47 protein-coding genes (1 of these 47 only partly in view) are annotated in these 57,671 nt (G+C 42.6%); 18 read left to right on the top strand and 29 right to left on the bottom strand.

Annotated features, from left to right (window positions below):
- Positions 1-1,045 carry the end of a non-ribosomal peptide synthetase family protein gene (locus tag ACYQ28_RS12775; RefSeq protein ID WP_460050331.1) on the top strand. Its footprint begins 1,610 nt before the window's first position, so 1,045 of the gene's 2,655 nt are visible here — the last part of the coding sequence; the start codon falls outside the window, past its left edge; it ends in the stop codon at positions 1,043-1,045.
- Positions 1,046-1,065: 20 nt separating this feature from the next.
- Here the strand turns inward: ACYQ28_RS12775 and ACYQ28_RS12780 are convergent, their stop codons facing one another.
- From ACYQ28_RS12780 to ACYQ28_RS12790, 3 genes are all read right to left on the bottom strand, one after another.
- Complete coding sequence (locus ACYQ28_RS12780; protein ID WP_460050333.1) at positions 1,066-2,043, bottom strand: glycosyltransferase family 2 protein; 978 nt, start codon at positions 2,041-2,043, stop codon at positions 1,066-1,068.
- A 207-nt stretch (positions 2,044-2,250) separates the two neighbouring features.
- A complete protein-coding gene (gene ilvN, locus ACYQ28_RS12785) occupies positions 2,251-2,742 on the bottom strand; it encodes an acetolactate synthase small subunit (RefSeq protein WP_460050335.1) in 492 nt (163 codons plus the stop codon).
- A 2-nt stretch (positions 2,743-2,744) separates the two neighbouring features.
- Positions 2,745-4,481, bottom strand: a complete 1,737-nt coding sequence (locus tag ACYQ28_RS12790; RefSeq protein ID WP_460050337.1) for an acetolactate synthase 3 large subunit — start codon at positions 4,479-4,481, stop codon at positions 2,745-2,747.
- Between the two features lie 441 nt (positions 4,482-4,922).
- Here ACYQ28_RS12790 and ACYQ28_RS12795 point away from each other — a divergent pair, with 441 nt between their 5' ends.
- Positions 4,923-5,423 (top strand): DUF4124 domain-containing protein, encoded by a 501-nt coding sequence (locus ACYQ28_RS12795; protein ID WP_460050339.1) that lies wholly within the window; start codon positions 4,923-4,925, stop codon positions 5,421-5,423.
- A gap of 94 nt (positions 5,424-5,517) precedes the next feature.
- Here the strand turns inward: ACYQ28_RS12795 and clpB are convergent, their stop codons facing one another.
- The 3 genes from clpB to rluD all read right to left on the bottom strand — a co-directional run bounded on the left by clpB (position 5,518) and on the right by rluD (position 10,135).
- Positions 5,518-8,103 (bottom strand): ATP-dependent chaperone ClpB, encoded by a 2,586-nt coding sequence (gene clpB, locus ACYQ28_RS12800; protein WP_460050341.1) that lies wholly within the window; start codon positions 8,101-8,103, stop codon positions 5,518-5,520.
- Between the two features lie 245 nt (positions 8,104-8,348).
- A complete protein-coding gene (gene pgeF / locus ACYQ28_RS12805; protein WP_460050343.1) occupies positions 8,349-9,164 on the bottom strand; it encodes a peptidoglycan editing factor PgeF in 816 nt (271 codons plus the stop codon).
- Positions 9,161-10,135 (bottom strand): 23S rRNA pseudouridine(1911/1915/1917) synthase RluD, encoded by a 975-nt coding sequence (gene rluD / locus ACYQ28_RS12810; protein WP_460050345.1) that lies wholly within the window; start codon positions 10,133-10,135, stop codon positions 9,161-9,163. Before rluD ends, pgeF begins: the two co-directional genes overlap by 4 nt.
- 368 nt (positions 10,136-10,503) lie before the next feature.
- Between rluD and ACYQ28_RS12815 the strand changes: the two genes are divergently transcribed.
- Complete coding sequence (locus tag ACYQ28_RS12815; protein WP_460050346.1) at positions 10,504-11,496, top strand: outer membrane protein assembly factor BamD; 993 nt, start codon at positions 10,504-10,506, stop codon at positions 11,494-11,496.
- A 77-nt stretch (positions 11,497-11,573) separates the two neighbouring features.
- On the opposite strand, the gene ACYQ28_RS12820 is transcribed toward ACYQ28_RS12815, so the two are convergent.
- Entirely contained in the window at positions 11,574-13,214 is a 1,641-nt protein-coding gene (locus ACYQ28_RS12820; protein WP_460050348.1) for an NAD+ synthase, read from the bottom strand.
- 246 nt (positions 13,215-13,460) lie between these two features.
- Here ACYQ28_RS12820 and ACYQ28_RS12825 point away from each other — a divergent pair, with 246 nt between their 5' ends.
- Both ACYQ28_RS12825 and ACYQ28_RS12830 read left to right on the top strand, forming a co-directional pair.
- Positions 13,461-15,086 carry a sensor histidine kinase gene (locus ACYQ28_RS12825; protein ID WP_460050350.1) on the top strand — a complete coding sequence of 542 codons (1,626 nt, stop codon included), beginning with the start codon at positions 13,461-13,463 and terminating at the stop codon, positions 15,084-15,086.
- Positions 15,087-15,101: 15 nt separating this feature from the next.
- On the top strand, positions 15,102-16,475 hold the full coding sequence (locus tag ACYQ28_RS12830; protein WP_460050352.1) for a sigma-54-dependent transcriptional regulator: 1,374 nt from the start codon (positions 15,102-15,104) through the stop codon (positions 16,473-16,475).
- A 77-nt stretch (positions 16,476-16,552) separates the two neighbouring features.
- On the opposite strand, the gene ACYQ28_RS12835 is transcribed toward ACYQ28_RS12830, so the two are convergent.
- A complete protein-coding gene (locus ACYQ28_RS12835) occupies positions 16,553-17,083 on the bottom strand; it encodes a redoxin domain-containing protein (RefSeq protein WP_460050354.1) in 531 nt (176 codons plus the stop codon).
- 595 nt (positions 17,084-17,678) lie between these two features.
- Positions 17,679-18,629 (bottom strand): hypothetical protein, encoded by a 951-nt coding sequence (locus ACYQ28_RS12840; protein WP_460050356.1) that lies wholly within the window; start codon positions 18,627-18,629, stop codon positions 17,679-17,681.
- 275 nt (positions 18,630-18,904) lie between these two features.
- Here ACYQ28_RS12840 and ACYQ28_RS12845 point away from each other — a divergent pair, with 275 nt between their 5' ends.
- Positions 18,905-19,093, top strand: coding sequence for a 2-hydroxymuconate tautomerase family protein (locus tag ACYQ28_RS12845; protein WP_460050358.1), 189 nt, complete (start codon positions 18,905-18,907; stop codon positions 19,091-19,093).
- A 200-nt stretch (positions 19,094-19,293) separates the two neighbouring features.
- Here ACYQ28_RS12845 and ACYQ28_RS12850 read toward each other — a convergent pair whose 3' ends face one another.
- The 14 genes from ACYQ28_RS12850 to ACYQ28_RS12915 all read right to left on the bottom strand — a co-directional run bounded on the left by ACYQ28_RS12850 (position 19,294) and on the right by ACYQ28_RS12915 (position 36,767).
- Entirely contained in the window at positions 19,294-20,241 is a 948-nt protein-coding gene (locus ACYQ28_RS12850) for a hypothetical protein (protein ID WP_460050360.1), read from the bottom strand.
- 390 nt (positions 20,242-20,631) lie between these two features.
- The gene (locus ACYQ28_RS12855) at positions 20,632-20,889 is read right to left on the bottom strand and encodes an acyl carrier protein (protein ID WP_460050362.1); all 258 of its coding nucleotides are present in this window, start codon (positions 20,887-20,889) and stop codon (positions 20,632-20,634) included.
- A gap of 16 nt (positions 20,890-20,905) precedes the next feature.
- Positions 20,906-22,354 carry a class I adenylate-forming enzyme family protein gene (locus ACYQ28_RS12860; RefSeq protein ID WP_460050364.1) on the bottom strand — a complete coding sequence of 483 codons (1,449 nt, stop codon included), beginning with the start codon at positions 22,352-22,354 and terminating at the stop codon, positions 20,906-20,908.
- A 53-nt stretch (positions 22,355-22,407) separates the two neighbouring features.
- Positions 22,408-22,956: a hypothetical protein gene (locus ACYQ28_RS12865; protein WP_460050366.1), complete on the bottom strand. Its 549-nt coding sequence runs from the start codon at positions 22,954-22,956 to the stop codon at positions 22,408-22,410.
- Between the two features lie 42 nt (positions 22,957-22,998).
- Positions 22,999-23,559 carry a hypothetical protein gene (locus ACYQ28_RS12870; RefSeq protein WP_460050368.1) on the bottom strand — a complete coding sequence of 187 codons (561 nt, stop codon included), beginning with the start codon at positions 23,557-23,559 and terminating at the stop codon, positions 22,999-23,001.
- 31 nt (positions 23,560-23,590) lie between these two features.
- Complete coding sequence (locus tag ACYQ28_RS12875) at positions 23,591-23,881, bottom strand: DUF1330 domain-containing protein (protein WP_460050370.1); 291 nt, start codon at positions 23,879-23,881, stop codon at positions 23,591-23,593.
- A gap of 66 nt (positions 23,882-23,947) precedes the next feature.
- Positions 23,948-24,913, bottom strand: coding sequence for a hypothetical protein (locus ACYQ28_RS12880; protein ID WP_460050372.1), 966 nt, complete (start codon positions 24,911-24,913; stop codon positions 23,948-23,950).
- A gap of 1,193 nt (positions 24,914-26,106) precedes the next feature.
- On the bottom strand, positions 26,107-27,036 hold the full coding sequence (locus tag ACYQ28_RS12885; RefSeq protein ID WP_460050374.1) for a LysR family transcriptional regulator: 930 nt from the start codon (positions 27,034-27,036) through the stop codon (positions 26,107-26,109).
- A 1,074-nt stretch (positions 27,037-28,110) separates the two neighbouring features.
- Positions 28,111-29,565: a Na+/H+ antiporter NhaC gene (nhaC, locus tag ACYQ28_RS12890; protein WP_460050376.1), complete on the bottom strand. Its 1,455-nt coding sequence runs from the start codon at positions 29,563-29,565 to the stop codon at positions 28,111-28,113.
- 306 nt (positions 29,566-29,871) lie between these two features.
- The gene (gene astB / locus ACYQ28_RS12895) at positions 29,872-31,245 is read right to left on the bottom strand and encodes an N-succinylarginine dihydrolase (RefSeq protein ID WP_460050378.1); all 1,374 of its coding nucleotides are present in this window, start codon (positions 31,243-31,245) and stop codon (positions 29,872-29,874) included.
- Positions 31,242-32,774, bottom strand: a complete 1,533-nt coding sequence (gene astD / locus ACYQ28_RS12900; RefSeq protein ID WP_460050380.1) for a succinylglutamate-semialdehyde dehydrogenase — start codon at positions 32,772-32,774, stop codon at positions 31,242-31,244. The genes astB and astD overlap by 4 nt, the downstream gene beginning before the upstream one ends.
- Positions 32,775-32,804: 30 nt before the next feature.
- Positions 32,805-33,827, bottom strand: coding sequence for an arginine N-succinyltransferase (locus ACYQ28_RS12905; protein WP_460050382.1), 1,023 nt, complete (start codon positions 33,825-33,827; stop codon positions 32,805-32,807).
- A 331-nt stretch (positions 33,828-34,158) separates the two neighbouring features.
- Positions 34,159-35,439 carry a hydrolase gene (locus ACYQ28_RS12910; RefSeq protein WP_460050384.1) on the bottom strand — a complete coding sequence of 427 codons (1,281 nt, stop codon included), beginning with the start codon at positions 35,437-35,439 and terminating at the stop codon, positions 34,159-34,161.
- Positions 35,436-36,767 (bottom strand): acetylornithine transaminase, encoded by a 1,332-nt coding sequence (locus ACYQ28_RS12915; RefSeq protein WP_460050386.1) that lies wholly within the window; start codon positions 36,765-36,767, stop codon positions 35,436-35,438. Before ACYQ28_RS12915 ends, ACYQ28_RS12910 begins: the two co-directional genes overlap by 4 nt.
- 454 nt (positions 36,768-37,221) lie before the next feature.
- Between ACYQ28_RS12915 and ACYQ28_RS12920 the strand changes: the two genes are divergently transcribed.
- The 9 genes from ACYQ28_RS12920 to tcdA all read left to right on the top strand — a co-directional run bounded on the left by ACYQ28_RS12920 (position 37,222) and on the right by tcdA (position 48,762).
- Entirely contained in the window at positions 37,222-37,704 is a 483-nt protein-coding gene (locus ACYQ28_RS12920) for an Lrp/AsnC family transcriptional regulator (protein ID WP_460050388.1), read from the top strand.
- A gap of 574 nt (positions 37,705-38,278) precedes the next feature.
- On the top strand, positions 38,279-39,679 hold the full coding sequence (locus ACYQ28_RS12925) for an amidohydrolase (protein ID WP_460050390.1): 1,401 nt from the start codon (positions 38,279-38,281) through the stop codon (positions 39,677-39,679).
- A gap of 4 nt (positions 39,680-39,683) precedes the next feature.
- Complete coding sequence (locus ACYQ28_RS12930) at positions 39,684-40,931, top strand: amidohydrolase family protein (protein ID WP_460050392.1); 1,248 nt, start codon at positions 39,684-39,686, stop codon at positions 40,929-40,931.
- 627 nt (positions 40,932-41,558) lie between these two features.
- Positions 41,559-42,128 carry an RNA polymerase sigma factor gene (locus tag ACYQ28_RS12935; RefSeq protein ID WP_460100353.1) on the top strand — a complete coding sequence of 190 codons (570 nt, stop codon included), beginning with the start codon at positions 41,559-41,561 and terminating at the stop codon, positions 42,126-42,128.
- Between the two features lie 94 nt (positions 42,129-42,222).
- Positions 42,223-42,951, top strand: coding sequence for a hypothetical protein (locus ACYQ28_RS12940; protein ID WP_460050394.1), 729 nt, complete (start codon positions 42,223-42,225; stop codon positions 42,949-42,951).
- Between the two features lie 392 nt (positions 42,952-43,343).
- Positions 43,344-46,547: a CHAT domain-containing protein gene (locus ACYQ28_RS12945; RefSeq protein ID WP_460050396.1), complete on the top strand. Its 3,204-nt coding sequence runs from the start codon at positions 43,344-43,346 to the stop codon at positions 46,545-46,547.
- 65 nt (positions 46,548-46,612) lie between these two features.
- A complete protein-coding gene (locus ACYQ28_RS12950) occupies positions 46,613-47,131 on the top strand; it encodes a hypothetical protein (protein ID WP_460050398.1) in 519 nt (172 codons plus the stop codon).
- A 12-nt stretch (positions 47,132-47,143) separates the two neighbouring features.
- Entirely contained in the window at positions 47,144-47,845 is a 702-nt protein-coding gene (locus ACYQ28_RS12955) for a hypothetical protein (RefSeq protein WP_460050400.1), read from the top strand.
- Positions 47,846-47,946: 101 nt separating this feature from the next.
- Positions 47,947-48,762: a tRNA cyclic N6-threonylcarbamoyladenosine(37) synthase TcdA gene (gene tcdA / locus ACYQ28_RS12960; protein ID WP_460164716.1), complete on the top strand. Its 816-nt coding sequence runs from the start codon at positions 47,947-47,949 to the stop codon at positions 48,760-48,762.
- Between the two features lie 5 nt (positions 48,763-48,767).
- On the opposite strand, the gene ACYQ28_RS12965 is transcribed toward tcdA, so the two are convergent.
- The 6 genes from ACYQ28_RS12965 to pomA form a co-directional block, all read right to left on the bottom strand.
- Complete coding sequence (locus ACYQ28_RS12965) at positions 48,768-49,208, bottom strand: SufE family protein (RefSeq protein WP_460050404.1); 441 nt, start codon at positions 49,206-49,208, stop codon at positions 48,768-48,770.
- 2 nt (positions 49,209-49,210) lie between these two features.
- Positions 49,211-50,041, bottom strand: coding sequence for a TatD family hydrolase (locus ACYQ28_RS12970; protein ID WP_460050406.1), 831 nt, complete (start codon positions 50,039-50,041; stop codon positions 49,211-49,213).
- Positions 50,042-50,132: 91 nt separating this feature from the next.
- The gene (locus ACYQ28_RS12975; RefSeq protein WP_460050408.1) at positions 50,133-50,702 is read right to left on the bottom strand and encodes an HNH endonuclease; all 570 of its coding nucleotides are present in this window, start codon (positions 50,700-50,702) and stop codon (positions 50,133-50,135) included.
- 1,175 nt (positions 50,703-51,877) lie between these two features.
- Positions 51,878-52,435, bottom strand: a complete 558-nt coding sequence (locus ACYQ28_RS12980) for a PilZ domain-containing protein (RefSeq protein WP_460050412.1) — start codon at positions 52,433-52,435, stop codon at positions 51,878-51,880.
- Positions 52,436-52,448: 13 nt separating this feature from the next.
- Entirely contained in the window at positions 52,449-53,444 is a 996-nt protein-coding gene (locus ACYQ28_RS12985; protein WP_460050414.1) for a flagellar motor protein MotB, read from the bottom strand.
- A gap of 12 nt (positions 53,445-53,456) precedes the next feature.
- Positions 53,457-54,218: a flagellar motor protein PomA gene (gene pomA, locus ACYQ28_RS12990; protein WP_460050416.1), complete on the bottom strand. Its 762-nt coding sequence runs from the start codon at positions 54,216-54,218 to the stop codon at positions 53,457-53,459.
- 233 nt (positions 54,219-54,451) lie between these two features.
- Here pomA and ACYQ28_RS12995 point away from each other — a divergent pair, with 233 nt between their 5' ends.
- The 3 genes from ACYQ28_RS12995 (at position 54,452) to dxs (ending at position 57,659) form a co-directional block, all read left to right on the top strand.
- Entirely contained in the window at positions 54,452-54,706 is a 255-nt protein-coding gene (locus ACYQ28_RS12995) for an exodeoxyribonuclease VII small subunit (protein WP_460050418.1), read from the top strand.
- Positions 54,707-54,748: 42 nt separating this feature from the next.
- Positions 54,749-55,633, top strand: coding sequence for a polyprenyl synthetase family protein (locus tag ACYQ28_RS13000; RefSeq protein ID WP_460050420.1), 885 nt, complete (start codon positions 54,749-54,751; stop codon positions 55,631-55,633).
- An 82-nt stretch (positions 55,634-55,715) separates the two neighbouring features.
- Positions 55,716-57,659 (top strand): 1-deoxy-D-xylulose-5-phosphate synthase, encoded by a 1,944-nt coding sequence (gene dxs, locus ACYQ28_RS13005; RefSeq protein ID WP_460050422.1) that lies wholly within the window; start codon positions 55,716-55,718, stop codon positions 57,657-57,659.
- Positions 57,660-57,671: the final 12 nt, after the last annotated feature.

Genomic DNA, 57,671 nt, shown 5'->3' on the forward strand with positions numbered 1-57,671 from the left:
AACTTTACCGTCCCGAAATGAATTAGTCCGTGAAACTCAGTTTCAAGCCGCGATCACCGACACGCAAATTAGCTTGGTAAAAATCTGGCAGACAATTTTGAAAGAGGCTCAAGTCGGTATTGATGACGACTTTTTTGCGCTTGGCGGCGATTCTTTAGCCGCCGCACAGATGCTTTCAAGTATTCATTCCGAGCTTCTAGTTGCGCTTCCAATCCAGACTTTTTTGCAAAGACCAGTGCTGCGCGACATCGCAGAATTAATCGATTCTAAAGACAAACAATTGTCTTGCGAAAATACTGTAGAGCTTAAGTCTGGCGACTCAACCCCGCTGTTTTGTTTTTACGGAGTACTACTGTATCGCGATCTTGCAAATGCATTACCTGAACAGCAGCGCACCATTGGCGTTTTCTTACACGAAGAATTGGAATTACTCGCAAAAAATAATCTTGCCGATATGCTTACAGAGTTATCCAGCGTGCGAGTTATTGCGGAAAAATACATTAACGAGATAAAAAAATCACAACCCCAAGGCCCATACTTGTTCGCCGGGGAATCCTTTGGCGGCATTGTAGCACTTGAAGCAGCCTCTATTTTAAGTGACCAAGGCGAGACCGTGAGCTTGGTTGCAATGCTTGATTCTTGGCTACCGCATTCGGCTCAGGGTACAACGTTTAGAAGAAATCTTGAAAAAGCCGTCTATTTAGCATCGACTCCACAAAAACTTTATCAAAAAGTAAAATCACACATTTTAAATAACAAAAAAAATATTGCTACGAATACAACCGCATCTCCTCAATTTGATATAGCAGAAAAAGCCCGACTTATACTTACACAAAACTACATTCCACCTACGTATTCGGGCGAAGTAGTGTTTTATCAAGCGCGCGAAAGTGATCCTAGATCTACTTTTGAAAGCTCCAGAGGCTGGTCAAAATATCTGAAAAATTTAACAGTAAAGACCATTCCCGGCGACCATTTGGGTATTTTAAAACACCCCAATGTTGATGAATTAGCAAGAGATCTAGCTGGTCGATTAAAAAAATAATCCACCAGCTAAAGTTAGATTTAGGAAATGTTGGGACCCTTAGCAAAAACACTGTTTTTGATTGAGTCGGAAAGAAGATGTGGTGGATCTGTGTCTGTTTTACCCTGAATTTTTCGGCGTAATCGCCAAAGTGCGAAGCAGGCAATCCAAAATATGTCAGCAAAAGCCGCGTAGAAAACAGAATAATTTTTTGAAAAATAATAACGACGTGAATCAAATAAATATTTAGGCGTACGCTTAGGCTTAGTGTCGGCAGAATTCACTCCGGTACTGTCTCCAGCGATGTGCATTACTCGACTTTCTGGCACATACCAACATTCCCAACCCGCACGATTGGCTGCCAAGCAAAAATCCGTCTCTTCGTAATAAAGAAAATAGGTTTCATCCATAAGCCCGACCGTTTGGTAAACCTCTTTACGCACCAGCATGCTTGCACCCGGCAACCAATCAACCTGTTCGGCTTTATCAGACATTTCTCGCGGCACAATATGATTGTTGAGCAGTTTAGTAACCACACCCAACTTCAAGCCGCGATCAATTTCGCTCAATATGGAAGGAAAACGAAACGCGATTTGCCATAAAGAGCCGTCTGGATTTTCAAAACAACCACCGGCAATGCCTGCTTTTGGATGCGCTTCTAAAAAGTCTTTAAGAATAACGAGTGCGTTTTCGCGAACTTCGGTATCGGGATTTAATAAATGGAAATAATCTGGAGGAGAATCGCTTTCTAGTGCTTGGCGGATTGCGTAATTATTTCCATACGCATAGCCGCCATTTTTGGGCGCCTGCAAAGCAAATGCCCAATTCCAGCCCTGCGCTTTAATGTGTGAATCAATGATACTGCAAGAATCATCTTGGGAGTCGTTATCGACAACAACAACACATGTGTTTGGGATTTTATCCACTTCTTTGGATAATTCATTCAAGCAATCTATGGTGCGTAGCGGTGTTTTGTAATTGACAATTACCACCAAATAATCGCACTGGGTCCAATCCATAACTAACGTCCTAAATAGGTTGTTGAACAATTATTAGCGTTCGGCGCCAGCATTAACATGCAAGTAACCCAGAACCAAGCCTGTACAGAAGTTATTTTCGACTATACAGGATAGATTTCTCGCGCTCAATTCGGGAAAAATGACATAAAAAAAGCGAGGCAGAAACTACCTCGCTTTTAGCGGTTTGCAATGGGAAAAATGACTGACTTAAGCAGACAGCACTTTTTCACCACGAGCGATACCAGAAACGCCGCTTCGAACCACTTCGATCACCGCAACCTCACCCAAAGATTGAATAAACGCATCCAGTTTATCGCTGGTACCAATCAATTGAATGATATAAACACTTGGGGTTACATCCACAATTTGGCCGCGAAAAATATCGGTACAACGCTTAATCTCAGCTCGTGCTGCGCCGGTTGCTTTGACCTTAACCAGCATCATCTCGCGCTCAATGTGAAAACCTTCGCTTAAATCAACAAGCTTTACAACATCAATTAACTTGTTTAAATGCTTAGTGATTTGCTCAAGTTTATGATCATCACCCAGAGTCGTTAACGTCAAGCGCGACAGGGTTGGATCTTCGGTTGGTGCAACCGTTAGCGTTTCAATGTTATAGCCACGCTGTGAAAACAAGCCGACTACTCGTGACAGTGCACCTGGTGCGTTTTCCATCAAAATTGAAATAATTCTACGCATGATTAAGTTCGCTCCGTCTTGCTCAACAACATATCGCGCATGGAACCGTTAGGCGCGATCAACATTGGATAAACATGCTCAAGCGGATCTACGCTGACATCCATAAACACAACACGATCTTTCATAGCGAAGCATTCGCGCATTTTCTCTTCCAGCTCTTCACGCTTGGTAACTTTCATACCTACGTGGCCATAAGCTTCCATCAGTTTTACAAAATCAGGCAGCGATTCTTCGTATAGGCTCTCGGAATAACGGCTGCTGTACTGCATGTCTTGCCACTGTTTAACCATGCCAAGGGCTTGGTTGTTTAAACAGATGATTTTAACGGGCAGATGGTATTGAGTAAGCGTTGAAAGCTCCTGAATACACATTTGAATACTGCCTTCACCGGTAATACAAACAACGCATTCATCTCTAAAGGCAAGCTGCACCCCTAAGGCTGCTGGCAAACCGAAACCCATGGTTCCAAGGCCACCGGAGTTGATCCAGCGACGTGGTTTATCGAACAGATAATACTGAGCCGCGAACATTTGATGCTGACCCACGTCAGAGCAAATGTAAGCATCACCATTGGTGACCTTGTGCAGCATCTGCACAACTTCTTGCGGTTTAAGTTTGTCACCGCTGGTATCAAATCGATTAGCCGTATACAAACCGTGACGTTCACGCCAGCCATCAATTTGTGCCCACCAATCTTTTAACGCCGGTTTTTGCGGTTCAACTTTCGACGACTCAATCAAGGTCAGCATTTCTGCCAATACACTTTCTACCGAACCCACGATTGGAATGTCGGCAGTGATGGTTTTAGAAATTGACGCAGGATCAACATCAATATGAATAATCTTTGCGTGCGGACAGAACTTGTTTGGCGTGTTGGTTACACGATCATCGAAGCGAGCGCCTACCGCAAAAATAACATCCGCGTGATGCATTGCAGTGTTGGCCTCGAAAGTACCGTGCATACCCAACATACCCACGAATTGACGATCTGTGCCGGGATAAGCACCTAAACCCATCAACGTATTAGTCACCGGGTAATTGAGCTTTTGCGCAATCGCAGTTAACAAACCGCTAGCATTACCTTGAATCACACCACCACCGGCGTAAATTACTGGGCGCTTTGCTTCCAACAAAAGCTGCACGGCTTTTTTGATTTGCCCGCTGTGACCACGAACCGCCGGGTTGTACGAACGAATCTTTACAGACTCAGGAAATTCGTACGGGAATTTGGTTGCTGGATCGGTCTTGTCTTTTGGAATATCGATAACAACCGGGCCAGGACGACCAGTACTGGCTATGTAATACGCCTTGCGAATAATTTCAGGAATTTCCGCTGGGTCTGTGATCACAAAACTGTGCTTAACGATTGGCCGAGACACACCAACCATGTCGGTCTCTTGGAACGCATCTTCACCAATTTTATCAGAGACAACCTGTGCAGACAGGACCACCATGGCGATCGAATCCATGTACGCTGTTGCAATACCGGTAATTGTGTTGGTTGCACCTGGGCCAGAAGTGACCAGGACTGTACCGACTTTACCTGTGGCGCGCGTGTAGGCATCAGCGGCATGGGCTGCTGCTTGCTCGTGGCGCACCAAAATGTGTTGCACATCTTGCTGTCTGAAAATTGCGTCGTAAATATGAAGAGCGGCTCCGCCTGGGTAGCCAAAGACGTGTTCAACGCCTTGGTCTTTCAAAGCGCGAACGAGCATATCTCCACCAGATAGCATCTCCACGTTAAGTCCTCTTTGTCGGTTAGGTTTGCATTCGGTCGGCTCTAACAAAGCGAGCCCACATTTCACCAATAGCGACTAGGCTGCGATCTCTTGCATACAAGAAACAGCCCCACTATTAATAATGAGATAATTAGTTTTTGCGAATGCTCTGAATGAAGACACGCGTTTTAGTCGTATCGACACACAGGCAACGTTGGTGAACGCGGCTCCGCATGAGGATGGTAAGGCGAGATTTTGACCCGCCCGGGGTAGGCACCTGTCTAGGTTGGCTGAAGAGCCTACACGCCATCATGAGAACCGGACATTTTGTGGATTTAACGGCCAAAGTCAAGGTCGGAGAGATAATTTCCAAAGCATCTTAGATTTCGTGTAATCGTCCGTACTTTTGTGCGACACAAAACGCTATAGTTAACTTTTAAATCTGCCATTTGATTAAACACTATGATCAGTTTTCGTCGATTTGCCTCAGACCCCACCGCATTCACTCTTAAATCCTCTAAAAACTTAACAAAGTTTTGTGCAGCAGTATCGTTTGCGTTGTTTGCAACCAGCTCGGTTTACGCCGCCACATTATACAAGTGGACTGACAAAGACGGAGTTACTCATTATGCCGAACACCCGCCAACGAATGTGACCAATGCGGAGAAAATACGCTCGAATGTCGCGCCCGGTAATAGCCCTGTGCAATATCAATCGCCCACCGCCCAAGCCGAAGCTAAGCGTCAACAGGCGGCTCAGGATGAGTCTTTAAGCCCAGAAGAACAGGCCGCTAAAAAGGCTCGCTGTGATATCGCGCGTAAAAATCTGGAGTCGTTGAACACCTTTGTGCGTGTTCGAGAGAAAGATGAAAACGGGGAAATTCGCTTTTTAAGCGAAGAAGAAGTGAACGACCGCAAAGAGAAGTTTAAAAACGTACTCAATAAAGAGTGCGGCGGCGCTTAATTACGTTCTTGGCAAAAATAAAACTTGGTAAAAAAATAAAAAGCGCGGATTACTCCGCGCTTTTCAGGTTTGCGTCAAGCTAACTACAACCCTGTTACTCTCGATCAAAAGAGAGTTTTTCGCCATCCAAACCAACCCGAATGGTATCGCCTGCATAAAATTTCCCAGCCAACACATGTTGAGCAAGTGGGTTTTCAAGCAACTGCTGAATAGCTCGTTTCAGCGGCCTTGCACCATAAACCGGGTCAAAACCCGCGGCACAAAGCTTTTCCATTACAGGTTCGGCAATTTCGATGCCCAAATCTCGATCAGCCAAACGTTTGCGCAATCTTTGCAATTGAATATCGGCAATACCGCGTATTTGATTCATCGATAGCGGATCAAATACCACAACCTCATCAATACGGTTGATAAACTCTGGGCGGAAATGATTGCCTACTACCTCTAGCACCGCACTTTTGATCAACTCTGGGTCTGAAGTCGCTGTCGATCGAGACATCTCCTGAATAACATCAGAACCCAAGTTCGACGTCATAATAATCACGGTGTTGCGGAAATCGACAGTGCGACCTTGACCATCGGTTAAACGGCCATCTTCTAATACTTGCAGCAAAATGTTGAACACATCGGGATGCGCCTTTTCGACTTCATCCAACAACAATACCGAGTAGGGTTTACGGCGCACGGCTTCGGTTAAGTAACCACCCTCCTCGTAACCTACGTAGCCGGGCGGTGCACCAATGAGTCGAGCCACGGAATGTTTCTCCATAAACTCAGACATATCAATGCGAACCATGGCGTCTTCGGTATCAAACAAGAACTCCGCTAACGCTTTACAAAGCTCGGTTTTACCAACACCGGTTGGCCCCAAAAACAAGAACGAACCGTTGGGTCGATTTGGATCAGCCAAGCCCGCTCGACTGCGACGCACCGCGTTCGACACAGCTTCAACCGCTTGTTGCTGACCAATCACACGATTGTGCAAACCGTCTTCCATGCGAAGTAGCTTTTCGCGCTCACCTTCCAGCATTTTCGCCACGGGAATGCCCGTCCATTTCGAAACTACTTCCGCAATTTCTTCATCGGTGACCTTGTTGCGCAGCAACTTCATTTCTTGGGTTTCAACTTGCGAGGCCATTCCCAACTGTTTTTCCAGATCTGGAATGATGCCGTACTGCAATTCGGACATTCTGCCCAAATCACCGGCGCGGCGTGCTGCTTCTAAATCCAATCGCGCCTGCTCCAACGCGCTTTTTATTTCTTGAGAGCCGTGTAACGCAGCCTTTTCTGCGCGCCAAACTTCTTCTAGATCGGCGTATTCACGTTCTATATGGCTAATATCATCATCGATTTTGGCTAGGCGTTTTTTCGAAGCTTCGTCTTCGTCTTTCTTAACGGCTTCGCGCTCGATTTTTAACTGAATCAAACGTCGTTCTAGACGATCCATGGATTCAGGTTTAGAGTCGATTTCCATTCGGATTCGACTGGCGGCCTCGTCGATAAGATCGATGGCCTTATCGGGCAATTGGCGATCGGTAATGTAGCGTTGCGACAACTTAACCGCGGCGACAATTGCCGGGTCGGTGATATCAACACCATGGTGCAGCTCGTAGCGTTCTTTTAAACCCCGCAAGATTGCAACCGTATCTTCTTCACTGGGTTCATCGACCAACACTTTTTGGAAGCGACGCTCCAGAGCGGCATCTTTTTCAATGTACTGGCGATATTCATCCAGCGTGGTCGCACCCACACAATGCAATTCACCGCGCGCCAACGCTGGTTTGAGCATGTTGCCAGCATCCATAGCGCCTTCAGCCTTACCCGCACCGACCATGGTATGGATTTCATCGATGAACAAGATCACCCGGCCTTCTTGCTTGCCAAGTTCGTTTAAAACCGACTTCAAACGTTCTTCGAATTCACCGCGGAACTTGGCACCGGCAAGCAACGCCCCCAAATCCAATGAAAGCAATCGTTTGTTCTTAAGACCTTCGGGCACTTCACCGTTGATAATACGTTGCGCCAGACCTTCAACAATGGCGGTTTTACCCACGCCGGGTTCACCAATTAGCACCGGATTATTTTTGGTACGACGCTGTAAAACCTGAATGGTACGGCGAATTTCATCGTCCCGTCCGATCACTGGATCAAGCTTGCCAGCCTCGGCGCGCGCGGTAAGATCAACCGTGAACTTTTCTAAAGACTGACGATTACCTTCTGCATCTGGATTATCCACAGTTTCCCCTGCACGAACCTTGGTAATCGCGTCTTTCAAACGCTGTTGCTGACCAAAGTTTTTCAGCGCCTTGCCCAAACTACTGTTGGCGTCGTCCAAAGCTGCAATCAGCAGGGATTCGCTAGAAATAAATTTGTCGCCCGCTTTTTGCGCTTGTTTATCAGCAAGATTAAATAAGCGCACCAACTCAGGCGACATGTGAATATCACCGGTAGGATTTTGAATTCGAGCGAAGTTTTCGAGGTCTTTTAGTAACGCATTGCGCAAACCGGTTACATCAAAACCAGCCTGGGCAAGCAATGGTCGAACCGAGCCACCTTGCTGGTCTAGCATGGCTAGCAAGGTGTGGGTGGGCTCAATTTGGTTGTGATCTCGACCGATCGCCAAAGATTGCGCATCGGCAAGAGCTGTTTGTAATTGGTTCGTTAAACGATCGATTCTCATAACATCCTCTAGCAGCCCGCTTAGGGCGAAATCTATAAATACAGCCGTTTAAGGCATCATTGATTCACTAAATGGGAGTTCAGTGGAGAGAATACAAGTTTGGGAATGGATATTTATTTGATTTGTAGCAAAAAATATAGTAGGCGAAAAACCTTGAAAATCAATGCTGCGTCCCAAAACCCTCCGCTTAGGCGCGCCATCGCGTCTTTCAGCCGAGTCGATAAAACGACGTGACGTAGTAAAGACTAACTTATTTTCCAAATTAGACTGGCAAATCGGCCACTTTGAGGATTCTGCCGATGGGAATACCAGCGATCGTCAGAGAAGGTACAATAATCTCCACCGTAGATCTGCTGAACGCCTAAAGCGGTCAATTGAGCTTTAGCGATCGCGTACAAATCGAGCTGAAATTTATTAGGCTTAAGATTCAAACTCGCCGTAAAACTACCTTCTAACGCATCGGCAAAGGAATTTTTGGTTTGTTCTGAATACGTTGATAAATATTGATGGCTAAATTGTTTGCCACGAGCCAATACCTGATCAATCACTTCTCCGCCAACCTCGTAATGCAATTGACTGATACCTGGGCCTAAATACGCGATTAAATCTTGGGCAGGTTGAACAAATGCATTAATGGCTCGACCGAGAATACCATCGGCTAAGCCGCGCCAACCAGCATGAACTGCTGCCACTTGAGACCCATCGGAGCTTGCCAAGAGTATCGGTAAACAATCTGCGGTTAAAACCGCACAAGCCTTATTCAGCGCAGCTGTTATCGAGCCATCGGCCTCGACTTGATCTGCTTGAAAATCAGAAACCGCATCGAGATCGACAACTCTTAAACCATGCACCTGTTTCAACCACATAGGTTTAGAACCTACCAAGTATTGCTCTAAAGCGAATCGATTAGCTGCGACGGCTTTTGGGTCATCCTCTACATGAACCGCTAGATTAAATGACTCACATCCGCCGACGCTAACACCGCCCGATCGAGCGGTGACCAAGGCTCGAACATTGCTCGGCCAAGGCACGGCAGGCTCATAAACAAACGATGGCTTCACAGGTCTTGATTATATTCTTTGGTGTGTTTACGCAGTGCCTGCAATAGCAAATCAAAATCTTCCGGTAACGGTGCCTGCCACTGCATGTACTCCGCCGATTCAGGATGAATTAGGCCCAACTGTGCTGCGTGTAATGCTTGTCGAGGAAAACTCTTTAGAACTTCGATAAGTTCGTCGGTGGAGCCTTTAGGAATTTTGAATCGACCCGCGTAGGTATGATCACCCACCAATGGATGACGAATATGCGCCATATGAACACGAATCTGATGGGTACGACCGGTTTCGAGCTTCAATCGAAGATGCGTATGCCCCACAAAACGCTCCACCAATCGATAGTGAGTAATCGCTTCTTTACCATCACGAACAACTGCCATCATGGTTCTCTGTTTTGGATGGCGACCAATTGGCTCATCAACACAACCACCACCTGTCATGGTGCCAATAGCAATGGCTTCATATTCACGACTGACAGATCGCTCCTGTAACTGTGCGATTAGATCGTTATGTGCTGCCAGAGTTTTGGCGACAACCATCAAACCCGTGGTGTCTTTATCAAGACGATGAACAATTCCCGCTCGCGGCAGCAGCTCTAAGTTTTTATTATGATTCAAAAGCGCATTCAATAAAGTACCCTGGTGATTACCTGCAGCAGGATGAACCACAAGACCAGCGGGTTTATTAATCACCAGCAGGTGATCATCCTCATAAACAATATCCAGATCGATCTCTTCGGCCTGCCACTCGCCTTTAGGCTTGAGTTCGGTTTCGAGAGAAAGCAATTCACCACCAAACAGCTTGTCTTTGGCTTTTGCGGCTTTTTGATTGACTTGAAGCTCTCCAGACTTAATCCACTCTTGCAATTGCGAGCGTGAAAAGTCGGGAAACAGTTGTGCAGCCACCTGATCCAATCTGGAACCACGATGTTCGATTTGGGCAGTTGCCGCTTGAGAGATTTTTTCTGAGGACGTCATGGGATTACAACAAAGTTAAACGTGCCATAATAGCACTAAGTGATCTTTTTAACCCATTGCCTCTATTAGAAAGCATCGATTTGTGTCTAAGTCCAAGCGATGGGTTACAGAGCTTTTGCTCAGCTTTCTCTATGATATCACTGAATAGAAACCTGACTCGATGAGTCTTACTAAAAACCAAATCTCTGCTTGGGTCTTATCAAGCACTGTGATTAAATATTGCTCTGTGTGAACTTGGTCAAGGTTGACATACTCAAAGCATTTGATAAAACAGCCTAATAGAGTTCGTGATTTGAATACCAATCACGCACCTCAGTATAAATGCTTGTGGCTTAACACTTACTTTTTTGTTTTTGATGAAAGAATCTATGCGTATTACTTCAATTGTTGTGGCTTTTTCCTTGTTACTTTTAAGCGGATGTTCTCTGTTTGGTTCAAAAGAAGATAAAACCGAAAAAATCGGCGAAAATACCACCGAAAAACTGCTTTATGACGCAGCCCAACGATTTTTAAGATCAGGTCAATGGGACACGGCTATTCAAAACCTGCAACTGCTTGAAGAGAATTTTCCGTTTGGCAACTACGCAGAACAAGCTCAGCTTGAATTGATTTACGCCTATTACAAAAGCTACGAAGTAGAAGCTTCAATTGCTGCTGCCGATCGATTCATTCGCCTGCACCCGCAACACCGACAAGTTGACTATGCCTACTACATGAAAGGTTTAGCGACCTTTACAGAAGGCAAGGGTTTGTTTGAGCGCTTTGTACCAACTGATCTAACTCGTCGTGATCCCGGCCCGGCCCGTGAATCTTTCGCGCACTTTTCACAACTGTTGGCTAAATTCCCGAACAGTACCTACGCACCCGATGCCAAAAAGCGCATGATTTATTTGCGTAACCTTTTGGCGCGCTACGAAATTCACGTTGCTAACTACTACTTCGAGCGTGGTGCTTACTTAGCCGCCGCAAACCGTGGCCGCTATGTGGTTGAAAACTTCCAAAAAACCCCAGCGGTACCTGATGGCTTGGCGGTTATGGTTCAAGCCTATAAGTTTTTGGGTAAAGATGACTTGGCCGAGCAAAACCGCGAGGTTCTTGCACAAAACTATCCTGAGCATCCTGCTTTAAATAACGATGGCAGCTTCAAATACGCGGATTCAAGTGTTGATGATGATCGCTCTTGGTTGAGCACCTTAACATTAGGTCTGTTTGAAAAACCCGATACACCAGCCTACGACTCACGGGAAATTTACAACTCCGTTTATCTGGATAAACCGCAACAGGTTGCCAAACAAGATAACAAGCAAGCCGAACAATCTCGCTCTTGGGCAAGTAAACTGAGCTTCGGCCTGTTTAACTAAGGCTCAAAATCAACGTATAAAAAAAACCGGCTTTTGCCGGTTTTTTTATGTTTAAGATTTACAGCGCATACTTGCTCTTATTCACCAATTTTCCAACCGTTGGTAATTGGATAACGGCGATCGCGACCAAAGCCTCTTTGACTGATACGTGGCCCCACCGGTGCTTGACGTCGCTTGTACTCGTTGATGTCCACCAAGCGTAAAACTCTACGTACGGTGTCTCCGTCAAAACCCGCGGCAATGATAGTGTCCGAGCTTTCGTCCAGCTCTACGTAACGATACAAGATCTCATCCAACACCTCGTAGGGAGGAAGGCTGTCTTGGTCTTTTTGATCCGGTGCCAACTCCGCAGATGGTGGTCGCTCAATAACACTGACCGGAATAACCTCACTGATGGTATTACGGTATTTAGACAGCTCGAACACATCCACTTTAGGCACGTCTTTTAAGACATCAAAGCCGCCAGCCATATCGCCATAAAGAGTCGAATAACCTACAGCTACTTCACTTTTGTTACCGGTTGTAAGCACCAGATAGCGTTTCTTGTTGGAAATCGCCATCAAAATCACACCGCGAATACGCGCTTGCAGGTTTTCTTCGGTCGTATCTCGCTCAGTACCGGCAAACTCTTCGGCAAGGCTTGCCATAAAGCTGTCAAAGGTCGCTTCAATACTGATCGATTGATAACGAACACCTAAACGCTGAGCTTCATCAGCGGCGTCATTTTTGGAAAGATCACTGGTGTATCGAAAAGGCATCATCACCGCTTCGACACGGTCTTTACCCAATGCATCTACGGCTATTGCCAAGGTCAACGCCGAATCGATACCACCAGATAAACCAAGCACAATGCCTTTAAAACCATTCTTATTAACATAGTCGCGCACACCCAAAACCAGAGCGTTGTATATGGACTCTAGCTCATGCGGTACCGGTGATGATTCAGCGGGCGATGCCAACAGAGAGTCACCGCGTTGCAAACTCACGCAATACAAGCCTTCTTCAAAAAATGGTGCCTGATAAACCTTTGCACCCTTGGCATCGACCACCATGGAGCCGCCATCGAATACCAATTCGTCTTGCGCACCCACAAGATTGGTGTAGATCACCGGCATCGAACCTTCTAGAGCGCGCTGTTCAAGCAGGTTTTCTCGTTCGTTTGATTTTCCACGATGGAACGGTGACGCATTTAGGTTAAGCATAAACTCCGCCCCTGCGGCTTTCGCCTGAGCCATGGGTTCTGAAAACCAAATGTCTTCACAAACGGTCAGCGCAAACTTAGCGCCAAAAAGCTCGAACACACAAACTTCGCTTCCGGCGCTAAAGTAACGCTTCTCGTCAAACACACGGTAATTGGGTAAACATTGCTTGCGATATTGCGCAATTAACTCACCGTTAAAGATTACCCCAGCCATGTTATACAGATGACCATCGATCAGCTGTGGATAACCAACCACCAAAGCAATATCACCTGGAGCTTCGTTCTTTAGCGTTTCTAGGGCCTTAGAAATACGAGTTTCTAGGCTCGGGCGCAATAACAAGTCTTCTGGCGGATAGCCGATCAAAGACAGCTCCGGAAAGACAATAATATTGGCGTGGTGAAGATCGCGCGCACGTGTTGCAGCGTTTAACGTCTTTTCGACATTTCCTGGAATATCACCTACCAGAAAATTCACCTGCGCCATCACTAGATTAATCGCTGCTTTGTTTTCTATCACTTAAACCACCATCACAACTAAATTACGACAAAACAGACCTAGTGAATTCAGAGCCCGCTTCGCTACGATCCATTCACACCCTCGAAAATAGCACCGGGGCGAACATTAAAACTGGAGTAATTGTAACACTTTGGCGCTGGAACTCATTCTGCCATTGCACACAAGAAAATTAGAAACGGAGGAAAAATGTTTCAGATCTGGATCTACTGTTACAATCTGCGCCAACAGTAATAAGGCTCGCTAACTATGCATCGCTCTGATATCTCCAACAACAGCTACGGTTTATTGCGAATTTATACCTATTATCGTGTCGCGCTAGGCAGTTTATTTTTACTGCTATACACCACAGATTTACTGGATGATGTGCCGGGCGAATTTAACCGATCTCTATTTTTGTACGTCACCAGCGTCTACACCGGTCTCAACATACTTATCTTGTTACGACTTTGGATCGCTCGTATTGAACCTTCCACCGCACAGGTGATTTTTTATCTCATCATCGATGTGTTGGCATTGACCACCATGAGCTACGCCAGCGGCGGAATTCAAAGCGGTATTACCTATCTGCTGATCATTACTACAGCCACCGGCGCGATATTCTTGCGAGGACAGTGGTCGTTCAGTATCGCTGCCTTCGCAGCTCTTGCAACCTTAGCGGAAAGCATCATCTCTAACGTAACCAGCAAAGCCGATACCGCCGATTTATTCTCAGCAGGTGCTCTCGGTATTTTATTTTTTGCGACCGTTATTTTATTCCACTATTTAACGCAACGAATTCGCGAAAGCACGGCGGAAGCAAAAGACCAAGCACATCTTGCAGCGAAGGCCATCGATATTTCCCAACAAATCATTGCGAGAATGCGCACCGGAGTAATTGTTTTCGACGCCGAACACAACATTCAATTAATTAATATCGCCGCAGAAAAACTCCTTGGCCTCGACATTCATACACCCAACTTGGAAGAGGCCAACCTACAAACCCTTTCAGACATTCCTGTTGTTGCCACGCATTTTGAAAACTGGAAAAAATTTCCCAATCAACAATTAAAACCCATAGTCGTTGAAGATTCTAAAAGTGAAGTGCGAATTAATTTTGCCAAGCTGAGCGAACCAACTAATCCGGGCACCTTGGTATTTATTGAAGACCACCGCCAACTGGCACAAGAAGCGCAAAGACTGAAACTCGGATCATTAGGACAGCTAACGGCCAGTATCGCCCACGAAATTCGCAATCCATTAGGCGCCATTAGTCACGCCGCACAACTGTTAGCGGAAGCACCCGACCTCAATCCCGCCGATCAACGCCTGCTCGACATTATTGTCAACCACACCAGACGCGTGAATCTGATTATTGAAAACACCCTACAACTCTCGCGTCGCAGCCAGAGCCAAGCCGAGGTTGTTGATTTGGTCGAATGGCTGCCTAAATACATAGAAGATTACAAGCTCACCAACCAACAACAGGTTCGACCAGAAATTGACTTGGAAATCATACAGTTAGAAGAACAGTCTATACTCGCTAAAATAGACCTGAATCATCTGCGCCAAGTGCTCAATAACTTACTAGACAATGGTTTGAGATACAGCTTTAAAAAAACCGGTCACTATCATATGAAATTAATTTTAAGCACCCTGCATTCTAGCGAACTCGCTTGCTTAAAAATAATCGATGACGGCCCCGGAATTAATGATGAACACGTCGACCATATTTTCGAACCGTTTTACACCACCGAAAACAGCGGTTCGGGCCTTGGTTTATACATTTGTCGTGAGCTTTGTCAGTTAAACCAAGCAGCTTTGACCTATTACAAAAACGACGCCCAGCAAAGCTGTTTTCAAATCAATTTTGCTCACGCCCAACAGGTATTTTAATCTCAGGTAATACATATGCCCCACCACGCGCTGATTATTGACGACGAGCCAGACATTCTCGAACTACTCGATATCACCCTATCGCGTATGGGTATTGTCGCCTTTAAAGCTAAAGATATTCACGCCGCCGACGAACAGCTCGAAAAAAATCGTTTCGATTTATGCCTTACCGACATGAAATTGCCCGACGGCAACGGCATTGATTTGGTGAAAAAGCTGCAATTAACGCAACCAAAGCTGCCAGTAGCGGTATTTACCGCTCACGGCAATATGGATACCGCCATCGAAGCAATGAAAGCCGGTGCGTTCGATTTTATTAATAAACCTGTCGATTTAGAACAACTCCGAGCACTGGTCAATTCCGCACTGAGTTTATCAAGCGCCGAACCAGAAAGCGTTGTAAACGATAGCGAGCTTATTAAAGGACAATCTAAAGGTGTTATCGAGCTAAAAGGCAAAATCAAAAAGCTCTCAAGATCCCAAGCACCGGTATTTATCTCCGGCGAATCCGGCAGCGGTAAAGAATTGGTAGCCCGCTCTATACACCTGCAAGGCCCACGCGCTGAAAAACCGTTTATCGCCGTCAACTGCGGAGCAATTCCCAGCGATCTTGTAGAAAGTGAATTTTTTGGCTACAAAAAAGGCAGCTTTACCGGCGCTCAAACCGACAAGCAAGGTTTGTTTCAAGCGGCTAACGGCGGCACCTTATTTTTAGATGAAATTGCCGATCTCCCCTTAGACATGCAAGTTAAACTGTTGCGGGCAATTCAAGAAAAAGCCGTGCGAGCCATTGGCGATTCTGTCGAAACAAAAATTGACGTACGCATCTTAAGTGCAAGTCACAAAGATTTACCCAAAGCCATCCAAGACGGATTATTTCGAGCCGACTTGTATTATCGAGTAAACGTAATTGAAGTATCCGTACCACCGCTTCGCGAACGTGAAGGCGATATTTTATTACTGACCGATTATTTTCTGAAAAGCTTCGCCGAAGAAATGCAGACTCCCCAAGCGAACCTATCAGACTCCGCCAAACAAGCATTGTTGAATTATGACTTTCCCGGAAATGTACGTGAACTCGAAAATATTCTAGAACGCGCTTTTACCCTGTGTGATAACAACGAAATTACCGAACAAGATTTGCAACTGTCACCCATCTACAAAGAACAGCTACCAAAATCCACAAAAAGAAACGGAGATGCTGGACAAATTGCAGGCTACGATGGAAGTGTTTCGATCGACGAATATCTCGAAGAAATTGAAAAAGAAATATTGCTCAGCGCACTGGAAGAAAATCGTTGGAATCGAACCTCTACCGCAAAATCGCTCGGCATCACCTTTAGATCGTTACGTTATCGCCTAAAAAAACTGGGCTTAGATAACGACTAAATTATTTACCTGCCGGTAGATCAAATACTACCGGCACGAGCACAAAATTATACAGCCGCAGAGCTGAGATAATTCTGCTAACCGACGTAAGTGCCACGAATTGGATAATTGTTTTCAGGGTTACGAATAAAAGTAATTCCTCCAACAATCATACTAAGATCAGGACGCAAGAAAGGTGCATTAGAAATATCAACAAGATGAGCGCTGCCTTTTTCATTCACAACAAATAAACCGGGCTCAGCAAAAATGTGATCGGTTTCTTTTTCTGATCTAGGCTCAGAAATATACAGTCCCAACGCTTGCATTTGCTCAATGCTAAGACCATAACCAACGGGATATTCCGGGCTTACTAATTCCATTTGCATTTCTGCTTGTTCTTTAGAATCGGCAGAAACCACAGCTACAGACACTTTCAGTGCTTTTAATTCTTTAGTAAGACCGTTTAGTGTTTTTAAATAATTCGTGCAAATTGGGCAGTGCTTACCACGATAGACAACTATCAAAGACCAATCGCATTCACCCTCCGCTTTACCAAGAGTTAACTCACCACCACCCAATTTAGCGACGGTAATTGAGGGGAAAGTATCACCGGCAGACATTTTTGTCATAATTCAAGTACCTGTTAATCAATTAAACGAAAAGTAATTAAGTTAATTTAGAAATAATCAACTTCAAAACGCCAAGTTGAACTCATAACACCCACCGGTGACAATCACAAGCCTTAGCTGTTGATGTTGAAATAGATTCAACATAAATGTGATAAACCCTAAAGAAATTAAGAGATAACACAACATACTCAGATATTTAAAATCAAAACGGCTATAAAAAACCAGTAGTTTTATCTATTTTTGATAGATTCAATAACACGCATTTTTATACAAGGCGTTTTTATAATAACGCCGTTAAAAGATTGGAGAATTTTAAAGAGGAGAAATTTAAGAGAAGGGATAATTTTAAAAAAAGAACAATTCTTTAATTATGTAGCGGTACAAAATTAGGTAAAAATTCAAACAAAAGAAACACTACAGAAACGCAGAAATTATCCCTAAAAACTGCGCCGTAATTGGAGTATAAAAAACTCTAATTAACTTAGAGTTTCCTTCAATACTAAGAATGGGTCATCAATTTCAAGAACATTAAGTGATTAAAATTGTGAAGAAATTGAACATTACATTTTCAATCTCTTCACAGCATTTAATTAACTTATTCTAAAAACGGTTTTGGACCAAAACAGCCGTGCACTCTTGGCTTAGTAAACTGACGAGCTGGTTCTTGCAATAAATCACCAGCAATTGGCCAAATCATTTGTACGCCGGCATAAACCCCGGTAGGCGCGTTTGCAAAGGTAGCTGCCGGAGAAGCACCGTAAAGCTGGCCGTCCCAGTGATAGAATCCAGCCACAAAACTGGTACACGAACTAGCACCGGTTTCACAAGCTCGGACAAGATCATATGGCACTTCAAATTCTTTAAACGCACAACCTTCAGAGTTGGTAACCGCCACATTTGGTACACCGCCTAAAGGAATAACATAACCTGACTCTTCAGAACTCAGAGGTGAATAGGCACCGGCATCCCAGAAAGTATAGACAGCATCAGGGAACGCATCGCGAATGGTGATACGCACAACTGAGGTACCATCATCTTTAGATTTCACGGTTAATAGGCCATTAATTTGTTCCCACTGACCAACGGTTGGGTTTTCAACCAAACCCTCGCGACGAGTAGGCTCCGGCTCAGCGGGACCTTCAGGGAAAGAAGGAAGAACAACGCGATCATCAACGCTGCCAAATCCAAAAAAGTTATTGCCAATATTACCTAATGGTTGATTCACTAAGCTTTGGTCAATTGCACCACCAGGATTAAAGAAATCTAAAAAACCACTGGTTGTTGCAATTAAAGTACTGCGATCGGTTTCAGGGGTGATGATGCCAGCATCAATGGCGTCTGGATTTGGGTCTAAAAAGCCAACCTCACGAGGTGTTTGGAATAACTGGCCAATAGTTGGAGAAACACTGGAATAATCGCCAATTCGGCTACCGTTATAGAAATTCACACCGTGCGCAGCATAACCGGTAAAACTGGTTACCTGCGCCTGTACAGAAACTGCTGTAATTGCACTAAAAACACCTAAAGCTATTTTATTTAATTTCATGTAATGCACCTATTGCCATACTGCGTTAATTAAAAATATTTTTAAATACAAAATGATTTAATGTCACAAATTCTGGTAAAAAAACCTTGTTTAAATCATTAATAAATTAATCAAGGTTTATTAAAAACAGCCAACAAAGTTAGTAAGGTATTCAAATACCGACCTATTAAAAATACCCTTTCATTTAACTGATAGTTTCAAAATTAACGCCCTGAAACCAAACCGCACATGCTAAACTGGTGAGGACATTCATCTCAGTAGAAAAGGAGCAACCCATGCCATTTATCAATGTAAAACTTATAAAAAATGAAAAAAATAAAGCTAAAAAAGCCGAACTTATTCGACGCTTGACCGAGGTGATGACCGAAGTTATGGATAAACCACCTGCATCCACACATGTCGTAATTGAAGAAATTGATGCGCAAGACTGGGGTGTAGCCGGAATACAGATTTCTGAACGCTAAGCTAATATCCAATAATCTAATCTGGCCTGTTTTAACTTACATGTATTCATAAACAAACAGCCTCTGATTAATGTATTTCTGATTTAATCAGAGGCCAAGCTTGAAAAATACAACTCCAGATACGTTCAAAACCTTAATAGCGTATTATTAATAAAGTACGCGTCTCTAGATTTCTGAAGGTTCTTAATTAATCAGAGTTTTTAATCTAAGAATGGACGTGGTCCGTAGCAACCATGCACTCTGGGTTTACCAAATGCGGTAGCAGGTTCTTGTAAATTCTTACCGGTAACGTTAAAGAACATGTGAATACTACCGACGATACCCGTTGGCAATCCGGCAAAATTACCGGTAGGTGCAGCACCGTATAGTTGGCCGTCCCAATGATAAAAACCGGCAATAATATTGGTACAAGAAGTTGCACCTACTTCACACGCTCTTGCTAGATCGTAAGCAACATCAAATTCCTTAAATAAACAGCCGTTTTCATCCGAAACAGTAGCGTTAGGAATACCACCTAAAGGCACAACGTAAGTTTGCTCGTTCTCGGTAAGAGGGTCGTACTGACCTAAATCCCAAAAGCTGTAAACTGCTTCTGGAAAACCATTGCGCATAGTAATTCGCACGGTAGAGGTGCCATCTTCGTGTGAATCAACGGTTAAAATACCATTTACCGTTTCCCAATCAGCAACAGTGGGAAATTCGTTGGCATCATTAACACGATAGGCAACCGGCCTCTCCATAGCAGTGTCTGGAAAACTGGCTGGAACAGCACGATCTAAAACTGTCTCGAAGGCAAATGCACTGCTGCCAATGTCACCCAATGGCTTATTAACAAGGTCTGGATTAACAACGTTATTTGGGTTAAAGAAATCAATAAAATCCGTTGTTGTCGCAATTAATTCCGAACGATTGGTATGTTCAGTAATAACGCCTGAAGCAGACGCGCCATCAATAAAATAACCAACTTCAATGGAAGGATCGGCCAAAATAGCACTTTTTGGAGCAACTTCAGAGAAATCAGCAATTACATTGCCATTATAGGTATTCACACCGTGAGCAACATGGCCAACAATACGAGTAGTTTCAGCTGTAGCCATTTGAGCTGTAATTGCCGCTATACTAACGCAAATTAATTTTCCGAATTTCATGATTATTTCCCAATGTCCATTTATTTTTAAGTAATTGTCCAAACACAAAAGAACAATAAAGCAACAATAAACGAGCAATTGATTACGCAATATACCCATTAAAATGAACATCGAGTTTAATAGTAAATTGTAATTACATTGTTTAATTTATGCTAGGATCAAAGACTCCGCCGCAATAAACTTTCCTACAATTACGTACAAATAAAGAAATAATCACGAAGATATTATTTCTTTATAAAAATAAAATTTCAAATAAATATCTGGATATTTTCAGAGAAATTAAATTAGAAAAGATAAGAAACAAGAAGGGAAAGATAGAAAAAATCGAATAAAAAAACGCGGGGCAAAACCCCGCGAAATAGGAAAGGACCGAAACACAATACAAAAAAACTAACCTGCTAATTGAGCCTTATTTTCGATAACATGAGAAATAATTGACTCTAAGGTTACAAATACCGTTGGTGGCAATGACTCGATATCAATCGCCAAACCGTATTGTTTCTCTAAATAAACACGCAATTCAGTTTGAGTTAGACTATCTAGGTTTAACTCATCATCAAGATCAACGAAGTCGATTTGAGAAATCATTAATACATTTTTAAAACCATCACGTAATTCTTTTTCGATTGTTTCTTTTTCAGAACTCATAACACTAAATCCTAAATTATTGATAAACAGCTGACGCGCTCTTCTTACCGGTTGCGGTACGTGGAATTTCATCGACAAAAACGTACTCGGAAGGTATTGCCGACTGCGGTAATTTATCCAATAGCGCTCTACGAACTTCACTAATATCGATATCGATACTGGTTTTAATAAACGCTTTGGCTATTTGTCCGCGAGTTTCACAACGAACACCGCGAACGTTAGCGTCAACAACGCCGTTAATTCGTCGCAACACTGACTCGACCGAAGAAGGGAATATCTTCTCACCATTTTGCACAATCATTTCTTTCGCGCGGGATACAAAGAATAATTCGCCATCAACCACGTTAAATAAATCTTCGGTATGGACCATGTTCTCTTGCCAATCTGGCATAAAGTAACCTTGCTCAACACCGTAGTAATAACCCAACATACGAGTGTCTGTGCGTACTAAAAGCTCGCCGTATTCGCCTTCAACATCGTGATTATCGATAATCAATTCGCAACCTGGTAAGGCTTCGCCTAGGGGTACAATTTCCGAATCGGGAACCACTCGATTATCAAATCGCCACGTGGCCACACGTGGACCAGCTTCCGTTAAGCCGTAGGTGCTGTATAGTTCACATTGTGGGAAACGTTGTTGCAATTCGCGAGCAATATGACCAAACATGGCATCACCGCCAAAGGTCATCACACGCAAACTCGGCACGTTCATATTTAATTGCATGGCAAACCAGGGAGTTAGTGATAAAACAGATATTTTCTGCTCATTCGCCCACTCTTCGGTTAAACCCGATGCATTTCCTAAAAATACAAACTTAGCACCAGCGGCCAAACTTCCCATTAAATTAGCGACTAATCCGTAGCTGTAATAAATTGGTAGAAATCCAGCGATGGTGTCAGTACTGCGTAAGCCAATCGCATCAGCGTGTTTTTTAGCGTTTTTCAGTACAGAACTTACATTATGTAAAATGGCTTTTGGCTCCCCGGTAGAACCAGAGCTGAATACCGCAATATTTACATTTGCCATTCTTTCATCTTGATTGGCTAAAGTCCGGCTAAAATGTGGGCAAAAACCAGCGGCAAGTTTACCAGTTTGCAAGCGCTCTACTCGCACGCCTTCACCTAGGCTTGCTTGTAACGCCAATACCGACGGCTTATCACCAAAAAAAGCTCCGATACCAAACTTTTTAATAATACCATCACACTTGGCAATAGGATCGTGAGGATTACCAACAAACACCACACCACCAGCTTTTAAAACAGAAAATAACATAACAACGCTGGCCACGTTGTTACTTAGCCGAACAAGACAGGAGGTTCCTGCTTTAAAGCCTGAGTCGATAAGTTCTTGGCTTGCCGATAAAACTTCTTTTAAAAACTCTTCGCCTGTCACTTCCGATTTTTGATCTGCTAGTACTACACTTTTGATATTTCCGACGGCATCTAAAAATGCTTGAATCGTCATGAATAAGACCTCACCTAGAATTTAGAGTTAAAACCAGAAGTCCCACAAAGCTCTTAATTTATGAATTGGTAAATATTGGCCAATTCACTGTATTGCTCAAATGCCTTAAACGGATCAATTGAAGAAACCCAAGGATAATCTAATAAGTTTGATTGTAATTTCAAAAGCCAGTTATTTTCATTGGCTGGAAATGAAACCATATCTAAAATAGTAATTTCTAATCGCGCTACCTTTGCTTGTTCTTCTTCAGTAAAAAACCAATTGTAGTAACCAGCACCAATGCGAGTATTAAGTGTTTCTCTCTCGATCATGGTAACTAGCCAACGTTGATTTTTTACCGATTTTTTTGAATACAGCTTATTGATATCCGAATCAATGTAGTAGCTTTTTACATCCTTGAATTTATCATGAAACTCGCCAAACATTTCTATCGAAATATTTTTTGCACCAGTAATAATTTCTGGAAAATAAATATTGCTAGGTTTGATATCAAATACAACATCCGCATTTTGACTGAACACAGACTCTAGTACATCTGCCTTGATGTTATCTTTGCCATCCATGTATCGTTCTAATAAAAAACGCGCATCGTTTGCATTCATATCATTTACATCCTAAATAATAATTCGATTAATAATTCTGAATTAAATCCAAATACCATCGTACACTTTTGGATTTGCCCGCAAAATCAACGACTCAACTTCAATAGCGGCTTTAAATGTTAAGCCGTATTTGTTGGGTTCTTTATAATGTTTAAAATCGCGAACTCGGCCTTCCATTTTTACGCGCATCGTCTTGCCTTCACCTTTATCTAAGGCCCAGACGGCAAAATCTAAAACACAACCCGGCGGAATCGGATGACCATAATTGCCTTTAATTTCTTTAAATGCAGTGAAGTCGCCATTTAATGGCCCAGTCATCGCCGAGAACAATAAGGTCGCAATCTGATTGATGTCTTGGGTTAGGTTGGTACCCGGATACATTGCCGCGTCAAAAAAGTGACCCGCAAAGACAGGATCAGAAATTGAAATCCCTCTTACCGCGTGCACCCAGCCTTTTTCGAAATCATGATCAGCAATCCAATCAACGCCTAGCGCCGGATGTGAATGTCGCAAATATTTTTTACACTCAGTGTGGCCGATCATCCCATTACCGTGCCCGCTTAATTCATGAACTATATAATCAAAACTCATTTCTTCGTTCATAGCACAGCCTTTTTCTGGTTACATAATTTAATTAGTCTGCAAGCAACAGTGTCATTTGCGTAAATGCTTTATCGCGCAAAGGAATTAGCGCTGCGTATTCCTCACCATAAGCAAAATCTTTAAGACCTTCTTCAGTTTCAAATTGCACAACCATAATGACTTTGGCTTCGAAACTACCGGTTACAGTTTCGGTTGCAACGGAACGTGAAGCGATGGAGCCGCCAAATTTTCCTAAAAGCGCTTTCACGCCAGCGCCATATTCTTCTGCCGCTTCTTTGCCTTCTGGATTGGGATTTGATAAAACAATTAACTTAGTTGCCATGTACGTTTTCCAAAATTTATCGATAATAAAAATGTCGTGCCGCACAAGGCAGCACGACAAAAAACCTTATTTACCGGCGAAAATGCTTCGGTAAGGTGTTTTACAACCATGAACAGGACGGCCAAATTCGGTCGCAGGCGCTTGTAATAGGTCGCCGTTGATTGGCCAAACCATTTGGTTGCCTGCGTATAGACCCGCTGGCGCGTTTGCAAAAGTACCCGCAGGTGATGCACCATAAGCTTGACCATCAAAGTGATAGAAGCCTGCTACATAACTGGTACAAGATTCCGCACCACTTTTACATTCACGAGTTAAATCGTAAGGAAGAATAACTTCACGGAATACACAGCCTTCGGCGTCGGTACGAACAACGTTAGGAATACCACCTAAAGGTACCGCGTAACCGGCTTCATTCTCGGATAACGGGAAATTCGAACCTACATCCCATAAAGTAAATACTGCATTGGGGAATGCATCGCGTAGCGTAACGCGTACTGTGGTTGTGCCATCATCATTTACCACTGCTGTTAACACACCACGTGCGGCTTCCCACTCTGCAACGGTAGGAGCTTCATTCACACCTGCAGAGCGATAAACGGTTGGGTTACCACTGATGGTTTCAAATGATGGCGGTACGATACGATCATCAACTGCGGTAAAACCAAAGAAGTTGCTGCCGATTTGATCTAAAGGTACGTTCAGTAGAGATAAATCAATTTCGCCGCCTGGATTAAAGAAATCTAAAAAGTCGCGGGTAGTTGCAACTGGCAAAGAACGATCAGTATCAGCGGTAATTACACCACCGTCGGTACCTTCTGGAGCTCCTTCGATGAAAACACCAATTTCACGTGGAGCTTCAAATAACCACTCAACGCCTGGAGAAGTATTCGAATAGTCCGCAATTAACTCGCCGTTATAAACGTTAATACCGTGAGAAATATAACCTGGAAATACTTGGACTTTTTTATCAGCAAATGCAGCTGACGCAACAACCAAGCTCAGCGCAGTAACTCCCGTTTTTACGAATTTCATTTTTTGCTCCTACTTCCTTTTAATTAAAATCTAAGAATATTTTTCAGCGTGGATAATTTCCACCTCCAACTGAGCCGAAACCTTATACGAAAGACTTAATAAGGGGTAACCCCAAATAATCGAACTTAGAGTTACGTTTTTTTGAACACAATCTTAAACACTCTATAAATTAGATTTAATTATTTTTTTTCAAACGAAAAGGCAAAAAAACGCACCGAAAAAAACAGCCTATAAATTTAAAAATTAAAATATCTGTAACATTAGGGTCGAACTTAAACAAAAACCAACACCTTAAGATTTATTAAAAATCTCACCTTGCTCACCAAATACTAGGCTTTCTTACAGGAAAAAAATCATCGGCTTCAAAAAAGCAATCAAAACAAGAACATCCGTGGTGCATTTAAAGATTTAACTGCACCAAATAATATTTACACAGCAAAGATATTAAGTATTTTGCTCAACAACTTGTCACGAATAAATAACAGAAAAGTCAAAATATAAATTGGGCCAAATTAAGACAGTCAATCTTAAAAAGCACCAAAATAGGAAGATTAGAAAGATCTGGTAGAGATCGATAAAATGATGAAGATCAATTTTTTAAAAAAAATATTCTCAGAAGTATTTATTCTTCAAAACATGAACCATACCTCAGAAGAAAATCAAATAATTCACACTTACATGGAATTACTCAAAATATCCATTACACACGATTTCAACTCTAAACAGGCCTACTTTTACAATAAAAACAAATAATACCGTTTTTTAGAATATTATTAATTGGCGAATTAAAGACAGAACAATTGGCCTTCGATATATCGGAAATCGAACATTTTTGCATTTCTTATTTTTAACGATCGTTACTGAACAATTTAATACGCTTAACCTATTAGTAGGGAGGCAGCGAAATTTTAATACAAGTATCGAAACCGTAACCAATCTTTAACAAAAACCGGAATAAATTACACGAAAAACTCGCCAATCGATGATTTACCGAAAAAACTCTGAATAAATTATGGAAGGTTCATCGGAGCTCTCTAACCCCTCATTTAGAGAGAAGCTCAGATGTAATGACGCAACAGAATAGCTAGAGGTAGATTTTAAATTTGAACAATTGATGAGCGCCACCCAAGATCTAGCGATATCTAAAGCTCACTCTCATCAATCGATCATTAGATGAGGCGTATTATTAACGTTTAAATAACGTATTGTTTTTTTTGCGGAATAATTTCCGCGATTTTATTCTCAACACTATCGATAAATGTTTTAATTTTATTCGGCACCTTGCCGTGGTAAGGATGCACTGCATAGATAGGCCATTGAGTGCACTTTAAATCGGGCAATATCCGAACTAATCGTCCTTCATTTAAAGCATTTATGACGTAAATATCTGGCAAGATAGCGATTCCCATACCCAGCTCGACCATTTTAAAGGCAGCAGGTAAAGTGTTCGCTCTCATATCTTGAGGGAAGTCAAATATCTCAACATCACTATTACACGAGTGCACAAAACTGTATTGTGGCTTTATTTGCTGCCAGCCAGTTGCAATCCATTTGTGTTTATAGAGATCTTCGACACAATTGATTGGGTCGTGTCGCTCAAGATATTGAGGCGATGCACACAAAACGTCGTTAATGGTGCCGATATTTCTCGCGCGATAATTACTATCGCTGAGCTTGCCAATGTGAATTGAGATATCAATATTATTTTTAATGAGGTCCAGCGGTTTATCATCCGTAATTATACACGGCTGAACATTAGGAAATTGTTCACAAAAACTTTGTATAACAGGAATAACAACGTGCTGTTCTAGCGAATGCGGCGCTGTAACTGTAAGCGGCCCTTTGGGCTGATGATCGATTTCTTGTAACTCATTAAACGACTCAACTAAATGCGTGTTTATTAAATTACAGTATGAAAATAGACGCTCTCCGGCCTCGGTCAATTGAATACCACGTGTAGAACGATTCAACAACTGCACTTGCAACCGCTCTTCTAAACTTGTGATATGAAGACTAGCGCCGGATTTTTTTAATCCAAGTTTTTTGGCTCCCTCAGTAAATGAGCCTTGTTTGGCAACCTCTAAGAAAATAATAAGTCTAGGTAGGTCTTTTAAATCGTACATAAAACTAATAAAAACCCCGAAAAGGTAATGCCAAATTTAAGCTCGCAAATACGAATTACGCGAACACTAATAGACGTACCAACATGAATTACATCAAATTAGGCTACCTAAAAATCCACCGTTTAAAGAGAGTGAGATTAGGTCTTTTAGATCATCAAGAGTATTATGCCTTGTTAAACGCTCGGTCAAAATAGTAAAGAAATTGCGATAATAATACAACCACGCAATTTGGTGCAGATATTATAGATTTTTGTTCTAAACAAAACTGTTAATACATCCGTTCTTTGACAGGTATTGATAAGACAGTTCGGATTGTTGTGCTTAGTCAAATTCTAGCTGCTATTATCCTGGCCACTATTAATAAATGGTGTTTCTAATAAGCGCTTGGCTTGACACGTCGGCTTGCATATTTCGGTTACTACTTGCATATTTCGGTTACTAATAGTACGGAAGCGTTTCGGCTCGCAGATGGTGTTAAAGCTAATCACAAAAGCAAAGAATTAGCACTTAACGCTTTAGTCACAGCCACTGAAAATAGCGAACACGTCAAAATTAAAAAATGATCTCAATATTTACAGGCTATCTGCGTAAATAATATTTTTAATCCAACTAAAAATTTTGTAATAAATTTTGGTTTATCGCCCTTTAACCAACCAACTAATTGGTAGATTGGTCAGCTAATTTCTATAGCAACAGAATTAACGTGTCGGAGATCGGAATAATGGGTGCTTGATTGGATAAAATCACGGAATCTAAAAATACGCGTCTGAATTTCATAATAATTTTATTCACATGTAACCGTTGAAACTGGCGACACATCTTCTCGTTGCGAGAAAAACTCTAGGAACCTCTGATTAACTCATCCTTGATTTAATCAGAGGGACACATCCTTGTGTAGCGAGAAACTCTAGGTTAATTAGAGTTTCCTTATTATTAACGTTGTTCAATCTTTAAGATTGACGTGTTAATAGTCGATCAGTTTACTGGGCAACACGCAAAAAAAACGGGCTTTAGTAGCCCGTTTAATTATCCGATGATTTGAGAGAATTCGTACATTCTTAGTTTATTGAAGCGCTAAGCCAATTGCGTTTCACCGGAAGTTTCTGGTCTTTTTGCAATTTTAATGTTGAAGACTGCGAAAATAATGCTCATCAGTGGGCTGATGATGCAGAAAAATGCGTACATGAAATAATCACCGGTCGCGACATTGAGTACACCGGCGTGATAAGCTCCGCAAGTATTCCAGGGAATAAGCACAGACGTTACCGTACCGGAGTCTTCTAGGGTGCGGCTTAAGTTTTCGGGGGCAAGGCCTCGCTCACGGAAACTGTCGGCATACATACGACCGGGAAGCAATACCGCGAGATATTGATCAGACGCCGATAAGTTCGTTACAACACAGGTTCCGGTGACTGCGGTTACCAATCCGCTGACCGATCGCACACGACTCACCAAAGCGGTGGTAATGGACTTAAGAAAGCCACTACTTTCCATTACGCCACCAAATGTCATGGCCGCAATAATCAACCATACGGTACCTAACATGCCGTGCATACCTTTAGAACGCAGTAATTCATCGAGAATTTCATTGCCCGTTTCGATGCTCACTTGCCCGTACAACGCTTGCATAATTCCGATATAGTGGAGATAACCTTCAGCACCGTAAGCAAGACCCGCATTGCGAATCGCCTCTTCTTGGAAGATAAACGCAAACACAGCGCCTAACACGGTACCTACTAACAAAGCTGGCAAAGCAGGAATTTTTTTAATAATCATCACCAATACCGCCACCGGCACCAACATTAGCCAAGGTGTAATATTAAATTTAGCGTCTAATAAGGTGATAATTTCGTTGATAGCTTGATCGTCTAGCTGGTTGGCATTGCCAAAACCCAAAATGCCAAATAAAAGCAGTGTGATTAATATAGAGGGAACGGTTGTTAGCATAAGGTAGCGTATGTGCGTAAAAAGCTCGCTACCAGCTGAAGCCGACGCTAGGTTAGTAGTATCAGAAAGTGGTGACAATTTATCACCGAAGTAAGCGCCAGATAAAATAGCGCCGGCAATCAAACCGGGATTAAGTCCTAACACTTGGCCAATGCCCATCAGGGCAATCCCAATCGTCGCTGAAGTAGTCCAAGAGCTACCGGTGAACACCGAAACAATCGAGCAAATTACGCAAGCCGCTAACAAGAAGATGTCTGGTGTTAGGATGTGCAACCCGTAATAGATCATGGTTGGAATAATACCGCTGATCAACCATGTTCCTGATAAGGCGCCGACCATAAGCAAGATAAGTATCGCGGGGGTCGCGAGCTTTATGCCTTTTACAATCCCATTCTCTAGATGCTTCCAGGTGATGCCAATGGAAATGGCTAATAATGCAGCCATCGCCGCACAGGCAATCAAAATCATCTGATTTGAGCCACTGACAGCATCATCACCAAAGATATAAACATTGATTGCAAGCAGGGCAATCAAAATCACAATGGGAACGATGGAAATACCCACGCTGGGATTCTTACTCATAACGATACCTAAATTACTTTGGCTAGATTTCTACTGACGCATTCAAGGTTTACTTGGCTTCAATTTAAACCTCAAAAACCCGAATGCGCAGACAAAAAATCTTGAAACATACAAAATCCAATTAGAGTATGCCAACTTTTGTTGACGCGTCTCAAGTTAAACGAACGATGCCGCAGCGCCCCCAATCTGGGACGATCGTAGAAATCGGAATCTCGCGAGTATATAAATAGTGAAACGTGGCTTGTTATCAGGAGCTTGTTATTAGGGAAAGAAGGCCCGAGGTGCATCGGGCCCAAAAAGAAAATATTATCGGGGAAGTAACTGAAAGTCGTAGATGGAGCCCAAATTGAGCAACTGGGTTAACTCATCCAAAGCGCGACGAGATTCATACACCAATTCAGGATCGGCCAAATCAGCCGGAGCCAACTCATCCCGATAATGCTTTTCTACCCAGCCAGTTAATGTTTCGTACAAACCATCATCCATAAAGACATTGGCAGAACATTTTTCTATTTGCTGACACGACATGACCACTCGAAGCCGCAAACAAGCAGGGCCACCGCCGTTGCGCATGCTTTGTTTTAAATCCAGAAAGATCACCTCGTCTATGGCCGGATGATCCTCCACCAACCAGTGCAAATAATCGGCAACATTGCGCATGTGTTTACATTCTGCGGGCGCGATAATGGTGTGATTTTTTCGACCGGGGGGCGTAATCAACTGAGTGTTAAACAAATAGGAGTTCACAGCATCATGAATAGAAATTAACGCACTGGGAACTTCAATAAACTGAAGTCCGGATGCATCTGGCAAAGCATCTCTTTTCAAAGCACTGTTGAGCTGCGCAAGAACATCGTCGGTATTTAAAAAGGCTTGCTCGTGATAAAACAACAAATTGCGATTACCAACGGCAATAACGTCGTTATGAAAGACACCGGCATCAATCGCCGCAGGGTTTTGCTGCGCAATAACATATTTATGCGGGCAGAGATTGTGTTGCCGAACAATAGCTTCACAGGCTTCTTTGGTTTGACGGGCCGGAAATTGCGTAGGTTTTGGTTGCGACTTATCAAAAGCGCGAGCGCCGTAGACAAAAAACTCTACACCAACTTCGGCGTATTCACGACAAAAACGCGTGTGGTTAGCAGCACCTTCATCGGAAAAAAAACTACCAGCCGGTAACGGATTATGATGCACATAATCATCACCGCGAAAAATCGCCTTTAAAATTCGCGCCGTGGTTTCAGGCTCGATAGATCGGTGAAACATGCTCGATAAATTCGCAGGCGTAAAATGCGTTTTACCATCAACCGTATCGGGAAACGGAGAAACCGTAGCCGCATTAGCAACCCACATATTCGACGCAGAACTAACCGCTGATAATAAATAAGGTGCTGTATTTAACGTGTTGGCAATAATATCCGATTCAGTATCACCGGTAATACCGAGCTTTTTTAACGTTGGAATATGAGGACGTTCATGGGGCGGCAGTACCGCTTGCATTAATCCTAAATCCGCCAACGCCTTCATTTTTTCAAGCCCTTGCAAAGCAGCTTGCTTGGGTGATGCTATTAAACCTGCGTTATTGTTAGAGGCTAAATTACCGCGAGATAATCCTGCATAATTATGTGTTGGGCCAACAAGGCCATCGAAATTAACTTCAAATACTTGAGATGTCATAAACTTACTCCCGGTAATAGTTTTTCCGGTAATTCAAGTGTTTCGTCCAACATAGAAGCAACAGGATAAGCGCAATAATCTGCTGCATAATAAGCACTGGGACGATGATTACCACTATCGCCAATTCCACCAAAAGGTGCGGCACCACTGGCACCGGTTAAAGGGCGATTCCAGTTAACAATGCCCGCCCGAATACGTGGGTAAAAATAATTCCACGCGTCTTTATTATCGGTAAAAATACCCGCCGACAAACCAAATCGAGTTTTATTAGCGACACGCACAGCGTCTTCTAAATTTTCTACCCAAATAACTTGCAACATAGGACCAAAATATTCTTCGTCGGGGAGATTCTCTACCGATGTTACATCCAGTATGGATGGAGAAATTAACGCGCTGGTTTCATCGAGTAAGGTCGCAGCTAATAAAATATTTGCGCCTTTATTTTTTAAATCTTCTTGAACATCAATCATACGTTGAGCAGTGGCTCGATTAATAACCGGCCCCATAAAACAATCTTGGCCGGAGCCAATGCGCAAGTTTTTACTTACACTAATTAAACGCTCAAGAATTTTCTCGTTGATGGATTTTGACGCATTTTGTCGAGTTAAAATTAAACGTCGAGAACAGGTACAACGTTGCCCCGCAGTCATAAAGCTCGATTGAATAATATTAAATACGGCTGCATCTACCGAACTGACTTGATCGATAATTAATGGATTATTACCACCCATTTCTAAAGCAAGGATTTTTTCCGGTTTTAAAGCAAACGATCGTGTTAAATGATGACCTACCGCAGAGCTGCCGGTAAAAAATAAACCGTCAATACCATCGTGTTCAGAAATCGCTTTACCGGTATTCACACCTCCGTGCAATAAACTCAATACACCGCTTGGCAAACCACACTCTTGCCAAAGCCTAACCATTACTTCTGCAGTTGCAGGAGTTTGCTCGGAAGGCTTAAAAATAACGGCATTTCCAGCAATTAATGCCGGAACAATATGTCCATTAGCAAGATGTCCAGGAAAGTTGAAGGGACCAAAGACCGCAACAACACCGTGTGGCCGATGTTCAAGTCGAGTAATTACAACACCGTTTTCCGATTGTTTAGAACCGGTTCGTTCTTGGTAAGACTTAATCGACAGGTCAACCTTACCAATCATGGTCGCCACTTCGGTTTTGCTTTCCCACAGAGGTTTACCCGTCTCAAGAGTAATTACCTCCGCCACATACTCACTATTTTCTTTTAATTTTTCTGCGTACAAACGGCAAAATTGAATGCGCTCTTGCACATCCAGTAAAGACCAGGCTTCAAATGCTGTTCGCGCATGTTGCAGTGCTTGATCAACATCATCAATCGTTGCGCTCTTTCCCTGCCAATAAACATCGCCAGAAACCGGGTTGTGTGCGGTAAATACGTCACCTTGCCCGTCTCGCCATTCGTTGTTAATAACGCACTGTGTTTTAAAAGAATTGTTTAAATAAGTGACTCCTTGCTCGCTGCTGATATGTGCGAAAACAGGATTTGTCATAATTACACCTGCTCATCTGAGCGTTTAAATTTAATCGCGCAATGGCAATACAGAAACCTCTGATTGCAATTCAACCTCTAGCATTTGTAATGCTTTTTCTGAGAGAACAATGGAGTTTTCATCCAATCGTTCGACTTGTGCTAATACCGCTTTAAAACTACCGAATTGTTTGTTGCTAACAATGCAATTATAGGCTTCGTCAGCACCAGAAAAACTATCTACGACTCTATAATCTTGCGTTTGCAAAACGGATTTAATTCGATCTTTGTATGACTGAACAACAGGCCCGGCATCAAAAATATCGACGACGCGTTGATATTGAAAACCTTCTTTTTCTAGTAAACGCATGGCTGCCAAAGAATCTTTATTAGGCTTGCCAATTACCGAAACCGCCTCTTGAGACAATAATTCTAGATACACGGGAAAACGCGGCATTAAATCGGAAATAAATTGTGAGCCGTTGACCGCACTAATGAAATCAGCCTTAAAATACGGCATATCAAAGAATTGTCGGCCAAGGCTGTCCCAAAACGGAGACTCACCTTCAGAATTTAGCCAGCCTCTGATTTCTGCAAAAACCACGTTTCCAAATAAAGATTCAAACTCTCGTAAAAACATGAAGCGCGATCGCGATAAAAATTGTCCAACCTTAGCTTTGCGGTGCGATTCTTTTAAAAACAACGATACCAGTTCGGTTTCGCCGGTAAAATCATTGCACAAGTTCAGCGTGTTACTGTTTACGGTAATGTCTAACTCTTTCGATTTAGACACATGACGCGATAATTTATAATTATAAAAAGGACGGTTTAAACCAACACCTGCGTGCATACCACAGGTGCCAACAATTTCTTGAATGTCTGGATCTTCGAGTACAAAAAAATAAATTGCCTCATGCATTTTAGTCTCACGAGAAGAGAAACTACTTTCAACCAGCGCTAGCTTTTTTTCCCATGTGCTTTGATCAAACGGCATTGAAGTCATACCACCGGGAATGGATTCAGACAGCTGTAGAAGAGCGGGCAGATCTGCATGAGTGGCTGAGCGTAAAATCATAAAAATTCTTTCTCTACTGAGGTTTAAAGGTATTGCCTAATTATGAATAATAGAAGACAGCTTAAACGCGTTGTTCATCATATTTCTTTAAGAACTCAAGCTTTTTTGCCTTCGACGAACTAACTATGCTTACATAAACATCAATAATGCCGGTACCTATTGCCAACCTCTACCAAAACAGATGCGAAAATCCAAATCTTTAAGCATCTAATTTTGCCTACAAAACATCCACGCTCAAATTGATCGTCAAAGCCAAGCCTATCGAATCAATAAAGCCCTTAAATAAGCACAACTGTTAAATAAAACTTCATTACATTAACAATGCCCCAACCTAAGAAAGCTTTAAATATTCTTCATAATTAACAGCAAACTTTTCGAGCAATAAAAAACTTAATTTCGCCCTCTCGGCAAGACTATCTATTAAAATAAATTCTTGATCTGTGTGTATATTGCCGCCGCGTACGCCAAGTGTGTCGATATTCGCCAGTCCGGCCGCATTTAAGTTATTACCGTCGCAACAACCGCCGGTTGGTTTGAAATGCACTGGAATATCCAACTCACTGCCAATCTCAGATAACCATTGACGAAGCTTTAACGTTTTAGTGTTCGCGACCTTAGGTTCACGATTAAAGCCACCGAACAGTTGAACATCAAAACCTTGTCGAGAATTAATATCGTCAATAATTTTGTTTATTTGCGACTGAATAAAACCTTGCTGATCTATATTTTCGCAACGCACATTAAAATGACCAACCGCTGTATCCGGCACAATATTAACTGCACCACCACCACTAACACGCCCCAAATTTAAAGTAATGCCGTCATTTGAGTCGGAATTTAATTGCTGGAAGCGATAAAAAATCTCGCACAAGGCTGCAATCGCATTCTTACCGAGATGGAATTCACGTCCTGCGTGCGCCGATTTTCCGCGCACTCTCAAACTAAAATTACCACTGCCTTTGCGATCGCCGGCCAGAGTACCATCGGCCAAAGCTGGTTCGTACACCAATCCTAAATGCGCTTTTTGAGCGAATTCCGCAATGAGAAATCTTGATGCTAAAGAGCCGGTTTCTTCATCGGGATTTATAGCAACATGCCAACCTAACTTTGGCGATAACGGATGCAGTTCAAATGCTTTTAACGCTAAATAAATAACCAATAAACCGCCTTTCATATCGGCGACACCCGGCCCGTTCAGCGTATTATTGTCGAGCCAAACGGGTTGCTGAAATGCGTGTGTTTGTTCAAAGACCGTGTCCATGTGGCCGAGTAATAACACCTGTAAAGGAGCATCAGCCCTCTTTTTGAACGACAGCATTTTGCCGTGGCGATTTTGTATTACCTCGCCGCCATCAGTAAGCGCTTCAACATCGGGTAACGGTAAGGCATTAAATTGATCAGATATCGGCGTAAATTGCTGCTCCAACTCTCTCGCCATAGCGTTAAGGCCATCAAGATTACGAGTACCCGAATTAATGCTCGACCAGCGCAACAAGGTTTGTACGGTTGTATCTACGAGTTCATCAATACAGGTAAACGCTTGCTTTCTCGCCGCTAAATACTCGGCATTTAAGGCTGAATTAAGATTCGGTTCCGATAACAAATCGGTCATTTTGAACTCTCGCTAACGGAATTCACCACTGCAACACGCTTGTGTTCATCGTCGGATAATTTTTGAAAACATTCTTCCATAATCGCAACCGCCTTTTCGATGTGTTTATCGGTAACGATTAAGGCAGGTAATAACCGAATCATATTTTTTCCAGCTTTACCGACTAACAAACGATGCTCACGCAATAAGCTCAAAACCTCGGTATTGGGAACGACACACTCCACGCCTAACATAAGTCCGCGGCCATCAACTCTGCTTACAACATTGGGATAACGCTGGCACAAACTTTCTAATAAACAGGTTAACTTCTCGCCTTTGCGCGTAACTTCAGCCAGAAACTCTGGCGTTGTGGTCAGTTCTATCACCTTACTGGCAACGGCCATGGCTAAGGGATTACCACCGTAGGTTGTACCGTGTGTACCAATCGTCATGCATTGTGCGACATGACCTTTTGCCAAACACGCACCGACCGGAAAACCACCACCCAACCCTTTTGCCAATGACATAACATCGGGCGCTATGTCGCTGTGTTGATACGCAAATACTTTGCCGGTGCGAGCAACGCCACACTGAATTTCGTCGTACATTAATAATAGACCTCGCTGGTCACACAGCGCTCTTAGGTCTCGCAAAAACTCTTCGGTTGCCGGGCAAATACCGCCTTCGCCTTGAATAGGTTCTACCAAAATACCAGCGGTATGCTCATTAATTAAGGCACTTACAGAATCGATATCGCCCCATTGAGCGTGGTCGAATCCGTAGTCGAAGGGAATAAAACCGTTACAGTGCGCAGAATTACCAGCGACAGCCAGTGTTCCTAGGGTTCGACCGTGGAAACTGCCTTCAAAACCAATGATGCGATACTTATGCGGTTGACGATTTTTAGCAAAATAACCACGAATTGCCTTGATACCCGCTTCTACTGATTCTGCACCGGAATTGGTAAAAAATACTGCATCGGCAAAGCTCAAGTCGCACAATTTTTTTGCCAAGGTTTCGGCTTTGGGTACACGAAATAAATTCGACAAATGCCACAGTTTTTCGGCCTGAGTTTTCAAGGTTTCAACCAGTTCGGGATGTGCATGGCCCAAGCTGGTTACGGCAATCCCGGAGATAAAATCTAAATAACGCTCACCCGACTCGGTAACCAATTCACAACCTTCACCATACTCAAAAACAATATCTTTTGGCGGGGAATAGGTTGGCCAAATTGCCTCGCGAGGATCAACCTGGTCGAGGTTAGAAATTTCGTGTCCGTTGACGGTATTGAGAGAGTTCTGATATTCAGACGCTTGTTGATGAGCTTGTGTTATCGCTGAAGAAAACATGGTTGCACCTCGTATGTGTGCGTAAAAATTATCATAAGGTTCGCCGAATTAGCTGTTTATTTTTGGCAAAGAATTGCAGGTTTGAAATTAAAAAACGTGTTAAACAAAAGAATATTTGGAATTGTTTAAGTTTTACTTTTTAAACTCTTTTTAATTGCCAAAATTAGAAACCCAAGGAAATAATAAACCCATTACTTAGATTTTCTTCAAATAATCGTTCTCATATTAACCGAGCGATTATCAGCGCCGGCGTTACGGTTTTTGAGAGACCAAAACATCGGGGACGGTGAACGAAGATAGAGTCAAAATAAACAATAAAACGCGTGAAACTATACAACCGGTGTATAGCTTTTGATCACACCTAGATAACGTTGATTAAATGATGAATGAGTTAATCATAATTCCTGTTGTATGCTGACCTTTATAAGGACTACTGCTATGAGTAAAACACACCATGAAGCTTGATCGTATCGATCTGAATATTCTATCCATATTGCAAAAAAATGCTCGCGTCACGAATCAAGAACTCGCCAGTCAGGTCGCACTATCGCCGAGTTCTTGTTTACAGCGCGTTAGACGATTAGAAGCCGAAGGTTTAATTTTAGATTATCAAGCCCGACTTAATTTAAATAAATTAGCAAGGCACATTATGTGTATTGCCACTGTCGCCATGAAAAACCATTCCGCCGATGATTTTCGAAATTTTGAGGCTCTCGTGGAATCCATTCCAGAGATTGTTGAATGCTTCACCGTTAGCGGCGCCTTCGATTTTTTTCTGCGCATCGTCTGCCCAGATATGACGCGTTATTTGGAAATCAACGAAAAACTGGTCAGTTCGGTGAATTACTCACTCACCATCAATACTCATGTGGTTATGAACGAAAATAAACCCTTCTCAGGTGTGGATATTTTAGGATTGCAAATCGACGACAAATAACCAATACAAATTCGGCCATAAAATGACAGCAGCCCGTAATCGATCTAACTGAGTGTGTCTGACTGTCGCCCTTATCAAACTGACAGGAAACTTTATTATTAACCTGTCGTTGGCCATCAAATTTTCATGGGTAAAATCATATCGAGCGAAACTTTCGCCAACTGTTTACAACACTTAACACACAATAAATGGCGGAGATAACACGCAAATGCTTTTTTACGGCTTTTACATAGAAAACTCTGATTAACCTAGAGTTTGCCGCGACACATGAGTGCGTCGTCAATTTCAAGAACAGTAAGTGATTGAAATCGTGAAGAAATTGGAAATAACCTTGTCAATTTCTGCCCTCTGATTCAATCACGGATGAGTTAATCAGAGATTCCTATAGATTAAATGCGTGAGAATCCTTGGTTGACCTAGATTCACGTTAACTCCAATCAACACGGGTTATGGTTATTCCAGTCTGTTTATTATTAAACATTCCACTGAACTGCATAAACACTGTTGTGGAATTTGTCTCCATAACCGTTTCTGAACCAACCCCGTAACATCGAACCGACCAGAGAGCAGACATATGCGACTGTCTTATTTTCTTTCAGGGCTTGGCTTATGTGTCGCCCTAGCTGGATGCGGCAGCGAAAGCAGCCATCCAAGTAAAATCAGTGTTAATAAAAACCCCTTCCCCAGCACCTACCAACATCTTCCTAGAAGCAGCAGTTTATTGATTCAAAATGCCACAGTATTAACCGGTACGGGTGAGCGCTTAGAAGAATCCGACGTATTAGTTGTTGACGGAAAAATTTCGCAAGTTGGAAAAGATCTTCCAACAGAAGGCGCAACTGTCATCGACGCCAAAGGTAAGTGGGTTACGCCAGGGATTATTGATGTGCACTCACATCTTGGCGCCTATCCAACTCCGGCGGTTGAATCTCATCAAGACGGTAATGAAATTACCAGTCCTAATACCGCCGAAGTTTGGGTAGAACACTCCGTGTGGCCGCAAGATCCCGGATTCAACACCGCTCGCGCCGGTGGCATCACCTCTCTACAAATTCTTCCCGGATCAGCAAACCTCTTTGGTGGGCGCGGTGTGGTTCTTAAAAACGTTCCTGCATTTACTGTTCAGCAAATGAAATTCCCCGAGGCACCTTACAGTTTAAAAATGGCCTGCGGTGAAAACCCCAAACGTGTGTACGGCAGTCGTCAACAAGCACCGGGCTCAAGAATGGGCAACATGGCAGGATTTCGAGCGGCTTGGGCAAAAGCAGTTGAGTACAAAGCCAATTGGGAAGATTTTGAAAACGGCCTAATCTCCGAACGCCCCGAACGCGATCTAGAGCTAGACACCTTGGTTGGCGTATTAAACGGTGAGATCCGAATTCATAACCACTGCTATAAAGCCGAAGAAATGGCCATGATGATCGACATGGCAAAAGAATTTGGTTACGACGCAGGCACCTTCCACCACGCCGTTGAAGCCTACAAAATCGCTGACCTTTTAGCAGAAAACGGTAATTGTGCTGCCATGTGGCCAGATTGGTGGGGCTTCAAAATGGAAGCTTACGACATGATTTTAGAAAATATCGCCGTAGTTGATGCGCCGAAGAACTCATGTTCTATCGTTCATTCTGACTCAGAAAACACCATTCAGCGCTTGAACCAAGAAGCCGCCAAAGTTATGTATCGCGCTAACGAAAATAGCTTTGACATTAAAGACGAAGACGCCATTCGCTGGATTACCTACAACGCCGCTAAAGCATTAGGTTTAGAGAACAAAACCGGTTCGCTAAAAACGGGATTAAATGCCGACGTAGTTATTTGGAATCACAGCCCATTTAGCGTTTACGCACTTGCCGAGCAAGTATTTATCGATGGCGCCAAGGTTTACGACCGAGCAGATTCAACCTATCAAGCCGTTAGCGATTTCAAACTTGGCCAAGCGACAATCACAACTTCAGAAAAAGGCGGGGAGTAATTATATGTTATCTAAGAAAAAACTTGCTGCTGCCTTGTTCATATCAAGCATGAGCGGCCTCGCCTTCGCCGAATCCGTCGCCATCACGAATGCAAACTTATACACAGGTGCAACGCCAGCAGTACTCGAAGGCGCAACGATTGTCTTTGAAGACGGTAAGATCAGCGCGATCAATCCCGATACCTTAAATGCCGATACGGTCATTGACGGCACCGGTAAAATTGTCACGCCGGGCCTAATTGGCTCCATCAATGCTTTGGGCTTGGTTGAGGTTGGCGCCGTTGCTGACACACGCGATTCTGGCACCGAAAAAGGCAGCATTACCTTCAATCCTGCGCTGGCATTTAATCCAGAATCCACATTATTACCTTTGGCCAGAAAAGGCGGCGTTACCTCAGACATTATCGTGTCTTCGGCAGAATCTAATGACTTCGCCGGTGCTGCCACTTTGGTAAGCACTTCGTCGTCGCTGGATTTTACCGCGACGGAAGTTGCCGTAATTACCTACTTACACGGTGAAGAAAAAGGCTCTCGCGCCTCGAAGATTCAAGAGCTGGACGACGCTTTATCGAAGCAGCAAGAAAAGCTGACTAAAAAAGACGACAAAGAAGGCGATAAAGCCAAATCACCTAGCGAGTCTGAAAAGAAACTTACCGCCATGTTAGAAGGTAAATTACCGCTAATTGTGGCCACCGAAAGACCTGCCGACATTTTGCAAATGCTCGCACTCAAAGCGAAATACAACCTTAAACTCATCATCGCCGGAGCCAGTGGTGCGGTCGCAGTGACCGATAAACTGGTTGAGGCAGATGTACCGGTGATCATCTCTGCGACTCATGATCTTCCAGAGAGCTTTGACGAGCTCTATGCAGCCCTAGACAATGCCTCTGTGCTCGCCAGCAAAGGGGTCAAAATCGCTATAACCGTCGCGGGTGACTCATCGCACAATCTACACCAGCTACGATTTGAAGCCGGTAACGCCGTTGCACACGGCCTAGACTATCAAACTGCAATTCGCGCGATTACCAGTAATTTGGCGGATTTTTTCGCACTCGAAAGCAAAGGCTCTTTGGAAGTTGGGAAGGACGCCGACCTAGTCGTTTGGAGCGGCGATCCGCTGGAGTTTAGCAGTCGAGTCGAATCCATTTGGATTGCTGGAGAACAGCAAAGCACAATTACTCGCCAAGATAAGCTTCGTGATCGTTACTTAAACACTCAGCAAAGTGATTTACCGCCCGGATATCGAAAATAACTTTGTCGTAGAAGTTGTGAGCTCGGACACCGGGCTCACTGCGCCTCACCATCAAGAATTAATCATCATCTTCACCCAGAACACCAAAAATACGCGAACCAAACAAGTACCCTCATCTCTTCCGGCCGCAAAAATCAAAATAATACGAACACATCTGCACATTTTTTAGGACAAAAACCCTGCAAAACACTCGCACCCAGCATTAAATTGCTAAATCAAATCCTGCAAATTGATTCAATTGATGTAGAGGTCGACAAAGGTATATATTACAAAATTATAAAAAAAGATTCTTAGCCGAGAGTAATGATCATTAAGTATTGGGCAATTTCGATTCGACTGTTTAAAATTGCCGTAAAATTCAAATTTATCGAATGGGTTGATGCTAAAATTGCAAGTCGCCAATATGAATGCAGGAGCAAATAGATACTTAAGAATAATATGGCGATATGATCACAGCAGGAAGGTACAGCCGATTGGTTGCGGCCTGAATCAATATAAACGTCAGAGTACCTTTATTGATTTCTGCAAAACCCGATCTACAGCGAACTTGCTGACTGATTGATAGGTAAGCCTGCAAAGGCAGCACTAGAACCAACTGGATAAGACACCTGGGGTAAATTTTAACGTATGGGTCGCGGGTACAGAAAATATAAAGACTTGTCCAGCGAAGAGTTGGTTCACGAGATACGCTCAGGTAATTTGCTTGCAGAACACGAAATGATTACACGTTTTGCAAGAGGATTAAATCTGATGCTGCAGCGCAAATGCGCTCCAGATATTGCGGCCGATGTTAGCCAGGAAACCTGGCGAATCGTTATCGAAAAAGTCCGCAATGGCGAGTTGAGACAACCCGACCGACTGGCTGCATTCATCCACCAAATTGCACGAAACCAAACCGTAATGTATTTCCGAAAACATGGCGACAGCACCGAAGACCCAGAAGAACTCGATCTGGTTGCCCCAAACTCTTCTCCCGAAGAAGCGTTTGAATCGGCTCGGCTTCGACAATATGTGAGAGAGATTATTGGTTCCCTAGAAACCCCACGCGATCGAGAGATCCTCACTCGATATTACGTTGAAGAAGAAGATAAAGAATTGATCTGTCAAGAATTACAGTTGACAAGTCAGCACTTCAACCGTGTTATCTACCGCGCTAAAACACGTATGCGAGCGTACATTGAAAAAGACTTAGAATAATAAAATCACGCATATTTTAAGTGGGACTATGAATGTTCAATCCACACTATTTTAGCGAGAAGCCACTAAAAGGCTAAATACACGGAGAGAATCAGTGACACCAACAAACGGCACTATTGCCGAGTTCGACGAAAGAGTAGACCAATACCTACTTGGCCGCATGAATGAACAGCAGGCACTCGAATTCGAAATAGAATACCTCGACAATCCGCAACTTCTAGCCGAAGTCGAAATGGTCGAGCAACTTATTCACGGCTTAAAACTGAATGCCGGTGAAGCATTTGATACCAATGTATCCTATGCAAACAACGCAAACCTTCAAAAAATCAACATCAAATCTTCTGAATCCTTTATGGATAAAATCAGCAGATTTTTTGGCGGCTTTTCGGTTCCACAGGCAGCCTTCGGTGCTGTGGCAGCTGCGGTACTTATCGTACCTGTGATGCTGTACCAGCAAGGTGAACACGGAGCCAACCCAATACAAACGACCTCCGTTTATGTATTAGGCCAACAACGCGTACGTTCTGCGGCAGCCGTTCCTGATGCCAACATAGAAACTATAGAACTTGCGTTGGAACAAACCAGTTTTACCCTAGGTATTGCCACATCACCTATCGCTGGTATTCCTGAGCCCTATACCCTCAAGGTCTACAACCAAAACAACAAACTAATTTGGCAACAAGACAGTTTGTATCCAGATTACCAATGGAATGTTTACGTAAACCTAGCAACCAACTTTATTGACGAAGGTGATTATCGATACGAACTTCAATCAGATAATGGCGAAGACAAATCTGGAATGATGCGTATTAAAAAACTGTAATATTCTTTTCACCAAGAAAGCGCTTTAACTAAATGCAAGGCCTTAGGGTGTACTCTATAAAACAAAAAATGCCCGAGCATTAAAGAGTACAACGCAATAAAAATTTAAAAAAACTAGTCTCAAAAGACATAAAGCGCTTTTATAGTAACAACCGCTACATCATCTAACGATCTGTAAATCACTCCCCTAGCAAACCTCACCGCATATATCCTCCGATACAGACCAAAAGCACTCAATAAAAATGATTAAATTTCTATCAACGGTGTTGGGAAATAAATTAGTTATTGATAAGATTCGGTAAGACAATCACAAAGAAAATTTCTAGAACGTTATCCAGCACAAAGAACATAGATAGCGAAACTGATACGAACAAATAACGACAGCGCTGCAGTATGAACCAAAGTATTACTAAAAAAATTACCACTATTACAGCATTCTTAATGCTTATGTTTTCCGTGAACACATTCGGACAAATTCAACCGGATGTACCAACAGACGCCCCACCTATATTCGAAAAAACCATCTCCGACGTGGTTAATGGCCCCTATGAAAAAACCATCGAATTTACCCAAAATGAAGACGAATTTACCGTATTCGAAATCGCCGGATATGGAGTGAATACTTATGAGATTTTAAATGGCACTACAAATTTAAAAGAAATGCAGCCTTACCCTATTTATGGGAATTACACTAAAAAAAACTACTTAATAACCAGTAATTTATGTAAAACATGCAAAATCACATTCGGGGGAATCGAGAAAAACACTAGTGAATCATTAATTAAAACATCCTTGAAGGTTTATAACAAAGGCAGCAACCTTGATCGATTCCAAGCCGAACAAATACTACAAAGCGGATCCGAGACAGAAAATATTAATAAAAAACTAGACCTGCTCTCGCAAGAAATACTTTTAAGAAAAAAAATTGGGGAAAATATCCGAGTAATAGGACTAACAAATATACGCACCCACCGTAAGGCAACAGTATACGGCTTTACCAATGAAGATATTGAAATATTAGAGAACAACAGCCTACCTAAAAACCATCCAGACTACCTCTACAATGAATCTTATAAGCTGCTCACAATAGGAAGAATTTTCTTATTAAACAGAAACGTAAATCAAGCAATTTATAATCTGAAAGCAGCAGCAACCATCCTAGAAGAAAAAGGAGAGACCTTAGATGAAAAAATATTATTTAATCATCATCTAGCATATGTTTATACAGTTCTATCGCAGGCTTTGCTTGAAAACAAGAAATATGAGGAAATGCTTCCAATTGTAGAGAAAGCCATTAGGCTTTCAAAAGAAAATAACGATTATGGAAATTTAATTCTTTCATACAATAATTTAGGCGCGTTAGAAAGACAAAAACACAACCTAACGAAAGCTATCAGCTATCACGAAAAAGCAATAGCTGTTATTAATCAACCTGAATTTATAGCCACAAGCTCAAAGAATGCTTCCAGATCTCACCTGATGCGTTCCTATTATTACTTATCAGTAGTAAGTGCAATTAAAGGACGATACTACGACGCAGTAAAATTAATAGAGCACTCAGAAATAATAGCCACTGATCAAAATAATAATGTATGGCTCGCCCATATAAAGGCAGCCAAGGGTAGAATTTTTTTAGAATTACAACAATACGAAAAAAGCATTGCTGAATATGAAACTTCTTGGAGAATATATGAAGAGCAAAATAATCAAGAAGAATTAGGAGTTTTATCAATTAATTTAGGTCGTTTATATTCAGAAATAGGAAACCAAGAATTAGCTTTAGAATATATCAACAAGAGTTATGAAATTTTTTCAGAACCTAAAGACATAGAGTTCAAAATAAAAACAAACTTGGCACTGGCTAATGCCAATTTACTTCACAATGATAACTTAGAAGCAATTGACATTTATAATGAATTATTATCTATCGCCAGTAAATCAAACGACCTATTTCTTGAAGGCAGAACACTGACAAGTAAAGCACAGGCTCTGATTAAAATTGGTTCCTTTAAAGAAGCATTAAAAACTTTAAATTTGGCAATACAACTTCAAAAAAAGCACAATGACATTTTATATCATACTAAAAGCAATTACCTATCTGCGTTGGCTTATAGTAAAATCGACAAACCTGAAATTAATAAAATAGAATTACATCTAAGCTTAGCAAAAGAAAATATCGAAAAAATAAGAAGCACACTAGACGATGATCGGCTAAGACAACAGTACTTTGCTTTACAAAAGGCTATATACGAACTAGAAATTTCCACGTATATGCGTGATACGTCTTCTAAAGAGAATTTAATACAAGCCATTATAAGTGCGGAAAACTTCAGATCCAGAACCCTATATGAATCAATCACCTCAAAAAATCAAACCGAAACACTCAAATCTGAAAGAGTTGAAAGGCCTGAAAATAAAGAGGCAGTCTCTCTTACAGAATTAGTATTACAACTTAGTCAAGATAAAATAAATAGTGAAGACAACCATAAAAATGAGCGTATAAACATAGATAAAATAGAAAAAAATACGGCTATACTTTATTATTTTTCGGGAAATGAAGAGTCTTATTCATGGCTAATAACCAGCGATGAAATTTATTCCTCCAAACTACCTAATGCATCAGAACTAGCGTTGGCAGTTAACAATTACTCATCCGCCATAAACAGACCTCCTGCCGGAGGACTAAGTAGTAAAGTATGGGAAAAATTATTCTATGTAACAGAAGCAATTAGCGAAATATTAGTTGGCCCTTACACAGAACAGATAAAAAACTATGATTCAATAATAATTTCACCTGATGGTCCATTGCATAGAATACCCTTCTCTGCATTAGATATTAATCTTGAAGATAAAAAGCTAACTTATTTGTCATCAAACCATAATTTGTCTTATACACCGTCTCTACGAACATACGACATATTTAAGAAGAATAATGACAGCCAGATTAATAATAATTCTCTTCTACTTGTCTCAAACCCAACCATAATTCAGCCTGAAAAAGAACATAACTTTGCAATTTTACCATCGACTGTGGAAGAAGCCGAAACTATAACTAATTTATGGAAAAACATTGGCCCAATGAGTCAATTGAGCAACAAGATGGCAACAAAAGAAAACTTATCAAAAATAATAGATAAAGATTTTAAAATAATGCACTTTGCCACCCATGCACTAGCTAGCTGGGATTATCCTGGACAGTCGTCTATTGCTCTATCAAATATCAATCAACCCAATGGTATCAACACCTCACTAACAATTGAAGATATCAAATCTTGGAACCTCTCTAGCGAACTAGTAGTGCTTAGCGCCTGCGATACTGCTGTTGGCAAGCAAATTGAAGGTGAAGGCCCTATAGGTTTATCCAGAGCTTTTATTGAAGCTGGATCAAAACGTGTAATTGCATCATTATGGCCAATCGATGATGCTGCCTCTGCACATTTAATGAAACAATTCTATAAAAATTTAATCACGAATAATTACTCGCCATCTAAGGCTTTATCTCAAGCTCAAACTGCAATGCGGCAAGATAGTAAATGGAGTCATCCTTATTATTGGTCCAGTTTCAATCTTTATGGAGAAGGTAGTTCCTGGAACTGAAAACCAGACACCTAAATTGCAACCTAAATTCAAAAACAAATAGATTAATCGCTAGGAGAAAATTAATGATAAAGACAAAAGAAGATCTAATTAACTTTTTTAACAATATTAAAATTGTTATAAGTAATTCAGAAGTGAAATTAAGAAAACATAACGACAAAGATTCTACTTGGCCTGACAACGGTGATATTCTCACAATTAAATTTGACGATAAAAAGGAGAAATTATTGTCAGTAAATTTAACTCGAAAAATTCGCTCTGAAGAAAACGGGTCTAGAAAACAATTAAAAAATCACTTCAGATTTGATATATCCAACTCTAAATTTTCGGTATCTAAAATCAGTGAACATTTTGTTTTTTTGTGCGTTGAGAACTTAAAAATACCAACTAATACTGAATATAATGAATCAAACCCTTTCAAACTAGAAATTATATCTCAATGTAATTGCGGGCATAATACACGTTCAAAAATGAAGAAAGTTACGTTCTTTCTTCATGAACATAATGCAAACGACACTACTGATCTACATGGCGGCACTGAGGATCCAGTTGGAGGTACGGGCGGCGGCTGGACCAAACAATAAGCCGAGCGCCCTTTGATTTTACCAACCTACCTCCGTATTAATTTAGTTAACTCTCACCGTAATTCCGGCAGTGTTGGAATGTTGGTGAGGGATAACCGCTCGTCTAAACTAGGTGTGATTTATTGTTTGCATCAACACAAGCGGTATTGTACTGATACTAATATCCCAACAGATACAGAGCTAACAATTTCAAATTATTCAAGATCGATAACAGCTCCAGTTAAATATGCGCGCGATGGTTTTTCGCAATCTATTGATGCGGCTTTTGCTGTTTTTGAAGATGTCAGTGATATTAATAAGCTCGGTTTTAGGGCAGATAAACTGTTCATTGGTATTAGTAATGCAAACCTTGGCGATCCATTAACTATGTTTGGTATTGGCTCTCAGGGTAATTTAAATTTCGCGCGAGTGACGAATTTACACGAGCAGCTTGAGTTTCCGTTATTGTCCAACGAGAAGATGATATACAACGGCGTGTTGCTTGGTCCAATGAGTGCCGAAGACCGTGCATCTGCGTTTTGTTATCCTGGTGATAGCGGTGCTATTTGGTATAACGATAAGTTTGAAGCTGTTGGTCTGCACGTTGCCGGTTACTACGCCGAAGCGGAACATAAAATCTTCCCGTACATGCTGAAAATATCGGTTGTTCTTAACGCATTAGATGTGTCTATTGTTACTCCCGATGAGTTTTCAAACCTCGTACCCACCGAATAAAATCTAATCAAACCAACTTTTTCTGGTAATGCTATCGGCTATCACCTAACGAGGGTGATAAACTTAGGCGATTGATTTCAACTTATGATGCGTTTAAGAACATGATGGAAGCCGACGGTTATCAGCAGCGTTATTCGGGTATTGGTCGCTTATACGGCCAAGCTAACTACCATTCGCTTAGAGACGCTCATTTTTTGATTATCGGTATAGGCGGTGTTGGCACTTGGGTTGCCGAAGCTCTTGCGAGAACCGGTGTCGGCAATCTTTCCTTGGTTGATCTGGATGACGTTTGTGTAACCAATATTAATCGCCAAATTCACGCACTGAGTAACACCATCGGTCAGGGTAAAGTGCATGCAATGGCAGAGCGTCTGCGATTAATAAATCCTGAAATTAACGTCAATCTTATCGAAGATTTTATCGACCTAGATAATATACCGCAGATTATTGAATCGTCTATTTCTGGCGTAGTAGATGCGATTGATTCGGCCACAACAAAGGCTGCTGTGATTGCCTATTGCAAACGCCAAAAAATCCCGATGGTTACCGTTGGTTCTGCTGGCGGTAAACGCGATCCTCGCTTGGTAACGAGTATTGATTTGGCAAAAACCACCAACGATCCGTTACTGGCTAAAACGCGCAATCAATTACGCAGGCTTTATAATTTTAGTAAAAATACCAAACGTAATTTCTCCATAGAAGCGATTTACTCTACCGAGCAGATGGTTTACCCATTGCCAAATGGCGAAGTTAGCCATACGTTTTCGTCAGAGCGCGACGGAAATCAATTAAATTGCAGTGGCGGGTTCGGCTCTGCAACCATGGTCACTGGAACCTTTGGATTTATCGCCGCAAGTCGAATTTTGGAAAAGCATTTTAAAAAGGTCGATTCACAATCTTCAAAAATTGAGAACTAAACCCTTTAAGTTGAACGTACACTACTTACAAAATCCGTTAACTTCACCCAAAAAGAAAGTAAACCATTTACGCGTGAAGGACTAAGGTGTTTTTCAAGTTGCAATTCATGCATATAATCGTGCAAATTAAAATCGTCAATTTCACTGATTTTTTTATCGTTGATTGGCGCAAGAACAACACAACATAACCCTTTTACCACAGCAGACTCACTGTCGAAAGTCACTTCTATTATTTCAGGATTTACTAATTGCAAATGCAGCCAAGTTTTTGCTTCGCAACCCGCCACTAAATATTGATCTTGCTTAATAACTTCGTCAGAGGGCAGTTTTTTACTTAAGTCAATAATTGATTTGTATTTACGTTGCCAGTTTTTTTGATTTTTTAATTCAATTAAATCCACATCAGGGATTTTGCAAATAATGTGTGTATTGTCTTTCGCAATCATGATTAAAAATTAAAAAGCCGTTGGGCATTTTCTGTGGTTTTTTCCAAAATATAATCCACTGGTTCATTTCTTAATTCCGCTAATTTAAGCGCAATTAAAGCAATCTGTTCCGGTCGATTAGCCTGCCCTTGAAATCCACACACCGGCATTGCCGGAGCATCGGTTTCAAGAACCAAAGATTCTATGGGTAATCTTGCCACAGCTTCGCGAGTTTTGTTGGCACGTTCGTAGGTAATGGTACCACCAATGCCTAAGTGCAGTCCTTTTGCCCAGTAATGTCTGGCCACCTCTAAGCTACCGGAAAAACCGTGAATAACGCCTGCTAAGCCATTTTTATAGGATTTTAAAACCCGTTGCATTTCATCGTGCGCTCGCACACAGTGAATAATCGCAGGCTTAGTAAACGCTTGAGCTAGTTCTAAATGAGCAATAAAACTCGATCTCTGGGCTTCAAAGGTGTCTTTTTTTAATTTATCTAAACCCGTTTCGCCGATGGCAATACAATCTTCACGTATTGCAAAATCAGCAAGCGCTTGCGTTAAATCTTCAACAGAAAAAGCAGTGTCTGGATTAACCCACCAAGGGTGCACCCCCACGGCAAAATAAATCCGTTGATCACTTTTAGTAAAATCGCTGATGCGACACCACTGCTCGGGATACAAACCGGGAATTACTAACTTACCGATTCCACGTTGGAAAGCTTTAGACGCGAGTTCAGCCATCGATTCTTGGGTTTCATCGGCTAAGTCGTCGAGATGTACATGCGTGTCGATGACGCCTTTGAGATTAAGGCTTTGAGCAACTGCTATTAAAGAGGCGAGGTCTTGTGTCATCGCCGAATTGTGGCGAAAACACGGAAGCCTGTCGATACTCGGATTCTCTGCTTTTGCTAAAGATTAGTATCGACAGGTATTTTCAAACACCTCAAGATGAAATACGTATTCGAGAATTTTTCGAGAACTGAGCGCTCAGAAACTCCATTTGATCACCGCGGATACGATCACTGTTGGTCAAAGCAAGATATTCTGCCGTGTTTGGTCGAAACGGTAGCGCCAGTAATTCCATGGAGATTTCAGACAGTAAATGATTACTTTTGCGTTGGTTGCAGCGCTTGCAAGCTGCCACGACGTTAGTCCAGCTATCGGCACCACCACGACTCACCGGCACAATATGATCTCGCGACAGCTCTTCAAGTCTAAAGTGATTGCCGCAATACATGCACTGATAATTATCTCTCGAAAATAGCGCTCGATTGGTAAGTGGTGGAACCACATGGGATCGATTGACGCGCTTACCGTTGCAAGCAATGATGGCCGGTAGCTCCATAAACGATTGCATACCGGAAAACCGTGAATGACCACCGTAAACGGTACGAACCACGCCACCCATAGACCAGCATACTAAATCACGAGAGTACAAACAGGCAGCCTGCTTCCAATGAAGCCATTCAATGGGTTGCCCTGTTGAGTTTAATCTTAGGATACGGGGTTCCATAACAATCCTCTGCCAAAGAAAGCATCAACATGGAATCGAAAATCACGATGTTTTAAAGTGAGAGAAAAACATAACCCAGCTGAGGGACAGCTCGGTATCGCCGAAGAACAGGCGGTAAGAAATGAACGAGTAACCCAATCTCTTACGACGGCACCCGCGAAATACTGTAAGACTGTCTTAACAAATATCTTTAAAACTATGAAGACGGCATTCCTTCCATGATACTTAGCTACGGTCGTTAACAAACAAGCAGGGTATTGCGAAAAAAAGCGTTCAATCCGAAAAACATTGGCTACGCCATAGAGGTGACTGCATGAAACGCAAATCAGGCGTGTCGGTACCCTATACTCGATAATGTGTCATCAATTTGTGCGCCAACTGCACAAACAACATTCATTTAGTAACGTTATACTCGCTTAATAAGCGCTCAGCAATGGTTAAAAATACTTAAAATTGAAGAATTTACCACCACCATGGACACAACTTATCCAAAATATGTGGCATTGATATGACATTAAATAATGTCTTCATGAACATAAATTCAACATTTGAATTTGAACGATACTATTGAGGAATATCAATGTGAGCAACGTCAATGTGAGCAACATCGATGGAATGAACAACACCAACAGGAATCTTCAAGTAGTGAGGTTATGGGTGGCTGCCGATTGTCTCGGGTATACGATTGTCACGACTATAAAAGCCATCCGCTAAAACAAGTGAACTTACAACCGCTCACAATTGCGACTTGATGACATTATTCGTTGGCGTGAAGGCTGCACGCAGCCGTTTAACGTTTTTATTCAGTTGTTTTAATGGTCTGTTTTAGCGATCTCTTTTAATTTAATCAATTTAAGTTGATCAAATTTTTTATTCAGCCATTAATTTTGGCTTTAAATTACCTCACAAAAAACCTGCATCAACATTGCAGATCTCGGTAGAACCCGATGTTTGCGCGATTCTGCAATACCTTGTCAAATACCTCGTCAATTGTAATAAAAAACTTTAATTCAATTAGAATTTCCAGTAACACAAAACTCTATCGCCACATCAATAACAGCTAATGATTGAGATTGTGAAAAAATTAGCAACCGCAAGTTTAATGTTTGTCCTCTGATTAAATTACAAAAAATTTGGTCAGAAGTTTCAATGCTATAAAAGGTAAAAAGAGATTATTAACTATTAAGATTTGAACGAATTAAATAACCTTGCCGTCGTACAATGTGCTGAATTAACAATTCCTGATCAACAGAGCTCATGCCAAAAAACTCAAGCCTTACATAATATTTCTTATCTTCTACAGATTCACAGGAAATCACTCTACCAAAACTGCCAATGTTTATATTATCGGGAATTAAAATAAGATCTAAACTCAACAATGTGGCTTCCGCTAAAGCTTCGTCAATATAAAAACCCATTCCACAAGCACTGATATTAACTTCATGAACATGATGCGCAATGCGTTGTACCAATAAGTTATCCATTTCTAGTTGGTTAATAACAACGTTTATTTTCTTATCAAGTGCTTCTAACACATTACCCACAAGAGGATCTTTCAATTTAACTTCTTGCAGTGTTGTGGCAATTTCTTTGTTCAGTTTTCTGAGCGCACCAAAATTATCGGCAACCCGTAGCGGTTTTAACTCGCCCGATAAATCATTTTCACTGATAATTTTGTAGGAAACACCTATTTGATCATCAATGCGGAAATAACGACGGCGATCTTCGGACATCACATAAACTCCCTTAAAAAATTTCGTCGGGTTTTAGGTCAAATATATAGTCTGGATCGAGATCGAGCTCACGTAAAATATCGCCACCGTCTTGTTTTAAGATTTGTTTGTCTTCTTCAGAAAGTCCATCGGCAATATCTTGGCGAACAACAATTTCTACACGACGATTGCGCGCACGCCCTACTTCGCTTTCATTGGTTGTTAGGGGTTTAGTATCGGCAAAACCCTTAACTTCAAACCGATTGCGACTTAAAACATCACCTTTCATCAATTCCATAGCCACCGATACCGCCCGAGAAGAAGACAATTCGAAATTCGATCTGAATCTGCTGGTTTTTATGGGAATATTATCGGTGTGACCTTCAACAGATATCGTACCTTCAGTGTCGCGCAAGACTTCTTGAATTTCGCTGATTACATCGAAGTACTCTTCGGCCAAATCGGCAGATCCCGAACGAAACGCACCTTTCTCGCGAATCCGAATAATGATATTCCTACCTTGGGTTTCAATTTCGACTTCACCTTGAATAATCTGCTTTTGCAGAGATCTTGCGAGATCTGTGGCTTCTTTTTGAGCTTTACCAACCGCCTCTTCAACCAGCTTTTCGAGCTCCTGCTTGATGCGTGTTTTTATGCCGGAATCCTGATTAATTTCACCCTGTTCTATATCGTACTCAGCCTGGCATTCCACTTCTAAACTCATTTCTGTGAAATCGCTGGTGTTTTGATAGATCACATTTAACGGCGTTGGCTCTGGAATACCGGGGCTGAACTCTTGGGCAATAATGCTGGTACCTTTTGGTGGATCTGTAACATCAAGGCGATTTTGCACACCAAAAGCTTGCGCCAAAGAACCCGCTAAACGCTTAAATTTTTGCGCGTCCATCTCCGAAAACGATAGCAGCAAAACGAAAAAGCACATCAGCAAAGACATCAAATCGGCAAAAGTACCCATCCAAGCCGGCAAACCGGCTGGACAGTCGCATTTGTGCTCTTCTTCATCACTCATGACTGATCTCCGCTACTCATCCTTGCCAGAGTCGCGTTTACTTTCAGGAAGATAGGTTCTAAGCATGGTATCGATGACCCGAGGATTCTGTCCGGCCTGTATAGCCAGCAAAGCATCGATGACGAGGTTTTTAACCATCGCCTCCTCGGCAGCGCGCAGGGCTAACTTATCTGAGATAGGCTCGGTTAAACCGTTAGCCAATACTGCACCGTAGAGCGTTGTTAACAATGCCACCGCCATCGCCGGACCGATGGACTTTGGGTCAGACATGTTAGCCAACATCGCCACCAGTCCAATTAAGGTGCCAATCATCCCCATCGCAGGCGCTACACCGGTCATCGCAGTGAAAATCTTCGAACCTACCGCGTGACGCTCTTCGGCAAGTGTTCGATCTTTAGAAAGTAAGGTACGAACTACGTCAGGATCGTGGCCATCCACCAGTAACTGAATCCCTCTTTGTAAAAAATTACTGCTAACTTCCTTGCCTTCAAGCGAAAGTAATCCGCCTTTACGGGCAGCGTCTGCAAGTTCAACAATTTCATCGATAAGCGCTGAGGGATCATCAATTTTGTTAGAAAAACTTTTACCCGCTACCTTCATAGCGCCTAAAAATTGCCCCAAACCAAACTTAGCCATTACCGCAAAAATACTTCCGCCAACAACAATCACTAGCGACGGAATATTAATGAACATGGATAACGAGCCACTCATCAGCATGGTGACAACGATCAAACCCATGGCGCCCAATAACCCAACAATCGTGGCTAGATCCACAAGCAGCTCCTTATAAATGCAGGTCGATAAACGTAACTCTGTGCATGTGGCATCGGCAGAAATCGAAGAATCATTAATTCCAAGAAGAAATTCGATAGGTAGGATAAGAATTTTGAAGATAGCCGTTTTAACGATGAAAGTTTTGTTCAGAAATCTTAAAAATAAGCGCCACCAATTGACCAATAACGCGGTGTCGGTTAGGGTTCAGGCCATTGAAGAGAGGAACCTGTTTCATGGCGGCACGCAAAAAGTATCCTGACTTTGAATCGGCATTAAGCGAATTAGAAAACATCATAGAACAGCTTGAATCTGGTGATTTAAGCCTTGATGAATCGTTAAAAGCTTTCGAAAGTGGCATTAGGCTCACTCGCGATTGCCAGCAACGCTTGACCGAAGCCGAGCAAAAAGTGCAAAAACTTGTTGCCGAACAAGGACAGCTCAAATTAGAAGATTTCGACGAACTCGACGACTCCGACGATTCTTACTAACCTTCCCGTCATTCGAATTTACCCGTCTAAAGGCACGCATCGTTGTTTCAGCAGTTTTTAAAAACCAGTCGCGCTCGCGTTGAACGAGCCCTGGATATTTGGTTGCCAGCAACCACTCAAGATGACACGCAACTCATCTCTGCCATGCGCTACAGCGCCTGTGGCGGCGGCAAGCGCGTGCGTGCCGTACTTACCTATGCGTCCGCAGAAGCGTTCGGTTTCGATAACGAAGACGCATTAGATGCAATCTCAGCGTCACTAGAATGTGTTCACGCTTACAGTTTGATACACGATGATCTGCCATCCATGGACGATGATGATCTGCGTCGCGGTAAACCCAGCTGTCATATTGCCTTTGGTGAAGCCATTGCCATTTTGGCGGGCGATGCCCTACAAACTCGCGCCTTTGAGATTCTCACCAGCCCAGAGCTCGATATTGCCCCAGAATTAAAAGTACGTTTAGTGCAAGAACTTGCCAATGCCTCCGGAGCATCGGGGATGGTTATCGGCCAAGCCATTGATCTGACCGCCACCAATCGCACTCTTACTCAGCCACAGCTGGAGCGAATGCACTTGTGCAAAACCGGAGCCTTAATTAGCGCTGCCGTGAGAATGGGCGCAATAGTTGCTGGCGCAAATGATGAACAGCTTGCAAACCTCAGCCGTTACGCACAAACCGTGGGACTGGCCTTTCAAGTCCAAGATGATGTTTTAGACGTAACAACCGAGACCAGCGTGTTAGGCAAACCTAAGGGTGCCGACGCCGCGTTGAATAAACCAACATTTGTAAGCTTGCTAGGACTTGAAGCTGCGCAATCGTTTGCTAAAGAACTCCATAATCAAGCATTGAATAGCCTTAGCAGCTTTGATTACCGCGCCGATCACCTGCGCAACCTTTCAGGTTATATTGTCAACCGAAGTAACTAATTACCGATTCAGCACGTCACAGTAGTTTGTATTTGTTTTGCTCGGTACAATAACCTATTGCCGTGAAGAAAATTACGCCGTTATGCTCACAGAAATACCGCTGCATCGCCCGCAAACGCCACTGCTTGATCGAATCAACTCTCCCGAAGACTTACGTCAACTCGATGAGAGCGAACTACCGATACTTGCAGAGCAGTTGCGCGAATTTCTCCTGTACACCGTTGGTAAAACCGGTGGACACTTTGGTGCCGGTCTCGGCGTAGTCGAGTTAACCATCGCCCTTCACTACGTGTACAACACGCCAGACGACCGACTTGTGTGGGATGTGGGTCATCAAACCTACCCGCATAAAATCCTCACCGAGCGCCGCGAATCCATGCATACCATGCGTCAGCTTGACGGTTTAGCGGGTTTCCCTAAACGCTCCGAGAGCGAATACGACACCTTTGGCGTGGGTCATTCCAGTACATCGTTAAGCGCTGCCCTTGGCATGGCCGTGGCCGCACAAAATGAACCCGAAGATCAACGCCGCAAAATGGTTGCTGTGATTGGTGATGGCGCGATGACCGCAGGTATGGCGTTTGAGGCGTTAAATCATATTGCGCACTTAAATTCCGACATGTTGGTTGTGTTAAACGATAACAACATGTCTATTTCTCCCAACGTCGGCGGACTTGCGACCTATTTCTCGAAAATTTGGGCCAGTAAGCTTTACACCGATTTTCGTGAAGGTAGCAAAAAAGTTTTATCAAAAATTCCACAAGCGTGGGAGCTTGCTCGCAAGACTGAAGAGCACGTTAAAGGCATGGTTTCTCCGGGAACCCTCTTTGAAGAGCTGGGTTTTTATTACATAGGCCCAATTGATGGTCACGACTTACCACGGCTGATTCACGACCTAGACGCGCTGCGTAAGCTCAAAGGCCCCAAGCTTTTGCACATTATCACCAAAAAGGGCAAAGGCTTCGCTCCAGCCGAACAAGATCCGGTTGGATACCACGCGTTAAATAAGATCGAACCCAAAACCTCGGTCGCACCGGTACAGGTAGACAACAAGCCGAAAAAGCTCAAATACCAAGACGTTTTTGGTTACTGGCTGTGCCAAGCCGCCGAGCAAAACGAAAAACTCGTGGCAATTACTCCAGCCATGTGTGAAGGCTCTGGTATGGTGGAATTTGCCGAGCGATTCCCAGAGCGATTCCACGACGTAGCCATTGCCGAGCAACACTCCGTAACCTTTGCCGCGGGTCTTGCCTGTGAAGGCTACAAACCGGTCGTTGCCATCTACTCCACGTTTTTACAGCGCGCCTACGATCAGCTCGTGCACGATGTTGCCTTGCAAAATCTTGATGTTACCTTCGCTATCGATCGCGCGGGTTTGGTTGGCGAAGACGGCCCAACCCACGCCGGTAGTTTTGATATCAGCTTCTTGCGCTGCATTCCTAACATGATTATCGCCGCACCCAGCGACGAGTTTGAATGCCAACAGCTACTAAAAGCCTGTTTTGAATTTGCAGGCCCATCCGCGGTTCGTTACCCACGCGGGACAGGCACTGGTGCTGCGTTAGATCAACTCCAACCCACCCCAGAAATTGGTAAAGGTGTTGTTGTAAGATCTGGCAATAAAATCGCTATTTTAAACTTTGGGCCGCTGTTAGATCGCGCTCTCGCCGTTGCAGAAAAACTCAACGCAACCGTTTGCGATATGCGTTGGGTTAAGCCTATCGACGAAGCACTTATTGCCTCGTTGGTGCAAAACCACGAGTTGTTGGTAACCATTGAAGACAACACCATTGCTGGTGGCGCTGGTTCTGCGGTTAACGAATATTGCCAACAGGAATGTTTTGACGTGAACGTATTGAATTGCGGCCTGCCAGATTATTTCCAAGATCACGGCAAACGTGATCAACTGCTTAACGAAGCGGGTTTAAGTATCGAAAAATTAACGCAAAATATTGAAGCACGTTTAAAGAAATTAAATCAGCGAAAAAATTCTGCTAATGCAGCAAGTGCTCCAACTGCCGTTTAAATCACCTACAAA

The organism is Sessilibacter sp. MAH1 (genome assembly GCF_054658315.1).

What these genes read in the sequence shown, in the direction of transcription:
- ACYQ28_RS12935 (WP_460100353.1), top strand. Translation starts at nt 41,559, where the DNA reads ATGGGTCGCGGGTACAGAAAATATAAAGACTTGTCCAGCGAAGAGTTG.
- clpB (WP_460050341.1), bottom strand. Translation starts at nt 8,103, where the DNA reads ATGAGAATCGATCGTTTAACGAACCAATTACAAACAGCTCTTGCCGAT.
- ilvN (WP_460050335.1), bottom strand. Translation starts at nt 2,742, where the DNA reads ATGCGTAGAATTATTTCAATTTTGATGGAAAACGCACCAGGTGCACTG.
- ACYQ28_RS12795 (WP_460050339.1), top strand. Translation starts at nt 4,923, where the DNA reads ATGATCAGTTTTCGTCGATTTGCCTCAGACCCCACCGCATTCACTCTT.
- rluD (WP_460050345.1), bottom strand. Translation starts at nt 10,135, where the DNA reads ATGACGTCCTCAGAAAAAATCTCTCAAGCGGCAACTGCCCAAATCGAA.
- ACYQ28_RS12855 (WP_460050362.1), bottom strand. Translation starts at nt 20,889, where the DNA reads ATGAGTTCTGAAAAAGAAACAATCGAAAAAGAATTACGTGATGGTTTT.
- dxs (WP_460050422.1), top strand. Translation starts at nt 55,716, where the DNA reads ATGCTCACAGAAATACCGCTGCATCGCCCGCAAACGCCACTGCTTGAT.
- ACYQ28_RS12835 (WP_460050354.1), bottom strand. Translation starts at nt 17,083, where the DNA reads ATGACAAAAATGTCTGCCGGTGATACTTTCCCCTCAATTACCGTCGCT.
- ACYQ28_RS12875 (WP_460050370.1), bottom strand. Translation starts at nt 23,881, where the DNA reads ATGGCAACTAAGTTAATTGTTTTATCAAATCCCAATCCAGAAGGCAAA.
- ACYQ28_RS12905 (WP_460050382.1), bottom strand. Translation starts at nt 33,827, where the DNA reads ATGATTTTACGCTCAGCCACTCATGCAGATCTGCCCGCTCTTCTACAG.
- ACYQ28_RS12860 (WP_460050364.1), bottom strand. Translation starts at nt 22,354, where the DNA reads ATGACGATTCAAGCATTTTTAGATGCCGTCGGAAATATCAAAAGTGTA.
- ACYQ28_RS12920 (WP_460050388.1), top strand. Translation starts at nt 37,222, where the DNA reads ATGAAGCTTGATCGTATCGATCTGAATATTCTATCCATATTGCAAAAA.
- ACYQ28_RS12830 (WP_460050352.1), top strand. Translation starts at nt 15,102, where the DNA reads ATGCCCCACCACGCGCTGATTATTGACGACGAGCCAGACATTCTCGAA.
- ACYQ28_RS12945 (WP_460050396.1), top strand. Translation starts at nt 43,344, where the DNA reads ATGAACCAAAGTATTACTAAAAAAATTACCACTATTACAGCATTCTTA.
- ACYQ28_RS12850 (WP_460050360.1), bottom strand. Translation starts at nt 20,241, where the DNA reads ATGAAATTCGGAAAATTAATTTGCGTTAGTATAGCGGCAATTACAGCT.
- ACYQ28_RS12825 (WP_460050350.1), top strand. Translation starts at nt 13,461, where the DNA reads ATGCATCGCTCTGATATCTCCAACAACAGCTACGGTTTATTGCGAATT.
- ACYQ28_RS12930 (WP_460050392.1), top strand. Translation starts at nt 39,684, where the DNA reads ATGTTATCTAAGAAAAAACTTGCTGCTGCCTTGTTCATATCAAGCATG.
- nhaC (WP_460050376.1), bottom strand. Translation starts at nt 29,565, where the DNA reads ATGAGTAAGAATCCCAGCGTGGGTATTTCCATCGTTCCCATTGTGATT.
- ACYQ28_RS12815 (WP_460050346.1), top strand. Translation starts at nt 10,504, where the DNA reads ATGCGTATTACTTCAATTGTTGTGGCTTTTTCCTTGTTACTTTTAAGC.
- ACYQ28_RS12975 (WP_460050408.1), bottom strand. Translation starts at nt 50,702, where the DNA reads ATGGAACCCCGTATCCTAAGATTAAACTCAACAGGGCAACCCATTGAA.
- astB (WP_460050378.1), bottom strand. Translation starts at nt 31,245, where the DNA reads ATGACATCTCAAGTATTTGAAGTTAATTTCGATGGCCTTGTTGGCCCA.
- astD (WP_460050380.1), bottom strand. Translation starts at nt 32,774, where the DNA reads ATGACAAATCCTGTTTTCGCACATATCAGCAGCGAGCAAGGAGTCACT.
- ACYQ28_RS12980 (WP_460050412.1), bottom strand. Translation starts at nt 52,435, where the DNA reads ATGTCCGAAGATCGCCGTCGTTATTTCCGCATTGATGATCAAATAGGT.
- ACYQ28_RS12910 (WP_460050384.1), bottom strand. Translation starts at nt 35,439, where the DNA reads ATGACCGATTTGTTATCGGAACCGAATCTTAATTCAGCCTTAAATGCC.
- ACYQ28_RS12845 (WP_460050358.1), top strand. Translation starts at nt 18,905, where the DNA reads ATGCCATTTATCAATGTAAAACTTATAAAAAATGAAAAAAATAAAGCT.
- tcdA (WP_460164716.1), top strand. Translation starts at nt 47,947, where the DNA reads ATGATGGAAGCCGACGGTTATCAGCAGCGTTATTCGGGTATTGGTCGC.
- ACYQ28_RS12965 (WP_460050404.1), bottom strand. Translation starts at nt 49,208, where the DNA reads ATGATTGCGAAAGACAATACACACATTATTTGCAAAATCCCTGATGTG.
- ACYQ28_RS12865 (WP_460050366.1), bottom strand. Translation starts at nt 22,956, where the DNA reads ATGAATGCAAACGATGCGCGTTTTTTATTAGAACGATACATGGATGGC.
- ACYQ28_RS12885 (WP_460050374.1), bottom strand. Translation starts at nt 27,036, where the DNA reads ATGTACGATTTAAAAGACCTACCTAGACTTATTATTTTCTTAGAGGTT.
- ACYQ28_RS12970 (WP_460050406.1), bottom strand. Translation starts at nt 50,041, where the DNA reads ATGACACAAGACCTCGCCTCTTTAATAGCAGTTGCTCAAAGCCTTAAT.
- ACYQ28_RS12780 (WP_460050333.1), bottom strand. Translation starts at nt 2,043, where the DNA reads ATGGATTGGACCCAGTGCGATTATTTGGTGGTAATTGTCAATTACAAA.
- ACYQ28_RS12995 (WP_460050418.1), top strand. Translation starts at nt 54,452, where the DNA reads ATGGCGGCACGCAAAAAGTATCCTGACTTTGAATCGGCATTAAGCGAA.
- ACYQ28_RS12950 (WP_460050398.1), top strand. Translation starts at nt 46,613, where the DNA reads ATGATAAAGACAAAAGAAGATCTAATTAACTTTTTTAACAATATTAAA.
- ACYQ28_RS12840 (WP_460050356.1), bottom strand. Translation starts at nt 18,629, where the DNA reads ATGAAATTAAATAAAATAGCTTTAGGTGTTTTTAGTGCAATTACAGCA.
- ACYQ28_RS12870 (WP_460050368.1), bottom strand. Translation starts at nt 23,559, where the DNA reads ATGAACGAAGAAATGAGTTTTGATTATATAGTTCATGAATTAAGCGGG.
- ACYQ28_RS12985 (WP_460050414.1), bottom strand. Translation starts at nt 53,444, where the DNA reads ATGAGTGATGAAGAAGAGCACAAATGCGACTGTCCAGCCGGTTTGCCG.
- ACYQ28_RS12880 (WP_460050372.1), bottom strand. Translation starts at nt 24,913, where the DNA reads ATGAAATTCGTAAAAACGGGAGTTACTGCGCTGAGCTTGGTTGTTGCG.
- ACYQ28_RS12915 (WP_460050386.1), bottom strand. Translation starts at nt 36,767, where the DNA reads ATGTTTTCTTCAGCGATAACACAAGCTCATCAACAAGCGTCTGAATAT.
- ACYQ28_RS12925 (WP_460050390.1), top strand. Translation starts at nt 38,279, where the DNA reads ATGCGACTGTCTTATTTTCTTTCAGGGCTTGGCTTATGTGTCGCCCTA.